The organism is Rothia sp. HMSC066G07, from assembly GCF_001814485.1.
Classification (GTDB): Bacteria; Actinomycetota; Actinomycetes; order Actinomycetales; family Micrococcaceae; genus Rothia.
Genome location: NZ_KV816926.1, coordinates 57672 through 108857 on the forward strand (window position 1 = coordinate 57672; position 51186 = coordinate 108857).

Below are 51186 nucleotides of genomic sequence, written 5' to 3' on the forward strand. Positions count from 1 at the left end.
TTCCCGGGTGCGCCCCTCCTTCATTGAGGATGATGCGGTGATATAAGCAACCAGAAGATAACCAGGAAAACGCCCAGATTCCTTGAGCGCGTGTGGCTCCAATGTTATTGTTGTAGTAACAGTCCCCCCTCCGCCTCTGGGTTTACCTAAGCGCATCTCGAGGGGGTCCTTTTTTATGTTCGGTTCTACGGCGAACCGAAGTAAGGAGAGCAACGGCATTGCCCAAGGAATCGTGCGTATTTCTACCTTCAATAGAGGAGCAGAAGGAATACCTTGTTGCTAAGAGGTATTTTCCTCAGGGAACGACCCTGAGCGACGATGACCGAGACATGCTTGCATGCTCTAATTTCCACTACCTTCTGGGATACTTTCGTAATTACAACAAATACAAGAGCGAGGGGCTTCTGCCTGAGAATCCAGACATTTCGGATGTTTTAGATATTGTGCGCATGGATGTGGAGGTCTCTTCCCTCCTGTACGGGTACATGAGGCAGAGCGAACAAGCGATTCGAGCTGCATGGGTGGATGTATTTTGCACTTACCGTAGTCCCCATGAGTACCTCAACCCGGATGCGTATCTCTGCATGAATCAGGACAGGCCAGTAGATGCGCTCATCAAAGATATGATGCGGCACATCCTGCGATACCGTGAACCGTATGTTCGTGAGCGTATCGAGGAGTGGTGGAAATCCTGCGGAAAAGGTTCCTCTAAAACTCCTTCCGAAAACCTGGATGACTGGCAGGATGTTGAGGAGCTTCGATTGAAGATGCAAAAAGAGCTTCCTCTGTGGTCTGTTGTTGATTCGTTTTCTTTGGGACTTCTCTCCCATGCGGTGGTTCAAAGTTATGCTTCAGAAACCTCCACCGAGTCTGGAGATGCTGAAAAGCTGTTGCTCTACAAAAAGACCGCAGAGTATATGGGCGTAAACCATAAGCACTTTGAGGGCCGTCTTAAGTCTCTGACCACTCTGAGAAACCGTGTAGCTCACGGTTCTCGCCTCTGGATGATGCCGACGACTGATACCTCTGCAAAGCCCAAAATTTTTGCTAAGGACCTCCGCGAGGCGGACCCGAAAGGTATGTTGGTCAGCTTCGCTAACGTCGCCCTTTTGCAAGGAAACACCCGTCGTCAGCGGGAGGCGTGGAAAGCGATAAAAGCTCTAGTGGAGCAGAACGAGAGCTACTGCGTTGGTGTAGGTTCGCAGAAAATCTTCTAAAAACGGCGTCGGTCCTGCAGTTACCTCGCATCATGACGCTGACATGCTCATGAGAGTAAGCGGAGGGGCGTACCCGGGGTGATTCCCGGGTGCGCCCCTCCTTCTATGCCCGGTGTAGTGCCCGGCAGGGCATCCGGCGTGTTGGGGCGAGATTGAGGGCGCAGCATCGCCCCTAGTGGAGGGCAGTTCAGCTTTAAGGTAAACCTACCCTTATGTTCTGGGGTGCTGAGCCGGTATCCTAGTGTGGAGCCCGGCGGCCGGTACTCAGCACACACGCGTACCGACCGCCGGGTTTCTTTCTCTTGCAGATTGTGACGGAATGTTACGTTGAATTCTTTCCGACCGGGAATAGCTGTAGGATAGCCAGCGTTGCACCCGCAGAGAGGGGCACACCGCACGATGCCCCCGGGTTACCTCAGGGTGACAACCCGCAACTACAAGAGCATCAACCACCACACGAAAGAAGAACAATATGTCCGCAATGATTAACCGCCGCACCGTCCTCGCAGGCTCCGCATTCACCGGCCTAGCTGCACTGCTCGCAGCGTGCGGTTCGTCCAGCAGCAGCACCGCATCCAGCACTAACAAGCTGGAGGCTATCAAGTCTGCTGGCAAGATTCGTGTGGGCCTGGAGGGTACCTACCGCCCCTTCTCCTTCCACGAGTCCAACGGCACCCTGGTCGGCTTCGAGAAGGAAATCGCCGACCTGATTGCCAAGGACCTGGGCGTGACCGCCGAGTTCGTCGAGACCCCCTGGGATTCGCTGATTGCCGGTGTGGACGCTGACCGCTACGACATTGTCATTAACAACGTCTCCGCAACCGATGAGCGTAAGCAGAAGTACGACTTCTCCGTACCCTACCTGTACTCCGAGCCGAAGGTTGCTGTGAAGAAGGATTCTTCCCTGCAGAACGTGAGCGAGATTTCCGGCCACTCCTCGGCGCAGTCTGAGACCTCGAACTTCCGCAAGATGGTGGAGGCGAAGGGCGCCTCGATCGTGGTTGTTTCCGGTTTCGACGAGGCCATCGAGCAGGTCCTCTCGGGCCGCGCCGAGATGACCGCGAACGACTCCGTGTCCTTCGCTGAGTACTTCAAGGAGCACCCGGACGCTAACCTGCGCCTGCTCTCCGGTGACCTGGGTACCGGCAGCAACTCCTCCATCCTGATGGCTAAGGGCCAGGACGCCCTGCGCAACGCTATCGACGAGTCGCTGAAGAAGCACCTGCAGAACGGTGACATCAAGGCGATTTACGAGAAGTACGTGGGCGAAGACCTCTCCCCGAAGAACTAATACTTTCTATAAGGAGCTGAGTTCCGTTCATGGAACGCTACCTGAATCTTTGGGCTGAGTCCCTGCCTCAGCTGCTGGCCTCGACGGTGGCAGTGACCATTCCGCTGTCGCTGATTTCGTTCGCGGTGGCGCTGCTGGTCGGCATTGTGTCTGCTGGCGCGCGTACGAGCCGTTTTGCGCCGGTGAACTGGCTGGCGTGGGTGTACATTTGGGTTTTCCGTGGCACCCCGCTGCTGGTTCAGCTGTTCATCGTCTTCTACGGCCTGCCGAAGGTCGGTATCGCACTGGACGTATGGAGTGCCGCGATCATCACGATGAGCCTGCACACCGGCGCGTACGTGGCGGAAACCTTCCGCTCCGCGGTGGCGGCTATTCCCCGTGGCCAGTTTGAGGCGGCGGCAACCCTGAACTTCACCCGCATGCAGACCCTGCGCCACGTGGTGATTCCGCAGGCGGTGCGCATCGCGCTGCCGAACCTGGGCAACAACTTTATTGACCTGATTAAGGGCACTTCGCTGGTGTCGGTTATTTCGATGGTTGACCTGTTCCAGACCGGTAAGCAGATCGCGTCGCGTACCTTCGAGCCGCTGGCAATGTACTCCGAAGTCGCCATTATTTACCTGGTGATTTTCACTCTGCTGACCGCCGCGCAGTCGGCGCTGGAGAAGTACAGCAACCGTTACGTGAGGAGCAACAATGCTTAGCGTTGATTCCCTGTCGAAGAGCTTCGGCGAGACGCAGGTGCTCAAGAACATCAGCCTGGACATCCCCGACGGTGAGACCACGGTGATTCTGGGCCCCTCCGGTAGCGGCAAGTCGACCCTGCTGCGCTGCCTGAACCTGCTGGAAACCCCGCAGTCCGGCACGCTCACCATTGATGACGCGCAGGTGGATTACAGTCAGAAGCTCACCGACGCGCAGGTGCGTGATATTCGCTCCCGCTCGGCGATGGTGTTCCAGCAGTTCAACCTGTTCCCGAACTACACGGCGCTGAAGAACGTGGCGCTCGCCCCGACCCTCAACGGCACCCTGGACGCCAAGCAGGCTGAGGAGCGCGCCCGCGAGCTGCTCGCCAAGGTGGGTCTAGCCGATAAGACCGGCTCCTACCCGGAGTCGCTCTCGGGCGGTCAGCAGCAGCGCGTGGCGATTGCCCGCGCCCTGGCGCTGGAACCGGCATACCTGCTCTTCGACGAGCCGACGAGCGCCCTGGACCCCGAGCTTGAGGCCGAGGTGATTCGCGTGCTCATGCAGCTGGCGAAGGAGGGCCGCTCTCTGGTCATCGTGACGCACAATATGGCGTTTGCGAAGAAGGTCGCGGACCGCATCGTGTTCCTGGAGAACGGTACCCTGCGCTATAACGGTGAGCCGAATGGCTTCTTCGCCTCGGACGATGAGCGTATCCGCAAGTTCCTGACCGTGTACGACAGCACTGAGTACACGATTTAGTTGTACTGTACATAGTAAATATGGGCTGGTTTCTGCCCGTCAGATAAGCATCTAACCAGCGGAAACCAGCCCATATTCTATATTCAGCATATATTGGCTTTTACTCTGAAAGCCCCTTAGAGCGGCGGTACTCCTCCAGCTGCTCAGCGTTAATAACCTCAAGCTGCTCAGTGAGCGGCTCACCGGGCGACCAGCCCTCATTAGCGACGGTGCGGTCCTCCTGCTTACCAAAATTGAAGAGGCGCGGGCGAGGCACACGAAGCTCAGCCGGAGTGGTCGGCAGCTGCCAATTCTTCATATGGGAGAGCACACCCAGCACCAAACACAGCAGAATGGACAGACCCATCGCCAGGTTCGGGCGGTGGAATAGGCCCGTCACGAGGGCGGTCTCGGCGGCACCCACAAACGCCACGGTAGCGTACAGAGAGTTACCACCAAAGATCGCCGGAATACGGTTGACCATAATGTCACGGATAACGCCGCCACCGACCGCGGTGGTCACACCCAGTGCGATAGCGGGCAGCCAGTGCAGACCCAGGTTCAGGGACTTAATGGTGCCGGTTGCCGCCCACGCGCCCATACCGATGAAGTCAATGATGAGCATGGTTCGGGTCGCCCAGCGGGCACTCAAATCGATACTGTACGCCAGAATCGAGGAGCCGATAGCACCCACCCAGTAGCCGCCGTCGGTGAGCGCCACGGGCAGACCAGAGTTCAGCAGGATGTCACGGATCATACCACCGCCCATGCCGCAGGCGACCGCGAGCAGCAGGAAGCCCACGATGTCGAATCGGAAGGCGCGCGCCACAGCACCGCCGAGCAGGCCGTTAGCAACAACGGCGGCAATGTCGACGATGCGGAATACCTGATCTGGGTCAAAGAGCTCGTGCATGGGCGTTCTCCTGCGTACGTGATGCGTGTGCTACGGGTGCCGGTAGGGGGAGGCGCGCGCAACGGGGGGGTCGGGTGACGACGTTATCACCGCATCCGGCTCTGTTTGCCTGTGCGCGTACCTGAATTGGCACCGATTTATTGTAGACCCGCCGCCGCTCCTACTCCTAGTTGAAAAGTGCTCATGACGAGCTCTGAGATGGAATCAAGAAGCTTGTGGGCGCGCTAAAAGGTGGGCGTAGAATGAGTGAATCTCCACCCCCCCAAGGCCGTCATGATTGTTTTTGCGCTGGGTTCTTTCCAGTATGGTAGCGGCATCATTTCTTCGCTACTGTTGGCGTTGAGCCCCCTGAACGCGGTGGAGTCCATGACGGTGATGATGCTTGCCGGCACGGCGCTGTCGGCGCTCATGGTGTGGTTGCCTTCGCGTAGCCGGAACGCTCGCTAAGCTGGGACTAGACGAAATCTGCGTAAGGTGAAAGGAGCCGCTGTGGCGGTATCTCGCGACGAAGTTTTCGGGGTCCTGCAGGGAATCGTACCCCGCCTGGAGGAGGCGCTTCCCGGCTGGTCGGTGCGCCCCAACATCACGGGTACCGGCGCGGTGGGGCTCTACCTGGACGGCCCCGCAATCTACCGGGACGGCGAGCCCCTGGCCGGCGTGAACGCCAAGGGTGAGCCGGTCGCCCGGCACCTGTGCGGCACGATTCAGACCGCCGACCGCGGCCTGCCGCAGGAGCTGGGGCAGGTGCGTTACCAGTACATCCTGGGTGTGAGCGTGGCGGAGCACGAGAGCGAGTACCCCGAGCCGGCCGACCTGGTGAGAGTGGGGGAACCGAGTTGGATTTCTGCGCTGAGGGCCCTGGAGGTGCTGGTGGAGTCCAAGGGCTGCGAGGCGCTGTTCATCAGCCGCGGCGGGTACGTGCCGGGTCGCCGCGCCCTGGGTAAGCGCCGTGTGGCGCTGCGGCGCGAGTTCTTTCCGGGTAAGCCCTGGCTGGGTTTGGGCACGATTGACTGGTGTGCGGGCGTGCGCTCGACCCCGGTGTACGCCGAGGATCTGGTGGCTCTGGTGGCCGCGGCGACGCGCCTGGCGAGTAGCTGGGATGCCGCCCTGCGCACGGGCTCGGCGGGCAGCTAAAACATAAAACAAAGCGGCGCATCCGACCCGTGATGGGTGGATGCGCCGCTTGGTCAAGCTCTAACGCTGAGTGGGTTTAGCCCAGTGCCTCAGCTAGTTTGAACGAGTCAAGCCGCATGCGATATTGCCTTATCGATAGCATGCAAGGGTGATGCATCCTGCCGCCTCTACGGGGGCGTAACCGTAGCGTTTGTAGAGCGCAATGGCGTGTTCACTAGCAGCGTCGGTGGTAATGAGTCGCTGTCGGATGTCTTCTCGGTCAAAGTCATCAATGACACGCTTTAGAAGCGCAGAACCAATGCCCTGACGCTGGGCGTGCGGATGTACCAGAAGGTCCTGAATGTAGGCGATAGAGTGACCGTCCCCGACGGCGCGTACTAGCCCGACGAGTCGTCCCGTTCCTTCAGGCGTTGTCTCTCGTGCGGTGTAGAGATAGCGTGAGCCTTCCAGCATCGGGATGAGGCGTTCGGGCGTTTTGGTATAGGCGCTCCAGCCGACAGAATCGTAAAGCTCAGTGAGTTCTTCCACGCTGGGAAGGGGGCTGGTGGAGCCCAAAATACAGTACCGCATACAGGCATTGTATAGCGCCAAATCGGAGGAGTTAGGAAACTGCCGCCCAACACGTTGCGGGGCTTGACGCGCACATAAAAGCGGCGCATCCGACCCGTGAAGGGAAGGATGCGCCGCTTCTGTGTGTGCTCTAACGCTTAGCGGGTTTAGCCCAGTGCCTCAGCCAGCTGAATGCCCTGTGCCACGCCACCGAGGGTTGCAGCAATACGGATCAGGTCGTTGACCTGCTCCTTGGTTGCGCCCTCTTCACGCACGGTGTGCTCGTGAGCCTCAACGCAGTGGGAGCAGCCGTTGACTGCGGACACTGCCAGTGCGAACATTTCGAAGTCCATCTTCTCAATGCCGCCGTTCTTACCGATAATCTGCATGCGCAGGTTTGCACGCTGGTCATCGTATGCACCGTGCAGGAAGCCACGGGTGCGGTAGAAGATGTTGTTCATGCCCATGATGGTCGCAGCACCCAGAGCAGCCTCGTAAGCGGTGTCGCTCAGGTGCTCCTTAGCCTCTGCAGCAATCTCAACAACAACAGAGTCAACCTTGGTTGCTGCTGCGGTTGCGAGGATTGCGCCCCAGAGCTGCTGCTCGGTCAGGGAGGTGATGCGGGGCAGGGAGGACAGGTTGAGGTTCATGTCCTTCGCGTAGGAAGGCAGAGCGGAACGCAGGTTATCGATGCTCATGGATTACTTCATCTCCTTGAATGCGTCGATGGTTGCTGCACCCTTCTGCCAGTTGCATGCGCACAGCTCGTCGGACTGCAGTGCGTCCAGCTGGCGGAGCACCTCGTCGGTGTTACGGCCGACGGAATCAGCGGTAATGGAGACCGACTGGATGGTGTTGTGGGGGTCGATGATGAAGGTTGCGCGGTCTGCAACGCCGTCCTTGTTCAGGATGCCCAGTGCGCTGACCAGCTCACGCTTGAGGTCGGATGCCATGACGATGGGCAGGTCCAGGAGCTCTTCGTGGGAGCGGCGCCATGCGTAGTGGGTGTACTCGTTGTCAACGGAAACACCGACTACCTGGGTGTCGCGCGCCTCGAACTCGTCAGCGAGCTTGCCGAATGCTGCAATCTCGGTGGGGCAAACGAAGGTGAAGTCCTTCGGCCAGAAGAAGACGACGCGCCAGGTGCCTTCGTCCAGACCCTCGGAGGAGACGGTGGTGAAGTAGTCTTCGGGCTTGGTTGCTTCGATGTCAGCCAGCTTACCGGGGACAACGCCGGTGAGCTCGTATGCGGGGAACTGGTCGCCGATGGTCAGAACTGCCATGGTGTTCTTCTTTCTATTTCGTGCCGCGCTGATTCGTTGCGCGGCGCTTGTTCTAAGTGGTGCCCAATGGGCGGGCTCGATGACTATTCTATTATGAATAATTCATAATAATCAAGTGATGACGGGTGAAAATGCGAGTATTAAGTCGTGATTTGCGTCACTGAATATTCTGGGATGTTCACAAAAGCTTTTCCGACGCACAAACCCGAGGGTTTAAGCTCGAACCATGACCCCCGAACACAGCGACTTTTCTGAGCACAGCGAACACGTAGAGCCCAACCAGCCCGAACTCATTACCGAGCGCCTCACCCTCCGCCACCTGTGCGAGACGGACATCCCCGACATCGTGGAATCCTGCCGCGACGAAGAAACCCTCCGCTACACCCGCATTCCCTTGAACTACACGCGCGCTGACGCCGAGGACTACCTGCTCACCACCGCCCGCCAGATTGCCGCCGGGCAGATTCAACGCTGGGCGATTGACGCCTCCGGCGTGTTTGCCGGGACCATTGAACTGCGCCTGCCCGAGGGCACCCCCGAAAGCCCCGGAACCCGCGCCGAACTGGGCTATTATGCCGCCCCGAAAGTGCGCGGCAAGGGCTACATGACCGAGGCGCTGCGTGCCGTCCTCGGCTACGCTTTCGACCCGCTTGGCTTGGGGCTTGAGAGTGTGCGCTGGACCGCCCTGGCGGGTAACGAGCCCTCGGAACGGGTGGCGGTTAAGGCGGGTTTCACCGGCATCTACGACGATATTGACCCGAGCTCCGGCCGCCCCGACGAGAACGGCCACCCGGTGCAGCATCGGGTGCGCCGCGCCGATATGACCCGCGCCCAGTTCGCGGCGCTCTGGTCTGACTAGCTCTGGGCTAGCTAAACCGCGCTACTTTAGTCCGCGCTACCTGATGCCGAAGCCGCGGAACGAGCCGGACGGCTCCTCCCACTCGACGAGCACCTCATCCACGCGGCCCGCGGTGTCGCCGCCGCGCAGAATATCTACCAGGCGAGCGCAGGAGACGGCGGTACCTTCCGCAACGACTTTCACGCGCCCGTCGTCGAGGTTTTCGGCGTAGCCGGTCAGCCCCATGGGCTTGGCGGTTCCGGCGCACCACCAGCGGAAGCCCACGCCCTGCACTTTGCCGCTGACGAAAGCGACGAGGCGGATTTCGGCGGGCTCTGCCGGGGTGCGGTCGGTGAAGAAATCAAAGAAACCCATGGGTCCTCCCGTGGTCGTCTCGTTGAGGGTGGTCTGATGGGGGGCGCGCCAGCATTGGCGGCGCCCTGTCAGTTTCTATAGCTTCAGTCTAGTGGGTTCAGAGTGCTTCGGGGTGGCATCAGGGCGCCTGTTGCCTGGTTGCCTCGCGCACGCGTCGTGAACAGCTGAATTAGGGTAGAGCAACCGGAGCCGTGCCCACAAGGGGAGTAAGATGGGGTGATATTTATTAGCGGCAACGCTGAACACGCAGACTGTACCCGCAACGCTCATCCACTGGAGGATCATGAATTCCCGCCCCAAGAAAGAGCCCCTCGTCGGTAACCCGGCGAAGGCACCGTACAAGCCCTGGCCTGCTCTCTGGTCCCTGGTTGTTGGCTTCTTCATGATTCTGGTGGACGGCAATATTGTCACCATCGCCCTGCCGCACATGCTGCAGGATTTGGATGCGTCGCTGTCGGCGGGCATGTGGGTGACGAGCGCCTACCTGCTGGCGTATGCGGTGCCGCTGCTCATTACCGGCCGTATGGGTGACCGCTTCGGTCAGAAGAACCTGTACATGATCGGTATGGCTATTTTTACGCTCGCCTCCCTGTGGTGTGGTCTGGCACCGAACGTTGAATCGCTGATTACTGCCCGCGTGGTGCAGGGCCTGGGTGCGTCGCTGATGACCCCGCAGACCATGTCTCTGATTACGCTGATGTTCCCGCCGAATGCGCGCGGTGTTGCGATGAGTATTTGGGGTGCGACGGCGGGTGTCGCCTCGCTGGTTGGCCCGATTCTGGGCGGCGTGCTCGTGGATGCCCTGAATTGGAGCTGGATTTTCTTCGTGAACATTCCGGTGGGTTTGGTCGGTCTGTTCTTGGCGTGGCGTAACGTGCCGGTGTTTGAGCAGAAGAAGCACAGCTTCGACTGGTTGGGCGTGGTGCTTTCGGCGGTCGGTCTGTTCCTGCTAGTTTTCGGTATTCAGGAAGGTGCCACCTACGACTGGGGCACCATGACCGATTCGTTCCTGGGCACCGGTATTGCGGTGAGCGTGTGGGGTCTGATTATTGCCGGCATTCTGGTGCTGGGTCTGTTCATTGGTTGGCAGGCTATTAACCCGCGTGAGCCGCTGGTTCCGCTGAGCCTGTTCAGTGACCGTAACTTCTCCGTGTCGAATGTGGCTATCTCCGCTATGGGTGTGGTCGCTATCAGCATGGCATTCCCGCTGACCCTGTACCTGCAGCAGGTGGAGGGCCTGGACCCGACCCAGGCTGCGCTGATGACCGCCCCGATGGCGTTGTTCTCGGGCGCGTTGGCGCCGGTGGTGGGTGCGCGTCTGAACCGTAACGACCCGAAGTGGATTGCCGTGATTGGCTTTACGCTGATGGTTGTTGGTTTTGCTCTGCTCCGCCCGACGATGGTTGCGGAAGGCAACCTGTGGCTGATGGTTGGTCCGATGATTATTCTGGGTGCGGCGAACTCCTGCATTTGGGGTCCGCTGTCGGTGTCTGCGACCCGTAACCTGCCGCCGCAGCGTGCCGGTGCCGGTTCGGGCGTGTACAACGAGACCCGCCAGATGGCGTCGGTGCTGGGTTCGGCTGCGATTACGACGATTATGGCTTCTGCGATTACCTCGCACCTGTCCGCGTTGGGTCCGGCTGCCGCAGCGGGCGGTAGCTCTCACGGCAGCGCTGCTGGAGGCGTGCTTCCGCAGGTCCTGCGTGAACCCTACGCGGCGGCAATGGCTGATTCCATGATGCTGCCCCTGGTTGCCGCGGCGGTGGGCGCGGTCGTGTGCCTGTTCTATGCCTCCAAGAAGACCTCCGAGGCGAAGGCTGCCGCGCAGAACGCTGGGGTGGAGACCACCAAGTAGAAGGCTTATCAGAGCGCTTTTACGGCATAAGCGGTGCATAACCTGAGATATGGTGCTATACCGGAGAAAATCTATATGCACTCTGTGTATGATGAAGCGGGTTATTGTTGCCCTGAGGTGTTGAAACCTCGTGAGAGCGCAATAACCCGCTGTAGAAGGACATCTTCGTGGAGATGGATTACATGCCCGGCCTGCTCGCTAGCGAGGATGAGCTGGACCGTATCACCGAATCCTTCGCCCAGCTTCCCCTGCGCAACCCCAACAGCACCACCGGCATCAACATCCACCTGGAGAAAGAGAGATGGCTAAAATCCCCACCTTGAGTTTGGTATTTTTGCCATTGTCTTCCTTGATTTGTTCAAGATCTTGAGCCAAAATCCTCACTTCCTCTTTCTAAAATCTAGTTTTTAAAAAAAATAGGCTATCTACCAGAAGTAGATAGCCTATTTTTTATGAGATGCTTGGGTGCTTACGCTTTCAATTTGTCAAACTTTGCTTTGACATTCGCCTTGAATTCTTCAAGCTTAGCCTTGCGTTCGGCTTTACGTTCAGCCTTCATCTGTGCACGCGCCTGGTTGTAGAGGTCTTCTTGGACTTGCAGAGCTGCTTCGATTTCGGCTACGACGGTTGCTACATCCCAACGCACGATTTGGGTGTCGTACTTGGTGAAGTAAGCATCGATGACTGCTTCGTTGTCTTCTTGCACCAAGGCAACAACGGCTGTTTCACCGTTAGTCAATTTTTGAGAAACAACGTCAATCAGGCCAGCTTCTGCCGTATCAACGGTAGCACCAGCAACCAAACCATTGAGGCTACCAATACCATAACCAAACAAGACGCCGATAGGACCACCCAAAAGCCCGATAACTGCACCGAGCAAGCCACCTTTTAGGGTTGCATCCGTCGTTGAATCTTCAAAATCATAGCGTTCTTTTTCAACGATATGACCGTTTTCATTTTTGACCAGGGCGATTTGAGCAACCTTGGTCGTCTGAGTTTGGCGGAAAGCCTTCAAATCCGCAAAGGACTGATAAGCTTCGCTTTCGGTGTTAAAGACTGAAATTACTAGGTTTTCCATAGTTGGTACCTCGTTCCTAAAGACTATATATACATTGTAATACAGTTCTCTTTTTTTGGGAACTACTTTTTGCGACAATTTACCTCGGCGGCAGCCGATAGGCTGAGCCCGAAAGCAAAGGGGCCCGGCATCCAATATGGATGCCGGGCCCCTGGTGTTTTAAATTCGCTGTCTTAGCGGCTCATGCCCCTTAGCGGGTAATGGTCGCCGAAGCAGTCAGACCAGAAATGTCCTGGTAAGCTACGCCTCGGCGGGCTCGTCCGGGGTTTTGTCGGCGAAGAGATCGAAGAATCCCACGGGAACCTCTTGCAGTTGCTCTAAAAATACATGGTACTTTAGGATACTGAGCGATGCGGCACCAACCTTGCGTGAGAGAAAAACACGCCCCAAACCCGTGAAGAGGCTCGGGACGCGTCCGCACTCAGCCGGGGCGGGTGCATCCGGCAAACCCTAGCGCAGCTTATTGCTGTTAGGCGCCGATGCGAGAGCCTGAGCTATCGGGGTGGGCCCGCCAATAAACGGGAGCGCCTTCCCAACCGTGGACGGGTCCTCAAGAACCGCCGCCAGCACCTGGGCAACGGTGGCCCGCGGAGTATTAGATTCGGCGCCGGGCGTGTGGGCGGGCTCAATCCCCAGAGTAATGCCGCCTGCCTCCTCAAGGGTGAGCGTCCCCGGCCCCAGAATCGTGTAATCCAGCCCCGAGCCGCGCAGGTGCTCATCGGCGATCGTCTTCGACTCGGCGTAGGCGTAAAAACTGTCATCAGGGTCGATGCCGTGCCCGGAACCCGCGCCCAGGTACGATACCATCACGTACCGTTTAATACCGGCCAGCCGCGCCGCATCCATCGACCGGATCGCAGCGTCACGGTCAATCGCATAGGTGCGTTCGGGGCCACCTACACCGCCCGCACCCGCGGACCACACCAGCACTTCTGTATGTAAATCCTTGAAGAGCTTCGCCATCTCCTCGGTGCTCAACGCGGTAATGTCAGCGACCACAGGGTTCGCCCCGCGCGTGACAATATCCTCTGACTGCTCCGGCCTGCGAATAAGCGCATTGACCGCATGCCCGCGCTCCACCAGCAGCGGCTCGGCCAGAAGAGCAACCTTGCCGTGCCCGCCAATGATCGTAACGTTAGCCATCGTATCCTCCTGTATGTTGAAAAATACTTGTATATCCAGAATAGGCTTGCTGTGCCGCAACGTCTATGGTTTTTCTTATGCTTCCCGAGAACGACAGATACCCGCATTCCCTGTGCTGATGCGCTCAAACAGCACCGCATGATGAGAATTCTCGTGCGGGGCTCAAGACGGCGTTATGATGAAGTGCTAGGTTTTTATTGCCCGGCGGCACCGATGACGTGAACGACAAGCCGAACTACCTGAGCGTCATGAACTATTGCTACCAGCTGAGGGTCTGGTTCCCGCGAAGGACTAGCCTCTAGCAGCTACCGGCGGTGCCCGATAGTCCAAGCCTTAAACACGGCGAGGGGCCCGGCATCCAGTATGGATGCCGGGCCCCTCTCTGCTTGCTGTGGCGTTAGCGGCTGATGGTTGCCGAAGCGCGCAAACCAGCCAGGTCCTGGAAGGTGTACTCGCCGCCTTCGGTCAGCTGCATTGCGACGTTACCGCTGGTGATCTGAGCGGTGGTGGTCAGGGTGTAGCTGGAGGTCACCTCGGTGAAGTACACCGGAACCAGCGAAGCCAGCACCTGTGCGTAGCTCACGCCGTCCTTCGCGGTGGCTTCCAGGTAGTCGGAGGTGCGGATGTCCAGTACGCCGGTCCAGACGTTGTCCTCGATGGTCGGCTCGTAGAACTTCGCGGTGTATGCGATGCCGTTGAACGCCGCCACGGCGGGGTTGTTGGTCTTCGCGCCACCCTCGCTCTTAGCGAGTGCCGGGATTTCAACGTCGTTATCGACGTCCCACAGCAGCGGGTCGGTGACGTCCTCGGCGGTGGGGAAAGTGAACTCGAAGGTCACCTGCAGGTGCGCATGAGGGTACAGCCAGGAGCTACCCTGGAACTCGCCCTTGGAGTTGATGGGTGCGGAAATCCACAGGCCCGCGCCACCGTACAGGCCGGCGCCGACGCTACCGCCGGGGGTGAAGGTGCCGCCGCCGCTGCTCTGCGGGGTGGTGGAGGTTGCGGTGATGTTGGGTACCTGCACAGTGTAGGAGTCCAGGCCGTAGCGGGTATTAAAGTCGTTGGAGGGGTTCGAGTTGAACGCCTGGGTGAAGACACCGAACTTCATGGTCGGGGTTTCCTGCGCATCGGTGGATGCCGCGTAGGCGGGTACCGCCGCTGCGGTTGCGATGACGGGGGTGCTCCACGCGGCACCCTTGATGAGGGCGCGGCGGTTCAGACCGTTAGTGGTGTTCGAGGAAGAAGTCATGGAATCTCTCTTGTCATTAAGAATGTGGTGATGCATGTGATTTGAATTACTGATACTCTAATGTAATTCAGCTCATCTTCAAAATTATCTCAACTATTACCTCAATGTATGAACATTACGGCACCCAGCTCACCTAGCGCGTGAAACGGGAGCATCATGGAAACCGTGGAGAACGTCCTCCCGGCAAGCTCCACCGAAACACCACCGGTCACCACACACTAAGGAACACAACATGGCATTTCTGAAGAGCGCACGCGTCACGCTTGCCTCCCTCGCAGTGCTCTGCCTGGGCACTATCGCAGCCCCCGCAGCAAACGCCTACAGCCCCGACATTGACGGCGACGGCATCCCCAATACCTGGGAAATGAAGGGCTATGACGCCGACGGCGACGGCAAAATCGATGTCGACTTCCCCGCACTGGGCGCAGACCCCAAGCACAAGGACATCTTCGTCGAGATGGACTACATGGCAGGCCTGCTGCCCAGCGAAGACGAGCTGGACCGCATCACCAAGATTTACGCCGACCTGCCCCTGCGCAACCCCGACGGCACCCACGGCGTGAACATCCACCTGGACGCCGGTGACGCCCGCAGCGCCAAGTATAACCTCGGCGGCGGCAACGAAATCAGCTACCAGGCACTCGACAGCGAGTTCAAGGCACTCCACCGCATCAAGGCGACCGAAGGTAAGTTCAACCCCGCCCGCGAAGGCACCTTCCACTACGTCATCTGGGGCGATTACTACGACAACAGCACCTCCTCCGGCATTGCTAACTTCGGCGGCCGCAACCTCATGGTCACCGTCGGCCCGCACTTCTGGGGCAAGGCAAGCAGCGACATCCGCGTGGCAGTGTTCGTGCACGAGCTCGGCCACAACCTCGCACTGAGTCACGGTGGCTGGGACGAAATCAACTACAAGCCCAACTACTACAGCGTCATGAACTACCAGTACACCCTCACCGGCGTGCCCATGGCTGACGGTAGCCGCTACTTCGGCTACTCCACCGCCGAGTACCGCATGCTCAACGAGGCGAAGCTGTACGAGGCGCGTGGCTTCGGTCCCCGCGCGGCTGGCTTCCTGTACAAGGGCAAGCCCGCCAACCAGCCGATTGACTTCAACGGCAACGGCAAGATCGACACCGAGCCGGTCTCGGTGGATCTGAACGGTGACGGCATGATCACGAACCTGGGCGCGGCAAACGATGTGAAGATGATTCGCTTCCAGGCGACCGAGCACCCCGAGAAGGACAAAGGCCCCGAGCATATTGAACCGAGCGGCATTACCGCCGAACACGCTCGTTCGCTGGGCCTGATTAAGTAGGCTGACTAGGCGGCACGCCGCCGGTTGAGAGCCGTGTCAGCTCAATAAAATGGCATAGCAAAAGGTGCGGATACCGAATCATCATTCGGTATCCGCACCTTTACTCTATGTAGCTTTTAGCTCAGCTCAGCTCTCAGCTCAGCATAACGTGCAGCTCAGCAACAGAGCCTAGACAGCCTCGCTCACGCGGCCAGTATCCACCAGCACCTGCGCGATGTGGCCCAGCGCCTCCTCATTCTGCAGCGAAGAAACATCGCCCAAAGAACGGCCCTGGTACAGCTCACCGAGCAGACGGCGAGTAATCTTACCCGAACGGGTCTTCGGGATATCGGCAACCGCCACAACGTCCTTCGGCTTAGCAATCGGGCCAATGTGCTCACGCACGTGTGCGGTCAGCGCCGCTTTCAGCTCATCCTCAGTCAGGTCCTTACCCTCATCGGTGAGCGTTACGTAGGCGACCGCCTGGTGACCGGTCAGCTCATCCTCCACGGGGCAGACACCAGCCTCAACCACAGCCGGGTGAGTCACCAGAGCCGACTCAATCTCAATCGTGGACAGACGGTGACCCGAAATGTTAATCACGTCGTCGATACGGCCGAGGATGTACACGTTACCCTCTTCGTCTTCCTTCGCGCCGTCGCCAGCGAGGAACCAGCCGCGCTCGCCGTAGTGACGCCAGTAGGAATCCAGGTAACGCTGCGGGTTCTGCCACACGGTACGAGCCATGGACGGGCCAATCTTATCGACCACGATGAAGCCCTGCTTGCCAGGTTCGACCGGGTCGCCGTGCTCATCCACCACGCGGGTGGACACGCCGGGAACGGCGCGGGTAGCGCAACCGGGCAGGGGAGTGCAGTGCGGGGTACCCTCCGGGTAGGTGCCCTCGGGTGCGAATGCGGGGTCGTGCGGGCGCGGGGAGCACACGGTCGAACCGGTCTCCGACTGCCACCAGGTGTCGATGAACGCCGCGGTGCCGCCGCCCACGTGCTGACGCAGCCAGCGCCACGCCTCCGGGTTGATGGATTCACCCACCGAACCGAGCAGGCGCACGGTCGAGAAATCGTACTTGCCGGGCTCCGGGCCGTTCGGGAACGCACCCATGAGAGAACGAATCAGGGTCGGTGCGGTGTAGTAGTTGGTCACGCCGTAGCGCTCAATAACCTCAAAGTGACGGCCGTAGTGCGGGGTGTTCGGGGTACCTTCGTAAATCACCTCGGACACGCCGTTAACCAGCGGACCGTAAATTTCGTAGGTGTGCGCGGTCACCCAGGCGAGGTCGGCGGTGCACCAGTGAACGGTGGACTCTACCTTCTCGGGGTCGTTGACGGCGGACAGCTCGTCGGGGCGCAGCACGCCGTTCTCGTCCACGTAATCCGGCAGCAGATCGTAGAGCAGCGCGTGAGTGTACGCGGTCTGCACCAGGTAGCCGCCCATCGTGTGCACCAGGCCCTTGGGCTTACCGGTCGTGCCGGAGGTGTAAATAATGAACAGCGGATCTTCTGCGTCGTGCAGTTCGTAGGCGTGGGTATCCGGCTGATTGTCCACCAGGTCGTGGTACCAGACGTCGCGGCCCTCAGTCCACGGCACGGCCGCGTGTGCAACCGGGTCGGAGGCGCTGGTGCGATCCACCACGATGACGTGCTCGATGTTGTTCTCACCGGAGCATGCCTCGTCGGCGTTGACCTTCACGGGAACGACCTTGCCGCGGCGGTTCTGGCCGTCGGTGGTGATGAGGACCTTCGCGCCGGTGTCTTCCACACGGAACTTCAGCGCCTCGGCGGAGAAGCCACCGAAAACGAGGGAGTGAATCGCGCCAATACGCGCGCAGGCGAGGGTGAAAATAATGGTTTCGGGGATGACGGGCAGGTAGATGACCACGCGGTCACCCTTGCGCACGCCCAGAGACAGCAGACCGTTCGCTGCCTTCGCAATACGACGCTGCAGTTCGGCGTAGGTGATTGCCTCACGGTCGCCGGGTTCACCTTCAAAGTAGAGGGCTACCTTGTCGCCGCGGCCCGCCTCCACGTGGCGGTCCACGCAGTTGTAGGCGACGTTCAGCTTACCGCCCTCGAACCACTTAATTTCGGGGATGCTGAACTGTTCGATGCCTTCCTCGTCGAAGCCGAGAGACTTCGGCTTCTCGAAGCGGTGCGCGGTGTGCCAGGGCTCAGCCCAGGTGAGTCGCTGCGCCTGCTTCTCCCAGAACGCGACGCGCGCCTCGTCAGATTCGAGGGCGGGGTTCGGGGTGGGGTTCAGCGGGTCGGTGAACGAGTAGGGGGTGGGCAGTCCCATTATTCTCCCATCGGTTGCTGGCATTAGCACCCTTGCTCGCCGTGCCGCTGTCTGTGTGACCGTGGGGTCTGTGTGTGCGTTGGCGAGGGGGTTGCTGCGACGTCACGGAGCCAGGTCTCTCGGTCGCTCTGGATGGTTTGCCTTCTTAGTAAAGCGCGCTCCGGGCCAGGACGCAAAGGGGACCGTCATATTCGGCATGCTGTGTATCGGTTCGTAATATTCCGAAATATTTAAAGACCCCGCCCCGCGCTCACTACTGTGGGGCGCGGGGCGGGGCACATCATCATCATTCAGTAGGCGACAGGTTTCCCCGCCGACTTCTTTCTCCGGCGCGTAGCGATGATTAGCTCACCTTTGGGGAGCAACCACGCGGCGGACATCTCTCCTAAAACTCAGCGCGTGCTGAGTGTTGCGTTTAGCTGTGGTGCTAATTGCTGGTGGCGTTAGTTGCTGGGGTACTTCGCCTTCACCCAGCGCTCGAAAACACCCACCAAGGCGTCGGTAATCTTACCGAGCACCGCCAGCGCCACAATAGCCAGCAGCAGGCGGTCGGTGCGGCCGTTGTTCTGCGAGTCGGTCAGCAGGTAACCCAGACCCATGGATGCACCCAGCAGCTCAGCGGCGACCAGGAACAGCCACGCCTGAGCCAGCGCCAGACGCAGACCCGAGACCACCGACGGCAGAACCGCGGGAAGCTGAACCGTGGTGAACAGGCGCAGACCCTTCAGACCGAAGGCGCGTGCCGCCTCCACAAGCTTGGGGTCAACGTGCGCCAGAGCCGCAGAAACCGTGGTGTACACCGGGAAGAACGCACCAATAGCAACCAGGGTCACCTTGGAATTCTCGCCGATACCGATCCACAGCAGAAGCAGCGGAACCCACGCCAGGGACGGCACGGCACGTAGCGCACCAATGGTCGGTGCGGCAATCAGACGCACCGGCGCAGACAAGCCAATCAGCGCACCAAGCACCAGGCCGAGCACGGCACCAATACCGAAACCAATCAGCACACGCTGAGTAGAAATCGCCACGTGGCGGCCCAACTCGCCGCGCTGTGCCAGCTCAACACCGGCGCTGACCACACGGTCGGGGGAGGGCAGCTGAACCTGGGTGAACACGCCGTTCGTGCTCAGAATGTACCAGAGGGCAATCAGCGCCAGGGGAAGAATCAGGCCCAGGTACTGCTTACCGGCGAACGGGTTCGACGGCAGCTTCACGGAAGAGACACGCTTCTCGGCACGCTCAGCGCGAGCGCTGGAGGCGGCGGTAATCGTTGCGGCGGTCATTACTTCTCAACCACCTTTGCGATCTTCTCAACGGCTGCGCTGTCAGCCTTCTTTGCGAACTGGTCGTCCACAATGCTGTTCAGTGCCTTGTCCACGTCGGACTGGGAAGGAACGTCGCCGGACTCCACCAGGATCGGGCCGACACCCTTCAGAACCTCAACCTGCTTAGCGCCCGGAACCGGGTCGATATCCAGGTGGGTGCGCTCCATGACGACCTGGGCGGTCTCGTGCTTAATGCCGGACTCCTCCTCGACAATCTTCACGGCCTCTTCGGGGTTCTTCTTAGCCCAGGCGCGAGCGTACTCGTACACGTCCACGATGGTCTGTGCGGCGGTCGGGTTGGACTGAATGAACTTCTCGGTCGCGTTCAGGAAGCCGTAGGTGTTGAAGTCCAGGTTGCGGTAGAAGAGCACGTCGCCGCTCTCCACCTCGGCGGCAGCCATGATCGGGTCCAGGCCGCTCCACGCGTTGACCTGGCCGTTGTCCAGGGCGGTGCGACCGTCGGCGTGCTGCAGGTTCTGAATGGTCAGATCCGAAGCAGAAATACCCTCCTGCTTCAGAGCCTGCAGGAGCAGGAAGTACGGGTCGGTACCCTTGGTCACGGCAACGGTCTTGCCCTTCAGGTCCGCAACCTTGGTGATGCCCGAATCCTTGCGGGTTACCAGAGCCGACCACTCGGGCTGAGAGTACAGGCTGATGACCTTGATGGGGGAGCCGTTAGCGCGTGCCAGCAGAGCCGCCGAACCGGCGGTCGAGCCGACATCAATATTGCCGCTACGCAGCGCCTCATTCGCCTTGTTCGAGCCGGCCGACTTGACCCACTCAACCTTCTTACCCTCGGCGGCGAGGGCGGTCTCAAGCCAACCCTTCTTGCGGATAATCAGGGACAGCGGGTTGTAGGTCGCGTAGTCAATGGTCACGGTGTTCTTGTCGCCACCACCGGCAGCACCGGAGGCGCTAGCGGAACCGGAACCTTCACCGGCGCAGGCGCTGAGCAGAGTAGCAAAAGCGGCGGCTGCGGCAAGGGACTTAAGGGCGGTACGGCGAGACGGGGAGTAAGTCATGATGGAATCTTTTCGCTTCTGAAGATGATGATGTGATGTGTAAGAAATGCGTTTCGTGGCGGCTTTAGGCGTTATCTTCCACGCCGAGCTCAGCCAACAGTTCGCTACGCAGCGCCGTGATCTCTGCATCGGCGCGGTCACGCGGGTGAGAACGGTCAACGGTCACGATGCGCTGGATGGTGGCGGGCGCCTCCGGGGTGTCCTTACCGAGGACAATCACCCGGTCAGAGAGGTACAGCGCCTCTTCCACATCGTGGGTGACCAGCAGAATCGTGGTCGGGTCTTGACGGTGCACGTCCAACAGCAAATCCTGCATGTTGATGCGGGTCAGCGCATCCAGAGCACCGAAGGGCTCGTCGAGCAGCAGCACGCCGGGGTTGCGTGCGAGCGCTCGTGCCAGGGACACGCGCTGAGCCATACCGCCTGAAATTTCCTTGGGACGGTGGGTTGCGTATTCGCCCAGGCCGACCAGGTCGAGCAGGCTCGCTACGGATGCTGCGCCTTCAGATTTTTTGGTGCCCTGCGGCAGTCCGAGCGCCACGTTGTCGGCGACGGTGCGCCAGGGGAGCAGGCGCGGTTCCTGAAAGCCGATAGCTACGCGGGGGTCGAGGCCGGTCACTGCCTTCTCGCCGATACGCACGGTACCTGCGGTGATGCGGTTCAGGCCTGCCGCTGCACGCAGGAGGGTGGATTTGCCGCATCCGGAGGAGCCGATGACGGAGATAATCTCGCCGGGGGCTGCGGTGAAGGAGACTCCGCGAAGAACTTCGTGGGTTCCGCCGGGCACGGGGAAAGATTGTCCGACGTCTTCAAAGCTCAAGGGGACGGCGGCGGTGGATACGGCACGGCGGCCGTTCTTTTCACTGGTGGGTACGTCAGTTACTGCACTGTTGAGTGTCATGTCACTTCCATCGTTCCTGGCGTTAGCACCGGGGGCGGAAGAATCCGTGCCGGTTGCTGCGACGTCGTGGAGCCAGGTCTCTCAGTCGCTCTGGATGGTTTGCTTCTCCCACCCTATGGGCTGTGGTGTGCCTCAATCAACCCTGCGGGCGCGTATGAATTTCTATGACCGTATATTTCGCATTTATCACGAAATATTTCGGTTCTACGTCACAAAAAGATTTTTTCGTCACAAACGTGACCTCCCTCCCGCGCGCCCCGTACACTCAAACCACGAGATCATGAGTCCCGGCGCTAAGCTCTGGCTAGCCGGGCGGCAACCCTCTCCCGTAGCGGGGTGCCCCAGATGATGATCTGGCCTCAACGAAATGAGGCAAGTACGGCGCGAACGCGCCACCTGCACGAAGGCCACCACCGAACGCAGAAGGCATCAGGAGGCGGCGCGCGGGGTGCAGGGTACAAACCCGATCGTCCCCGATCATTCGCGAAAGGAAAATCGATGGCTGAGCAGAAGAAGCGCATCGTAGTTAACGCATTCGAGATGACCTGCATCGGTCACCAGAGCTTCGACCTCTGGCGTCACCCGCGCTCCCGCGCAACCGAGTACAACACCATCAAGTACTGGACTGACCTGGCTAAGACCCTTGAGCGCGGCCTGTTCGACGCCGTGTTCATCGCTGACGTGGTCGGCATCTACGACGTGTACAAGAACTCTGCCGCTCCCGCCATTGAGGGTGCCGCTCAGGTTCCCGTGAATGACCCCGCAACCCAGATTTCTGCAATGGCTGCAGTGACCGAGCACCTCGGCTTCGGTGTGACTGCTGCCGCTACTTTCGAGCAGCCCTACACCCTGGCTCGCCGCTACGCCTCCCTCGACCACCTCACTGAGGGCCGCGTCGGCTTCAACGTGGTGACTTCTTACCTGCCTTCGGCTGCTGAGAACCAGGGCCTGCCCACCCAGATTCCGCACGACGAGCGTTACGAGATCGCTGACGAGTTCCTGGATGTCTGCTACAAGCTGTGGGAAGGCTCCTGGGAAGATGGCGCAGTCGTCAAGGACCGCGAGCGCGGCATCTACGCTGACCCCTCGAAGGTCCACCCGATTGGCCACAAGGGCAAGTACTTCTCCGTGCCCGGTATCTCCCTGACCGAGCCGAGCCCGCAGCGCACCCCCGTGATTTTCCAGGCTGGCGCATCCAGCCGCGGCCAGAAGTTCTCCGGCAAGCACGCTGAGGCTGTGTTCATTAGCGCCCTGCGCCCGGACCTGACCCGCGTCGTGACCGACCGTATTCGTGCCGCTGCCGAGGAGCAGGGCCGTAGCCGCGACGACGTGAAGATTCTCGCAATGCTCTCGGTCATCGTGGATGAGACTGAAGAGAAGGCAAAGGCAAAGTACGAGGAGTACAAGAAGTACGTGAACCTCGAATCTGCACAGGCTATTATCGGCGGTTGGTCCGGCGTTGACCTGTCCCAGTTCGACGAGGACGAGGTTCTGAACTACGTGCAGACCGAGTCGATTCAGTCCTTCCTGACCCCCTTCACCCTGCAGGCGAAGGACAAGAAGTGGACCCGTAAGGACATCGCTGAGCACACCACCATCGGTGGCATGGGCGAGGTCATTGTTGGTGACCCGGTTCAGGTTGCTGACGAGCTGGAGCGCTGGATTGACGAGGGTGGTCTGGACGGCATCAACCTGGCGTACCACGTCTCCCCGGGCTCCTTCGAGGACTTCATCGAGTACGTTGTTCCCGAGCTGCAGAAGCGTGGCCGCTACCGCACCGAGTACGAGGGCAACACCCTGCGTGAGAACATCTTCGGTAAGGGCCACACTAAGGTTGCTGACTCCCACCCGGCTGCTAAGTACCGCGGCGCATACGTGGGTAAGCCTTCGGCTGCTGACACCCCGGCTCGCGCGATCGCTGAATAAGCGTTGCCGCTGAAGCGTGCCGTGTAGGTTCGCTCAAACTTAACGATTGAAAACAAGAACGCCCGTTCTGCTGGAGGATTTGTATCCCCGGCGGAGCGGGCGTTTCTTTGCGCTGTGCTTTCTTGACGTGGCCCGTTCTTTATACTGGGTGGCATGACTGAACTGAACCAGGTTGAACTTAACCACGATGACCGCTGCCCCTGCTCGAGCGGCGAGGTGTACGGCGCCTGCTGCGGCAGGTTCCTGGGCGAGTTTGCCGCCTCCGGCACGTTGACCGCTCCCGCGCCGGAGCAGCTGATGCGCTCGCGTTTTACCGCGTTTGCGACCGGGGATGCGGCGTACCTGCTGGCGAGCTGGCATCCGAGTACTCGCCCGGCCGCCTTGGAGTTGGAGGATGATATCCGCTGGTATCGCCTGGATATTCTGGGTGCTTCGGGTGGCCCGTTTGATGCGTCCGGTACGGTGGAGTTCGTTGCGTATTACCGTTCGGTGCCGGGTGTCCCTGCGGAGGAGCGGGTGAAGGGCAGCATGCATGAGCTGTCGCGCTTTGAGAAGGTGGGCGGCACCTGGTTCTACGTGGATGGCGACGTCCGCTAACTCTAGCTCTCGCCCCCCTGTCTCGTGCAGGGTGCGAGCACATAAAGAAATGGCAGAATCATTCCGAAACCGGAATGATTCTGCCATTCTTCGTTTTCGCTAGCTTCTGTCTTTTAGAAGCTTTTCAAAGTCAATCTGAGATATCAGCCAGACCAAGCCAAGAGGCACGCTCTGCCCCAATAGCAGGAATCAAAATAGGGGATGCGGTCATGACTAAGACGCTTTCCTGAAAACAGAATCTTGAAGAATGCGTTCTGCCTCAGCGGAACTTCGCGGATCCCCCAAATCTAGAAGATCTACCGCCACATGCAGGGGCAGAATATGGGGCGGCTCATCGCATTCACGCAAGATAACATTCGCTGAATCTGCAGAAGCCGGAACCAGATTGTACAGAAAAATGATGTTCTCTAAATCTTGGCGCGAGATATATGCATCAACCATTGAGCCGTATACCTGCGAAATATCGCTACTAATGCCGGTCAGCGACAACGCAGGGTCTTCCAAAATTGCAGGAATTTCAGCGGGAGGAGCCAACAGGTGATGCACTTTCAACCCGCGGCGGGCTCGGTATCGCTCAACAGACGCAGGTCCTTGCATCTGAATTGCTGAGGCGCGTTCTTTCGCCCTGCGGCGTTCCTCAGCAGATAGAACAGATGACTGCCCGTCACAGTAGCGAGCCAAAGCGTTGAATGCTTCAAAAGAAATAGGGCGGCCAGCATTACTGCGGTGTGCTGCGGGGATGGCGTCGACAACCCAGCGGCTCCCCAATTTACGACCTTGGAGCATTCCGCGTTCTAGGCGGGCGCGTACGCTTCGCTCTGAAACCTTAGCTTCTTGAGCATACTCTTGAACGGACATCATGGCAGAATCATACCGGAAACGGAATGATTCTGCCATGATTTTTCCTTGCACCCAGGCGCGATAAGGAACATGTAAGAGCGAATCAGATACACAAAAGGCAGGCCCTTCGGCAGCTTGAAAACTTACGTTCTCAGCTACCTCAGGAACCTGCCCTCAGCAAATATGTGCTCCGTTGGACTTAGTGGGTCCAGCCGTTAATGATGCCCATACCGAAGTAAATCACGAACACCGCGGAGACCAGGTACATCAGCCAGTGCACATCCTTGCCGCGGCCCTGCACCAGGCGAATGAAGGTGTAGGACACGAAACCGGCGCCAATACCGTTCGCAATCGAGTACGACAGCGGCATGAAAATAATGGTCAGGAACGCCGGGATGCCCAGACCCCAGTCAGTCCAGTCAATGTTCACGGCCTGGCGGATCATCAGGAAGCCGACCACAACCAGTGCGGGGGCAACCGCCTCGAAGGGAACGATGGTGACCAGGGGCGAGATGAAAATCGCCAGCAGGAACAGCACACCGGTCACAATGTTCGCGAAACCGGTGCGTGCGCCCGCACCAATACCGGTAGCGGACTCCACGAAAATCTGGTTCGCCGAACCGGACGCGCCACCACCAACAACGGAACCGAAAGCGTCCACGAGCAGGACCTTGTCGATGTCCTCAACCTTGCCGTCCTTCATGGTGCCAGCCTCGGCGGCAAGACCCACCGAAACGCCCATCGCGTCGAAGAATACGGACAGCAGAATGGTGAACACCAGCAGCGACGCAGCCAGCGGGCCGATGTGGGTGAACGCGCCGAACAGGTCAGCGGAACCGATGAGGGAGAAGTTCGGGGTGGTGAACTTCATGTCATCCAGGGAGGGCACGTTCAGCGACCAGCCGGTTGCCGCCTTCTGCACGGAACCGGAGGGGACAACCGCCTCCAGAATCAGAGACAGCGCGGTGGAGGCGAGCACGCCCCACAGAATCGCGCCCTTCACGTTGCGGATGAACAGGGCGATGGTCAGGAACAGGCCGAAGAGGAAGACGAGGGTGGGCCAGCCGAGCAGGTGACCGCCCGCGCCGAGGCTCACCGGAACGGTGGAGCCTGCAGCGTCGGGCATGCGGCGGATAATGCCGGAGTCGACCAGACCGATAAAGGAAATGAAGAAGCCGATACCGACCACAATCGCGGTCTTGAGCGACTCGGGGACCGCTTCAAACACCGCGGTGCGGAAGCCGGTCAGCACCAGAACGGTCATGATCAGACCGGCAAGAACGACCAGACCCATGATGTCTGCCCAGGTCAGGTTCGGGGTGGTGGCAATGGTGGAGGCGAGCAGCGCGTTCACTCCCAGGCCAGCCGCCATGGCGAAGGGCTGCTTAGCGATAACACCCATGAGGATGGTCATCACGCCGGCAACCAGCGCGGTCACAGCCGCGACGGGTGCGATACCGAGGGTGCGTTCGGATGCGTCAGCACCGGTACCGATGACGAGGGGGTTCAGCACCACGATGTAGCTCATGGCGAAGAATGCGGCGAGGCCGCCGCGGAATTCTGCGGCGATGGAGGAGCCGCGTTCGGAAATCTTGAAGTAGCGGTCGAGTGCGCTGGTGGGCGCTGCCGCCTTCTGGGGTTCAGACATGTGAGGATCCGTTGATGTTGTTCGGTGTGTACTGTCGCGCCGCCGGTTTCACGGGTGAAAGCCATGCCGGGCGCCACAATGGTTCAACCATTGTAGGCGCCGCCGCTTGGCTTGTGCCGTTGAAACGCGTTGTGTGCGGCGGTTCAGTCGGTGATGTGGTGTTTCCCCGCCCTAGCCAAATAACCAGAATCGGCAACCGAGGCAAGGAAAGAATAGCGCAGGGCGGGGTACCGGCAACCCGAAGGTGCCGGTACCCCGCCCTGATGGTGCCCGCTCCTCCACGTGGGAGGGTGAGGCACCCGATGTATTTAGTGCATCCAGCCGGTAATCAGGCCGTTAGCGAAGAAGATGAGGAATACTGCGGAAACCACGTACATGAGCCAGTGCACGTCCTTGCCGCGACCCTGCACCAGGCGGATGAAGACGTAGGAGATGAAGCCTGCGCCGATACCGTCCGCGATGGAGTAGGAGAGGGGCATGAAGATGATGGTCATGAATGCGGGGATACCCAGACCCCAGTCGTTCCAGTCAATGTTCACTGCCTGGCGGATCATCAGGAAGCCAACGAACACCATTGCGGGTGCAACAGCTTCGAAGGGCACGACGGTAACCAGCGGGGACAGGAAGATTGCGACGAGGAACAGTGCGCCGGTGACGATGTTCGCGAAGCCGGTGCGTGCGCCCGCGCCGATACCGGTTGCGGATTCCACAAAGATCTGGCTTGCGGAGGAGGAGGTGCCACCGCCGGCTACGGAGCCGAGGGCGTCCACGAGCAGGACCTTGTCGACGTTCTCAATCTGGCCGTCCTTGATGGTGCCTGCTTCGGTTGCGAGACCGACGGAGGTGCCCATTGCGTCGAAGAACGCGGAGATGAGGATGGTGAAGATCAGCAGAACGGCTGCCATGCCGCCGAGGGTGCCGAAGGCACCGAACAGGTCAGCGGAGCCAAACAGGGAGAAGTTGGGCAGCTTGCTGGTGTTGGAGTCCCAGACGGGGACGTTCAGGGACCAGCCGGTCGGGGACTGAAGCGAGCTGCCGGAGGGCACGACCTTCTCCAGGATGATGGAGAGGGCGGTGGAGGCGAGCACGCCGTAGAGGATTGCACCCTTCACGTTGCGGATGAACAGCGCAATGGTGAGGAACAGGCCGAAGAGGAAGACGAGGGTGGGCCAGCCGAGCAGGTGGCCGCTCACGCCGAAGGAGACGGGCACGGTGGTGCCTGCTGCGTCGGGCATACGGCGGATGATACCTGCGTTGACGAGGCCGATGAACGCAATGAAGAAGCCGATACCGACGACGATTGCGACCTTGAGCGATTCGGGAACCGCGTTGAACACTGCGGTGCGGAAGCCGGTCAGCACGAGGATGGTCATCAGCACACCAGCCCATACGACGAGACCCATGATGGCGGGCCAGGTCAGTCCGGGGGTGGAGGCGATGGTGGTTGCCAGTAGCGCGTTCACGCCGAGGCCTGCCGCCATGGCGAAGGGCTGCTTGGCGATGACGCCCATGAGGATGGTCATGACGCCTGCGACCAGTGCGGTCATTGCTGCGACCTGCGGTACGCCGAGCGCGTTGCCGGATGCGTCCTTGCCGAGGCCGATGATGAGGGGGTTCAGCACGACGATGTAGCTCATCGCGAAGAAGGTGGCGAGGCCGCCGCGGAATTCGGCGGCGATGGTGGAGCCTCGCTCAGTGATTTTGAAGTAACGGTCCAGTGCGCCCTTGGCTTCTGCCTTGGGGGTCTGGGGAGCCGCGGTGTTCTCAGAAGACATTCGTGAAAATCCGTAGATACTCATAGTCGGGGCGGGCGCCGGGGTTCCGAGCCCGCATAAAAAAGTGCCACTTCCCGGTGTGTTGGGGAGGTGACACTGTTGTTACCGAAATATTCTACGGTTAAAGTTTCTCTAAGCGTTAATCCAGGAAACTCCCAGCTTTCGTTCAGGAAGCCTGATTAAGGCAGGGTAAAAACTCTAAAATCCGCTGACTAGTAAAAAAATATATGTTTTAAATCTAAATATTCTGAAAAACTATATTATTTTCTTCACTGTAGTGCTAGTATTGTTACCACACACAGGACGGAAGAGCAAAATATATTTCCTGCAAAGGGGAAAGTTCTACCGAAAGGTAAGACTATGAAAGTCATGAAATCACTCGCTGTGCTCGCCATGTCGGGGGCACTCGCAACTGGTGTTGGGGCAGCCGCCCTGGCCGGTACTCAGAAGCCGCATGAGGGCGGCGATTGGAATTATGGGGTTGAGTGGGTCGGTAACCGTGCCTTCTCTGATTATCACCATAACGATCGTTGTCATGGTTCTACTGTTACTACTGTGGTCGGGACTGTCCGCTCCGTAGATACTCGTGCTGGTGAAACTTCTCGGGCATCGAAATGGACCTGGGGAAATTTGTTCTTGTACCATCACCCTTCCTATCACTACCGTGTCTGCTAAACCTGTAGGCACATAAACGGATACGTGGGCGGGCGCTGTAAAAGCGTCCGCCCACTGTACAAAATTACGTCAGTTACCGGAGTTCAACGATGAAAAATGCTCTGAGAGTGTGCGCAGTATTGTGCACGGTTCTGACCTTTCTGCTGGGTAGCGCCCTCATCTCTGTCCTGGAGACGCAGGCTCCTCTGGGTACCAATGCACAGGTACAGCTTTCTCTGCGTTCTTCGCAGCAGTCTAAGTCTGAGCTGATTCAGAACTTTGATACCTTGGTGGATCGCTACGCTGCCGATGGTGCCCAGCTACTCAAGGTGGTCGCCGACCCCGAAGATTTCTGGCACGGAAAATCCATCTACGTTTTTGGGGCAAATTCACTGAGCTCTGACGGTGAAACTATCGATTGGTTCGACCCGGATAAGCACGGGAAAAAATATCCATCACGAGCACTCGGGGATTCTTCGCTTGACGGCCAATACGCGCTAGCGGGTAGCCAAGAATTTGTGCGTGCTTTTGAAAACCTTGCCCGTGAACAAGGCATGGATGTTAAAGTTACCTCCGTTAACCCGGTGCGTGTTGTCTACGGGGCTGTTACTTCTTCGGGCTCTTTGACGAGCCTTATCTGCCTGGCTGTGCTCTTCTGTACCGCAATCATGGGGTGGTTGTCGGTCCGTTCGCGAACTCAGAATATTCTGCTTCTAAACGGATACTCCCCGCGTCGTCTGCAGCTAAGGGATGCACAAGATCTCCTGCTCCTGGCGCTACCTCCTGCAGCGGTAACAGCATTGTGCATGGGATGCGTAGAGGGGTTCGTGTACGGTGTGGCGCATCTTCCTCAACTGATGGGGGTTACAGCGCTAATCTTTGCCGTGTTTACCGTTCTCATGCTGGTTGCTCTACTGCTTATCAACCTCATGACTTGGCCAAGCATTAATGCTGTGGGACGTAGGGAACCGGCGTATCGACGTTTTACAGTTCCGAGTGCAATCGCTAAGTATGCTGTGGTGGTTTTAGTGGCGTGCACTATTCCGGGTCTGGTCTCAAGTGCTCAAGTGAGTTTGGGTAGGAGCGATTCGGCGGCTGGCTGGTCTCTTCTTTCTGACCAGTACACCTTACGAGTGAACGTGCCTGAATCGACGATACGGGATGAACAGGCGCTCGCCTCCTACGACCAGGCCACAGTGCGTGCTTTAGGTTCTCTTGAATCACGGAACGGTGTCCTCTTGTCCTATGCGTTGGAAAACGTTAAGGGTTTGGAGGGTAGCGAATACGATGGCGCCCTTATGGTGAACCGCGCCTATGTGGACCTTCTTCAGCAACGTCTTGGCTTGTCGTTCAAGAACGTTGAGGATAGCAACTTCCCTGGATCTCAGTCTTTGCGTGCAGAGTATTCTTTCCACCAGAAGGACCGGGAGGATCGCGGATTTACTCTGCTCACTGTGGAGGATAAAACCAACTCGTCGGGGGTAAAGGTGCCTGCTTTGAGCTCTCAGGATTCACGGCTTCTGAACTATAAAAAGCCTGTTCTTGTGGTAACCGAATCGGCGACGCAGAATCTACAACCTTCCTTTATTTCTGCGGCCTTGACTACCGGTAACGTCATGGTCTCTCAGCCTGCGTCTGTACGGGCTGCCTACAACGCTGAGGAAATTGGGCAGACCCTACTTTCTGTGGACCGCGCGGGAGAGGAACACCTTTACATCGCGCAGCTGGAACGTAACCAGTATGTTGCGCATCTAGTGGGCCTAGCAATTCTCTGTGCGGCACTCATTATTGGCACAGCAATTAATACGTACATTACCCTTGCGGCTCGTGCTCGTAATGATTTTGTTTTACGTACTGCTGGTCTGCCTCTCAGAACAATTTTTAGTGGGTACCTTCTGAAGGAAACCTGCATTGTGTGCCTTTGCTCTGCTGCTGGGTTGGTACTTCTTCTGGTGCAGGGAGCAGAGTACGCCTTTTCAGCGATGGCGGCACCGCTGTTGTACGGCACTATTCTGGCGCTGGTGCTGAGACTGAGTTTTAACCGTATCTTCACCGCGACGGTTCACCGTCGTCACGTATAGGAGTGAATGATGAGGAATACTGTTTATCCCTCTGGCAATGTGGAACATCCTGAGGTAACTATCGCCTCCCGCGACATTGTGGTGTATGCGCAGGGGCAGCCCATTCTCCAGAGTCCTCACTTTGAGGCATATGCGGGGGAAGTAACTGGCATTGTGGGTCCGAGCGGATGCGGTAAAACGACGCTTTTGAATGTGTTGGGTCTGCTGATGCCGCCTCATGAGGGTGAGGTTGTTATTGGGGGCCGGCATATGGAACGTGCTCGCGAGAAGGAGCGTCTTGCGTTCTGGGCTGATGAAGCTTCCTTCGTTTTTCAGGATTACGGAATTATTGAGGAATGGAGCGTTATCGAGAATATTCTGCTTGATCGTAAGACCTTTGGTCGTGCTCGTATTACGGATGAGAGCCGCGAGCTTTTGAACGTCATTGGTCTTGAAGGGAAGGAACGTACTTCGGCTGCCCTGCTGAGTGGTGGTGAGAAGCAGAGGGTGGGTATCGCTCGGGCAATCCACAAGGGTGTGCGCTACATTTTTGCGGATGAGCCGACGGCAAGTCTTGATGCTGAGAACCGGGCATTGGTTGTTGAGCTGTTGAGCTCTGCTGCTCGGCGTGGAGCCACAGTTATCGTGGCGACTCATGATGCAGATATGATGACCGCCTGCGATAGGGTATGCCGTCTTGAAGCCCCTACCAGAATTCCCGATTCGGGATTAGTGGATGTAAATGTAAATTCTCATCGGAAGGAGAACGGATCATGACGACAAGGAGCCCTCTAGCTCGTGATGAGTATGATCGTGCGCCGGAAAATTCAGGAAGCGATGCCCCTCAAAAGAATGGATTGCGGCATCTGCCGCGAAAAGTGGTGGGCGTTCTAGTATCTTGCGTGGTGTTTGTTGGCGCTCTTCTGGGCCTGTACTGGGGCGGGGCTTTTGAGCCATGGCTGAATGAGTATTCGACCACTACACCAGCCTGTGCAACAGCTTCTTCACCGGAGGATGTGCAGCAAGCTCTTGCGCGGACTGAAGAGCTTAACGCTATTCGTTCGACTGCGAAGAATGTTGAATTCTCCCAGACTCTTCTGTGTGATGGGCAGAAGGCTGTTTTGACGATTACGTACACTGACCGGTCGGATTTTAAGCGTTTGAATGATGCGGTGACTTCGGCACATTTGGGTGCTGCTGCTGAGATTAAGCTCAAGAGGTAGGCGTGTAAAGAACGGTGGTTGTTTATCGCCCCTGCGCGAACAATGATAGTGCGTTAGGTTAGTAGACCCTAAGTTTCTGCTATATTCGAGGTGAAACATGCGTCGCCGGATGCAGGGTTCCGTGTGGTGAGCCTTTTTCGGCATAGATGAGAATTCGGCATAGATGAGAAGGAACCCACCGTGACTGAAACTCCCCAGGAAAACACCGCTGAGAATTACCCCGCCGCGGAATCCCTGCCGGTACGCCAGCGCGCCGTCGTAGCAACCGACCGCCCCGCCCGATACATCAAGCAGCTCGGCTCGCACATGGGCCGCAAGCTCGGCACCGCAGAACTGCCCGACGGTATCCGCCTCACCTTCAACCGCGACGGTATTTTCCGCGGCTACGGTGACCTGCGCGAAATCGACGGTGCCCTCATCATGGAGGTGCGCGCCGAAAGCGACGAGTTGGCTGCTGGTCTGGCGGATGTGCTGGACCGCCACCTGGTCCGCTTCGGTGAGCGTGACGAACTGGTCGTCACCTTCGAGGCGGTACCCGCCTCCTAGTCCCTGCTTTCTAGTCTTCGTTACCCTGCCCCGCCCTCCTGCACCTCGGAGGGTGGGGCAGTTTTTACGCCCGCCGCGTGCGCAGGGTTCCGGAACCGACCGTGCCGCACCTCCCCGGATTAGGTGACCCCGCCCGGATTAGGTGACAGAAAATTGTCCTATTTAGTGGGCGACGACATATAAGCCCCCGAACACCCGTCAATCCCCGGTAAAATAGGCAGGAAGTGAACACTAAGCTCACCGCCTGTTCGCGCCGCACCGGGCGCCGGACGGTGAACTTCGAAAGGAAGATTTTCGTGTCTGAAGCAGCACGCCCCCTGCGCGTCGCCGTTATTGGTGCAGGTCCCGCCGGTATTTACACCGCCGACATCCTCACCAAGTCTGAAGAGGTCCGCACCGGCGCCGTCGAGGTCGCCATCGACATCTTCGACCGCTACCCCGCCCCCTTCGGCCTGATCCGCTACGGTGTGGCACCGGATCACCCCCGTATCAAGGGCATCATCACCGCGCTGCACAAGGTCTTGGACCGCGGCGACATCCGTTTCTTCGGCAACGTCGAATACGGCAAGGACCTGACCCTCGCCGACCTGCGCGAACACTACGACGCCATCATCTTCGCAACCGGCGCGATTTTTGATGCACCCCTGAACATTAAGGGCATCGACCTGGACGGCTCCTACGGCGCAGCAGACTTCGTCTCCTGGTACGACGGCCACCCCGACTACCCCCGCACCTGGCCGCTCGAAGCTGAGCAGGTTGCAGTGCTCGGTAACGGCAACGTTGCCCTGGACGTCTCCCGAATTCTCTCCAAGCACGCTGACGACCTGCTCGTCACCGAAATCCCCGACAACGTCTACGAGGGTCTGAAGGCTTCCCCCGTGACCGACGTGCACGTCTTCGGTCGCCGCGGCCCCGCACAGATGAAGTTCACCCCGCTCGAGCTGCGCGAACTCGCACACTCCCGCGACGTGGACATCGTCCTGTACGAGGAGGACTTCCAGTTTGACGCTGCTTCCGAAGAAGCAATGGAGAAGAACGCACAGACCAAGGTCATGATGAAGACCCTGCGCGGCTGGCTGGAAGACCAGAAGAACAACGAGCAGACCGCATCCCGCCGCCTGCACCTGCACTTCCTGCAGTCCCCGCACGAGATCCTCGGCGAAGACGGCAAGGTCGTGGGCCTGCGCATGGAGCGCAACAAGCTCGACGGCAACGGCGGCATCATCGGCACCGGCGAGTACGTGGACTACCCCGTACAGGCTGTCTACCGCGCGATTGGTTACTTCGGTTCCGAACTGCCCGAAATCGGTTACGACGACAAGCGCGGCGTCATCACCAACGTTGAGGGTCGCGTCGTGGACGAGAACGGCGAGGTCGTTCCCGGCCTGTACGCATCCGGTTGGATTAAGCGCGGCCCCGTCGGCCTGATCGGCTCCACCAAGTCTGACGCACTCGAGACCATCACCCACCTGCTCGAGGACCGCGAGAACCTCTACACCGCACCCGAGCCGGAGGCAGAGGCATTCAGCGCCTACCTGGACTCCAAGGGCATCAAGTACACCACCTGGGAAGGCTGGCACCGCCTGGACGACCACGAGAAGGCACTGGGCGCCGCATCCAAGGATGCTGCCGGTGAGCCTCGCGCCCGCGTGAAGGTTGTGGACCGCGACGAGATGATTAACGTCTCCCGCGGCGAGTAATCCTTACGTTGAGTACGTAGAGTATAGAAATCGACCCCGTACCGTGAACCGGTGCGGGGTCGATTTTTGTCTATATATAAGGAAGCAGGGGAGTAGGGGGCTCTCGGAAAGTGCTCGCCCGGAAGAGCCGTCGAAAGAGCGGTTAAAGAAACCCACCCCGCACCATGAGGTCATGCGGGGTGGGCTGGGTAGGTGCCGAAGATACTCGAGGACATACCCTCCGGCTACCCGGACGCGCAACGAGCCCATGCAGTGACTCCACGTGCGGCGCATCCCTTAACGGGGTCTAGAAAGCTAAAGAAACACCAAGATTAGCTCTCTAAACAAGCGCATAGCCGTACGGTGTGTAGACTATGCACACTTTTTGAGGACGTCCTCAATGCCCAAAATGGCCTTGAGTACGGTTTCAGTTTCAGTACCCAGCTTCTTGCGAGCTTCACCAGAAATGACGGCCTTCACGATGTTCTTGAAGGTCTTCCACTGCTTGAAGGCGTTAACGAGTGCCTTAATAAGCTTGTAAATGGCGATGCCCAGCTGAATGACAAACTTTGCAATACTGACAACGCAGGCAATAACACCAACGGGGGAGAGCGCTGCGTGGGCTCGTCCATCAGACTTACGAACAGCGGCCTTGGCGCTTGCAATCTGACGGCCTGCGTCAGTGCCCTGGACGGTGGTCAGGTTGCCCAGTGCGCTCTCAATGCCGCTGTTAACGCGGTTGGAGGATCCAGGCTTCGCATACTTCAAACGGGCAGGTACCTGCTCTAGGCGGCGCAGAATCAGCTTGAGCTGCTGGTCGGCAGTCATTGCCTTTTGCGGATGCGCCATCTGCTGTGCCTGCGCTGCGGGTGCAACTGCACAGCCGAGAGCGATGGTTGCGGTGCCTACGCCGAGTGCACGGAATGCCGTGCGGCGATTCATCGTTGCGGACACTGGATCCCCCTTCGGATCTCTATGCGGTTTATCGGTGCTGTAATGTGCGGTGACTTTACGTCTGGGGCTCCGGAAGTGGCCCCGTACAAGGTCCGGAAGTGACCTCACGCCCTCTATAGTACGGTGCTCAAAGAGGGGGCTTCAAGCCATTTCAGGGGGTATTTTCAGCCGGCTTTCATCTCTCCTTGTCAATCGCTAGAGGTTTATCAAATCTTTATATTTCTGCGTCGTCATAATTGCGTAGATATCTGCACTGAGAGAAAAATAAGCGTCTGACAAGCCGGTTTATTGTATTCCCAAGAATGAATATTTGCATCTACGTGCATTCTGGCCTGTAGTTGCTTTGCACGGCAGATTTTTGGGGCTTCCTGGGGGGGGGCTGGGGTGAGCCCCGCTGAATGATGCACCACAGAATCTGCCAAAGACGTATCGCGGAATCCACCGCGGGATCCACTGCAGGGTCCACAGCATGATTCACCGTGCACTCTCTTGTGGTTTTGTGGCCCGGTCTGTGCTTGCTTGCGCACCTTATATTTGTGCCCCTTATATAGAGGTGCCAGAAAGTACTGAAAATTTTTTGGAGAGATTGTGGAGCTTTTAGAGCTGCCGTGAGGTGGGTGAGGGAGCGGAAAACGGATTTTCGGAACTCTGGTGAAGGGCCGTTCAAAAGTTTTGACTCTCTTTGGAGCGTCTCCGGAACAAAATTTTGAAAGATTCTGAAGAAAATCTGTAGAAATGGAGGTGGCGAAAAAGTCTTTCTCTGGGCTCCTGTAGGTACCCAAACGTGTCTAAAAACCTTCCAAAAGCCCCTGATATGGGGTGTTGTGAAGAAATTTTAAAATTTTTTGAAGTTTTTCTGAATCCTCATTGACAAGCTTAAACACATATGTGTCAGGCTATAAATGGTCGAAAATGGGGGTCAAAATCGGGCAAAATCGAACAAAACGGTTTGCGCGCCTCCGCAAACCTGTCATAGACTAGTGGAGGTTCGAACGACGGGATGAAGAAAACGGAACCTGTTCGATCGACTAGGCCCCCATCGTCTAGCGGCCTAGGACGCCGCCCTTTCACGGCGGTAGCACGGGTTCAAATCCCGTTGGGGGTACTTGCAAATCATATCGATTTGCAAAGCCAAGTTAGATGATATAGAATTTACTTCTGTTGATTCCAACAAGGCCCCGTAGCGCAGTTGGTTAGCGCGCCGCCCTGTCACGGCGGAGGTCGCGGGTTCAAGTCCCGTCGGGGTCGCTCTGGCCGCGTAATTTCAGATGATTCATCATCCGAAGACGCGGTCATTGCGTATCTAAAAGTAAATACGCAAGGCTCTGTAGCTCAGTTGGTAGAGCGTACGACTGAAAATCGTAAGGTCACCGGATCGACGCCGGTCGGAGCCACGAAATCCGCCTCCAGGCTTCTACAGTGGGGCGGGTTTTGTTTTTAAAAAACTTTGCGGTTGCAGATACTGCAAAACCGTCGAAAAGGCGGCATCTTGGGAATAAAACCCTGAGGTGCCGCCTTTTTATATACGGTCTATGTACAGAACAGGTACACCACACTCACTGTAGAAACGCCCAGCAGGAAGCTACTCGATAATTTCTGCTCAAAGAGCGCATACAACGGGTTGCAGAAAGGATTACCGCACCCATGACTGCCCAGAATTTCAGTACACAGCCTCCGGAGAGCTCACCCCAGATTCCGTGGGCAAAAAATGCTGCTGTCGATAGTGCGCAGGCGGGCGGAATCCGCCTCGAGAACATCACCAAAAGCTACCCGAGCCGAACCGGTGAACCCACCACGGTGCTGCAGAACCTGAACCTGCATATTCCCGCCGGGCAGATTACCGTGTTCGTTGGCCCCTCCGGCTGCGGTAAAACCACTAGTCTGCGCATGATTAACCGCATGGTGGAGCCCAACAGTGGCACCATCACCATTGACGGCGTGAACGTGCACGAGAAGAACCCCTACGAGCTGCGCCGCGGTATCGGCTACGTGATGCAGCAGGGTGGGCTCATGCCGCACCGCACCGTCGCGCAGAATATTGCCACCGTACCGCGCCTGCTCGGCGCCTCCCGCAAGGAGGCGCAGGCGCGCGCCCTCGAACTGCTCAACGTGGTCGGTCTGGATTCTTCGTACGCCAAGCGCTACCCCTCCCAGCTTTCGGGCGGTCAGGTGCAGCGCGTTGGTGTGGCGCGTGCTCTCGCCGCCGATGCGCCCGTCCTGCTGATGGACGAGCCGTTCTCCGCGGTGGATCCGGTGGTGCGCACCGACCTGCAGAAAGAGCTGCTGCGCCTACAGGGGCAACTCGCCAAGACGATCGTGTTCGTCACCCACGACATTGACGAGGCGCTTCTGCTCGGCGATACAATCGCCGTCTTCGCGGAGGGCGGTCGCCTCGCGCAGTTCGGCACTCCCGAAGAGATTCTCTACAGCCCCGCTGATGATTTTGTGCGCTCCTTCGTGAGCCGCTCGGTTGCCGGTCTGCTGGATGAGCAGACGGTGCGCCAGGCGCGCGCACGCCGACTTGCCACCTCCCGAGAAGCACAGAATGGTGCGGTAGAAGGCGAGAAAAGCGAATGAGTCTTCTAGAAAATATTGTGCTCGCGGCACCACCTCTCGCCGCAAGCGATATGCACTGGGAATGGGTCGCCACCAATAGTCAGCGCATCCTCGAGCTGACCCTCAGCCACCTCTACCAGGGCGTCGTGCCCGTCGCGATTGGCGCTCTCGTCGCGCTGCCGGCCGCCTACTACGCGAGCCGTCGCCGTGACCGCGGTTCCGAACGCCGCATCGGTGCGCGAACCCTCATGCACCTCTCCTCACTGCTGTACACCATCCCCTCGATTGCGCTGTTCGTGCTGATGCCGCTCATTCTGGGAACCTCCATTATTTCCCCGCTGAACGTGCTCGTTGCCCTGAGCGTTTACTCCTTCTCGCTCATGGTGCGCTCCGGTGTGGATGCCTTCGACTCCGTACCCGATAGCGTGCACGAATCTGCACGCGCCCTCGGATACACGCCCCGACAGGCGCTGATGGAGCTCTACTTGCCCCTCGCTACGCCCGTCATTATGGCGGGAATCCGCGTGGCAACCGTGGCGAATATTGCGATGGTGTCCGTGGGTGCCCTCATCGGTGTGCCCTCGCTCGGCACGCTCTTCACCGACGGACTCGCGCGCAATATCCCTTCGGAAATCCTGGCTGGCGTGATCCTTAGCCTGCTGCTCGCGTTGGTCCTCGACCTGCTCCTTATCCTTCTGACGAGGGCATTTACGCCCTGGCAGGCGGCTACGGTTGCGAACCGCCGCAGTCCCGAAAGGAAGGCATAACCCGTGAACGTCATAGAACGAACCTTCGCCTACCTCATGGACGGCGCCAACTGGCAGGGAAGCGGCGGAATCCTCGTGCGCCTGCTCGAACATCTGAGCGTCACCGCCCTCGCCACCGCCTGCGCGGCACTCATCGTCGTGCCCCTCGGCCTCTGGGCTGGGCACCACCGCCCGGGTTACGGCACCAACCGCGGCCGTAGCAACCTGCTCATGAGCACCGTTGCTGCCACCCGTGCGCTGCCCGCACTCGGTCTGCTCACTATCCTGGCACTCTGGCTGGGCGTCTCGACCCTGCCCTCCCTCATCGTGCTCATTATTATTGCGGCGGCACCCCTGCTCGCCGGAGTTCTTGAAGGCCTCGCCGCCGTACCGGAAGACCTCGTGGACGCAGCCCGCGCTCAAGGCCTGACCGAATGGCAGATTCTGACCCGCCTCGAAATCCCGCTCGCCGCCAACATGATGCTCGGCGGGCTCCGCTCCGCACTCGTGCAGGTCATCGCAACCGCGACCATCGTTGCTTACCTGAGCGGCGGAACCCTCGGTAGGTACCTCTTTGACGGGCTCGCCGTGCGCGACTACCCGCGCATGCTCGTCGCAACCCTGCTCGTGGCGCTTCTCGCCTTCGCCGTGGACGCGCTCATGGGCCTTGCGCAGCGTGTGCTCACCCCCGCGGGGCTCACCATCAACCGGAAGAAGGCATGAACCCGATGAATCAGACGCCTCAAACCTTCACGCACCGTACTGTGCAGCCCCGCGCCGTATCTCGTCGCACTGCCCTCACCGCCGCCGGAGCGTTCGGCATGGCGGGTATTCTCAGCGCCTGCGGGCTCAGCGGCGACAAAGTCTTCAGCGGCGAACACGAAGGAATCATCGTCGGCTCAGCAGCCTTCGCCGAATCCCAAATCCTCGCCGAAATCTACGCCGGAGCCCTCGCCCGGGCGGGATTCAATGCCCGCACCCAGCTGAGCATCGGCGCCCGCGAGGCGTACCTGGGGGCACTCGCCTCCGGTGCGGTGGACGTTATCCCGGACTACTCCGGAAACCTACTGCTCTACCTGGACCCGAAGGCTACAGCTAACACTGCGCAGGAGATTCTGCAGGCGCTACCCGCCGCCCTCGGCACCCTCACCACGGGTGGCTCCGGGGCTGAAATCCGCGCCCTGAACGCCTCCGAGGCGGAGGATAAGGACTCGCTTGTCGTTACCGCGCAGACCGCCCAGAAGTACGGTCTGCGAAGCCTTGAAGACCTCGCCTCCCGCTGTACGAACCTGAAGCTCGGTGCCGCCCCGGAGTTCGCCGAGCGTGCCTACGGCATCCCGGGTCTGAAAGAGAAGTACGGATGCGTCCCCGCCGAGTTTGTGCCCCTCTCGGATGGCGGCGGCGCGCTGACCGTCAAGGCCCTGCTGGATGACACCGTGCAGGTGGTTGACCTCTACTCGACCACCCCCGCAATTGAGCAGAATCAGCTGGTGGTGCTGGAGGATCCGAAGAACATGATTCTGGCTCAGCAGGTGCTGCCCATTATCAATACGTCGCGAGTTCCCGACTCTGCGGCGGAGGTTCTGAACCGCGTTTCGGCGAAGCTCACTACCGCTGATTTGCGTACTTTGAATGACCGTGTTTCGGGTACCTCTAAGCAGGAGCCCGCGCAGGCGGCGGCTACCTGGCTGAACGAGCACGGCTTCTAAGATTCTTCCTGATATTCCATATTAATTCCTCTATAGGAATGTCTATAAACAAAACCGACCTGGGAATATTCTAGAAATAGAATATTGCCAGGTCGGTTTATATTGCCCTTATCCCACACGTTAGGGGAGGGGCATATAGTAGCTTTTAGCCCTCAATCAGCAACGCCAGAGCCTCGTAGGGGCGCAGGCTCAGCGTCACCGTCTCAGCTGAATCAGATACAGCAGAATCCGCCGCAGCGGAATCGACCGTAGAATTCTTGTAATTACACACCAGCACGCGACCGGAACGAACGAACTCAGCCGGAACCTCAACCTCGGTCGGCTCACCGTAGAAGTTCGTCAGCACCAGCAGACGCTGTGCTGGGCTACCGTCCTCGGAGCCAGCCTCAGCGGGCAGCTCACGCAGGTACGCAAAAACCCGCTCGTGATTCAGCGCGTAGGGCGCGTACGAACCCACAGAAATGACCGGGTACTGCTTACGCAGGGCAATCAGGTTGCGGTAGTACGGAAGAATCACACCGTCGCGCTCCTCATCCTCCACCGAAATACCGGCGCCGGTCGCCGCATCACGTACCGGGCCGGGAGCCAGCCACGGCGACTCGGAGCCGAAACCGGCAGTCACCGGATCCGCGGTCCACTGCATCGGCACACGCGAATTATCGCGAGCCTTCGACGCCACAATTTCCAGAGCCTGCTGCTCGCTCAGACCGCGCTCACGCAGCATCGCGTAGGCGTTGTGTGCCTCCACATCCACGTACTGCTCGATCGAGGAGTAGACCGGGTCAATCATGCCGATTTCCTCACCCTGGTACACGTACGGGGTGCCGCGTAGCAGGTGAATCACGGTCGCCAGCATGGTTGCCGACTCGGCACGGTAACGCTCAACGTCACCAAAACGGTTCAGCGCGCGCGGCTGGTCGTGGTTATTCCAGAACAGCGCGTTCCAGCCGCCGCCGGCCTGCATACCCAGTGCCCAATCGTTCAGAATCTGCTTCAACTCGGCAAAACGGAACGGAACCTTCGACCACTTCTCGCCGTTCTCGTAGTCCACCTTCAGGTGGTGGAAGCTGAACACCATATCCAGCTCGTGGTTCGCCGGGTTGGAGTAGCCCACGCAGTTCTCGATGCTGGTCGAGGACATTTCGCCCACGGTCACGGTGTCGTCATGCTGACCGAAGGAGGCGCGGTTCAGCTGCTGAATGCGGGTGTGCACAATCGGGGTGTCGGTGTATTGTGCCTTGTCCACGGTGCCTTCGGGGGCGTCGAGCAGCTCTTCGTCCTTACCGATGACGTTAATGACGTCAAAACGGAAACCGCGCACACCCTTCTCGTACCAGAAATTCACGACCTTAAACAGTTCGTCGCGCACAGTCGGGTTGTACCAGTTCACGTCCGCCTGGGTGCGGTCGTACAGGTGCATATAGAACAGGGGAGTGCCGTGCTCATCCGTGTACTCGCCAAAGCGGGACCAGCAGGAGCCGCCGAACTTCGACTCCCAGTTGGTCGGTTCGCGCAGCTGACCGTCCTCGGTGTATTTGCCGGGGCGAATGTAGAAGTAATCCCAGTACTCGCGTTCACCGGCGAGCGCACGCTGGAACCACTCGTGCTCGGTCGAAACATGGTTGAGCACCATATCGAACATGACGCCCACACCGTGCTCGGCGAGGGCAGCAATCATCTCTTCGACGTCCTCCATGGTGCCCAGGTCGGGGTTGATGGCGTAGTAGTCGGAGATGTCGTAGCCGTTGTCGTTTTGCGGGGAGGCGAAGAACGGGTTGAACCACACCATGTCCACGCCCAGGGATGCAATGTAGGGCACCTTCTCGATGACGCCGCGCAGGTCGCCGTAGGCGCCACCCGCCGAGGAGTAGAAGGACTTGGGGTACACCTGGTAGATGACGGAGGACGCAAAATCTTTGCCGCCTGCCGGGCTGGTTGCCGGCGTGAGGGTGAGCGATGCGGTGGGTGCCTGTGTCATGGAAACCTTCTGAAATGTATGCAGGGTTCAGCGTGTATAAAAGCGTGTATACATCAGTGCGTTAGAAACGAACCGCACCGGTGCTACGTATGTTGCTACGTATGCACAGCGAGGCCCGTACGCGGCAGGCACGGCAGCCCGCCGCCTCCCGGTGCGTTCGCCGACTGAATATCGACGCCCGCAACCTGGGCTCATTCCAGATTAGGGGGCATAATGGGGTGATGTCCCCATCTACCCCAAAGGGGGCAATTCTGCCGCAGATCCGGCACAACCCCCGTGGCCTCAACCCTCCCACCGATAGGCGGTTGTAGGCTCGTGCGCGTTTCGATGCATGAAACCAAAGTGACCCTGAGCTGAAGAGCGTTGGACGCCGCGCGTAAAATCAGTACTTGCATCACTACGGAAGGTAAAACAATGCCAGAACTGCGTTCACGTACTTCAACTCACGGCCGTAACATGGCTGGTGCCCGCGCCCTGTGGCGTGCCACCGGCATGGGCGATGACGACTTCGGCAAGCCCATTATTGCTATCGCGAACTCCTTCACCCAGTTCGTGCCCGGCCACGTGCACCTGAAGGACATGGGTGAGCTGGTCGCCGGCGCGATTCGTGAGGCTGGCGGCGTCGCCAAGGAATTCAACACCATCGCCGTTGATGACGGTATCGCGATGGGCCACGACGGGATGCTCTACTCGCTGCCTTCCCGCGACCTGATTGCTGACTCGGTCGAGTACATGGTGAACGCGCACCGTGCCGACGCCCTGGTCTGCATCTCTAACTGTGACAAGATCACCCCCGGTATGCTTCTGGCGGCTATGCGCCTGAACATCCCCACTATCTTTGTGTCCGGCGGCCCCATGGAGTCCGGTGAGGGCATTGAGGGTATTGTTGAGCACCGCCTCGACCTCATTGACGCCATGGTGATGGCTGTTGATGACAGCGTCAGCGATGAGGCGCTCGCTCAGGTTGAGAAGAACGCGTGCCCGACCTGTGGCTCGTGCGCGGGTATGTTCACCGCGAACTCCATGAACTGCCTGAATGAGGCGATTGGTCTGGCGCTGCCCGGTAACGGCACCACCCTGGCTACTCAGGTTGCTCGTAAGGAACTGTTCCTGGATGCTGGCCGCCGCATCGTTGAGCTGGCTAAGCGCTACTACGAGCAGGATGACGAGTCGGTTCTGCCTCGCTCCATTGCGACCAAGGAGGCGTTCGAGAACGCTATGGCGCTGGACGTGGCGATGGGCGGTTCGACCAATACCGTGCTGCACACCCTGGCGATTGCTCACGAGGCGGGCGCTGACTTCACTCTGAAGGATATTGACCGCATTTCGCGTCAGGTTCCCTGCCTGGCGAAGGTTGCCCCGAACTCCACCAAGTACCACATTGAGCACGTGCACCGTGCCGGCGGTATTCCCGCCCTGCTGGGTGAGCTGAACCGTGCCGGTCTGCTGCACAAGAACGTTCATTCTGTTCACGCTGACTCGCTGGACGAGTGGTTGGACGAGTGGGATATCCGCAGCGGCAAGGCGAGCGAGAAGGCGAAGGAACTGTTCCTCGCTGCTCCCGGTGGCGTGCGCACCACCCATGCGTTCTCCACCGCGAACAAGTACGAGTCCCACGAGACCGACGCCGAGAACGGTTGCATCCGCGCCGTGGAGCACGCGTACACCAAGGACGGCGGTCTGGCGGTCCTGTACGGCAACATCGCCCAGAACGGTGCGATCATCAAGTCCGCTGGTATTGATGAGGAGCTGTTCCACTTCAAGGGCCGCGCCTTCGTGGTCGAGTCGCAGGACGAGGCTGTGCACGAGATTCTGTCGAAGAACGTGAAGGAAGGCGACATTGTCGTCATCCAGTACGAGGGTCCGAAGGGTGGCCCCGGCATGCAGGAAATGCTGTACCCGACCTCCTACCTGAAGGGTCTGGGCCTTGGCAAGAAGTGTGCGCTGATTACTGACGGTCGTTTCTCCGGTGGTACCTCGGGTATTTCTATCGGTCACGTCTCCCCGGAGGCGGCTGCTGGCGGCGCGATCGGCCTGGTGCAGACCGGTGACGAGATTGAGATTGACGTGAACAACCGCATCCTGCGTGTGAACGTTTCGGATGAGGAGCTTGCTGCTCGCCGCGAGGCGAAGGGCGCTGCACCGTGGCGTCCGACCAAGCCGCGTGAGCGTCAGGTATCGAACGCCCTGAAGGTGTACGGCATGCTGGCTGCTTCGGCTGATAAGGGCGGCGTGCGCATCCTGCCCGAGGACGCATAAGCCCCTCACGTATCGTGTGAGAATTTAATATCTTGCCCTGATGGGCTGGCGCCCCGTTCCGCGGTTTTTCTGCGGGCGGGGCGCTGTTCTTTGTTCGCGTATTTGTTTACCGTCGTGGGATACCCGGTGCGGCGTATTGCCTTGTCAGTTGCGGTGCAGTAGGGTGTAAGAAGGTATTTAGGTACCCGATTCACCGACTCAGCACAACCACTCAAACACAACGCAATTCGCAACCCTCACAAGGACGTATTCATGGTTACCCTGCCCGCACGCGCACAGCGTGCTTTTACTCGTCGTGCCCTGACGGCTCTTGCCTGTATCGGTGCGCTCGCTTTGAGCTCTTGCTCTGCTCAGCCGCAGGCTGATGATTCTGAAACCGCCCCGATGATGGTGGCGACTTCTTCTGCGCCCGTTGATGCAAAGACCCTGTTCACCGCGGCGGATGGCTCCTGGAAGCCGAATACTGTGCAGATCTCTGCCGGCCTGGATTCCCCGGTAACGTACGACTCGGTAGCGACCCCCACGGATGAGCCGAGCACGGACGCCGAGTACGAGGCGGCATACGCTACGGCAAGCGGCTCCGCGAACACTATTGATGCGGGCACCCGCTGCGGCGTGACCAGCCTGCTGGGTGGTTCCGCCGGTATTTACGTGTATGACGGTTCGGATTGTGCGAAGGCTCAGGAGGCGGTGCGTCTCTTCAACAGCCGCAAGAACCAGGACGGTTCGGCGAGTGTGGAGTGGTACCAATGCGCCACGAAGGTGCAGGGCCGCGACTACATTACGGGTGCCTGCTTCACGCAGGGCGGTAGCACTGAGAAGCCTCGTCTGGCGCTGATTCCGGCGAAGACCCGCATGCTCTCGGGTACGCTGACTTTCGCTGAAGCGTACGGCGGCGGCACTTTCGGTCAGGGCGATTCGGCGAAGACTGTTGAGGCGCTGCGTTTCACCAGCCCGGACTCTAAGGTCGCGTGCTCGGTGACCCCGTCGGGTGTGGATTGCCAGGCGCTGGTGGGTGTGACCCTGGAGGGTTGGGATGCCGCCTCCGGTGCCGCGCAGCAGCGCGTGCACATGGTGCAGGGTCAGGCTCCTGAGGTGAGCCTGGTCGGTCAGACTGCCACCCCGGAGCCGGTGAATACCGAGGGTATTACTGCACTGCCGACCGGTCAGGTGGTGACCGCGTATGGTTACACCTGCAAGTCGGTGAATAGCGGTAAGGTGCATTGCGTGAGCGCGACGAATGGTTTCACACTTGATTCGATGGAGGTTGGCGTAGAACGCCGTTAAACCGAGAGCGCTGCTAAACCGAGAATGAAGGCGAGGCGTGCTACGAGTTGCCGCGCTCGCCTCCATAACTGACATGCGAAGGTGCCCGGCACCCCTCACTTAGGGGGTGCCGGGCACCTCGGTCTTTAACGTCGTTTAGCGGAAGTTGACGATGCGAACGTCCAGCTCGGAGGAGAGCAGCGGCTCCCATGCGGCGACAGCCTTCTGGAAGTGTTCGGTGCCCATGTGCTTTTCGAGCAGTTCCTGGGATTCCCAACGCTCGATGAATGCGAAGTCGGTGTCGGAGACGGCACCGAAGTCGTAGCTGACGTTGCCTTCGTCCTGGCGGCTTGCGGTCACGAGCGGTTCGATGGTCTTGAGGAATTCTTCGACGTGCTCGGGCTTGACGGATACTCCGGCGTAAACACCAATCATGGGGCTCTCCTTGTGGGGTGGTGCGGCGGTTGCCGCGTCGTATATGACTCTTTTACCGTACACCTTTCCCTGCGCCTCGGTGAGGTATGCGTGGGGGTTTCTCGCGCTGTGTTGTGCGCTGTGTTCTGTGCTGGGTTTTGTGTTATGCCGGCGTGTGAGAGGAGCTGCGGTTATTCCATTCGCTAACTGTAAAAAAGGTGTTTTATATTTGCGTGCCCCTTTCTTTTCGACCTATAAAAGAACGAGGACGATACACCGCATGAATGGAAGGAGAAGCGGTATGGCACACATGGGGGGTGACACTCATGGGATTTTCACCGGCGCATATCAAACGATGCACCCTGACTTGGGAGGCGCCCGACTATAGCGCCTCGTACCCTGCCGGGTACACGGATCAGGGTGTTGCTGTGATTGCTGTGGCTCAGGAGCATCGTACAGCGCAGGGTTTTTGTTATTCGGCCTTGTCGACGGTGGTTTTTATTTCTAAGCAGGACGGTACCCGCACTGTGGTGAATGAGGAGCCGATGCTTTTCACTCACGTTCATTCCCTTATGGAGTGCTGCGATGAGGTGCATCCGCGTCTGCTGGGTCGTGCCGTGCTTTCTGCGTGGGATGTGGTTCCTGAGCAGTACCGTCAGAACCTGGTGACGATTGCTGCTGACCGCAAGAATCTGAAGCATCTTTTCCGTGATTGCGACCAGTTGAAGGGGATTATGGAGTACCGCGCCTTTGAGAAGGTGCTGGACCCGTACGATAACCATTCTTTGGGTGAAGTGCATGTGAAGCTTGCTGGCACGCCCGCGTATGAGCGGATGCAGGCTGAGGTGTGCGCGGCACGTACCGCCGTGAATGAGATGGTGGAGGAGGCGCTGACCCCTCGACCGCTGGATCAGCTGCAGGACTATAGCGTTTTCACGGATTGTTCGTTCCGTTCGACTCACAATAAGAAGTATCAGCGTGGCGGCCGTATGGGTATCGCCGGCGTGAGTGAGGACGGCTTCTATTTTCATACCCACTATGATGGCGTGAATATTATGACCGGTGAGCTGTCTGCGATGTTGGCGGCTTATACGGTGTTCCATAGCGGTTCGCGCCGCCTGATTATTCATACGGATTCTTTGGGTGCGTTGACGTTTGTGTTGCGTTTGGCGCATAGCCGTTGGGCTTTTGAGGCGTGGGTTTCTGAGGGTATTCAGGATGAGCGTGTTGTAGCTCAGATGTGTGCTTTGACGGAGGCGATCCGCGAGAAGCGTGTGCTGGTGAAGCATGTTCCGGGCCATACGGGCCACGGTTTGCAGGAGAGTAGCGACTCTGTGTCGAAGATGCATCGCCATTTTCCGGGGCAGATTGTGGATAAGCGTCATCAGAGCGAGTTTAATCAGCGGTGCGAGTCGATTATTACTGCTTTGTCGGGTTGTGCGAAGGCTGTTCGCCTGCTTGCGCCGGAGTGGTTGCAGATTAAACCTTCTTCAATCCACACGGGAAACCGTTTATGGCGCTAAACTAGTCCAGGGTAGAAATGAACGCGCGATGCATTCGCCGCATACGAGGGTATGCGATGTCGGAGGTGTCGCGTGTTTCTTTTTGCCCTTTTGCCTTTTCTGCATGCGCTTGTGTGCGGCGGGCCTGCAGCGATAGATGTACAGCGGTGGGGATAGAATTGTGTGAAGAATTTTTTTGATTCTCCCGATTTTCAGCGGGCGCACACTTTACTTATTCTTTGGGATCCAATTTATGCAGTTTCTTCCTCCTCCCGGTTCTTCTCTATATATCCCGCTGGTGGTGCTGTACGCGCTGACGGCGCTTTCGCCGGTGCTTTTTATCTGCCTCTACCTGCGGGAACGCCGTAGCGTGTTTGTCGGCTGGCTACTGATTGTGACCGTGGGGTTGCTGGGTACGAGCCTGGGCGCAATGGCGGTTGTGTCAGAGAACCAGATTTTGCTGGTGCTGGCGCTCCTCATTGTTATCATTCCGGTGATTCTTTCGCTTTTTACGCCTCTGGGTTTGACCGGTCTGTTCCTTTATAGCGGTGTGCGCCTTATTGCTCGTGAGGGTTTTTCGCTCACTAATTCTTTGGCATTGGCTGCCGGTGTCGCTCTTATTGTGGGGCCGTTCTTTGTTCCCGGTTCGGTGGAGAATGTTCCGTTTGGCGGCGTGTGGGGCACTATTTATTTCTATTTTTCGCTGGTGCTGACCTATTTCACTATCTACGCGGTGGGCTTTACTGTGGCGGCAGCGTTGAACCTGGTAAATTTCCGCCAGCAGGCTGACTATGTGGTGGTGCTTGGTTCGGGTCTTATTGGTGACCAGGTGACTCCGCTGTTGGCGGGTCGTATCGATCGCGGCATTGAAATTTACCGTAAGAACCCCGGCTCGAAGCTGATTATGTCTGGCGGTCAGGGCGCGGATGAGGAGGTGCCCGAGGGCGTGGCGATGACTCGCTACGCTGTATCCCGCGGCATTCCCGAGGCGGACATTATTGTGGAGGACCGCGCGGTGAACACCCGCGAGAACCTGCTCTTCTCTTACGCCTTGATGCCGGAGGTTGCCGAGGGTAAAACCCCGAAAGTTGCTGTGGTAACAACCAGCTACCACCTGTTCCGTGCGTTGCTGTTGGCACGTTCGCTGGGTCTGGAATGCTGGGGTGCGGGGGCTCGTACGAAGCTGTATTTTGCGGTGAATGCTTTTATCCGTGAGTTTATTGGGTATTTGAGTATTACTCGCCGTCGCCACATCATCACTTTGAGCCTGTGCACGGTTCTCTACATTGCAGTGGCGCTCTTCGTGTGGTATTTGTACTCCGCCGATTTGAAGGGCCCGGGCGAACCGATGTAGCATCCAGCTGCGGCTCTAGCCGGTAGCCCCGTCCTAATGTATAGCGCTGCTCTAGCATGTGGCCCGGCGCATCCCAGCGATGGTGCATACAAAAGCTCCCCTGATCTCGGTTAATCTGAGCTTCAGGGGAGCTTTGAGGTTATTTACCAGCGTGAGTGAACATAATCTTCACAATCGCGAGAACAATAACGGCGAAGGTGAGCCACACAGCGCTTCGGAAGGTACGCCAGCAGAGCGGTTCGCCGCGGTAGCGAGCAATCGCGAAGTTGAGGCTAAAAATACGCCACACCACGGTCACAAGACAGAGAATAATAGTGCAGTCAAAAATGATGTCGTAGGTGCCGCCGGGCGGTAGGAATGTCGCCAGAATCAGGAGCGCCACGGGGTACACGGTCGTACCCAGAATAGGGCTCGCGTTGCCCAGCGCGTGCTTGACGAAATCTCGCGGCGGGGTGCCGCCGTGCAGCACCCGGTACTCCTGCATTTCTGAGATGACGTGGGCAATGTAGGTGGTCAGACCGGTACCCGTAATGTAGAGGATCGCGGTGCCGTCAAAGATCGCGTTCGCGTCGTGAATGCTCAGCAGAGCCGCCAGCACCAAGAAATTACCGTAGGTGTACGCAGAGATACGGTGAGCAACGTCGTGCGCATCGAGTTCAGCGATTTTACGGCGTGCTTTACGGAATAGAAGGGGCATTCGATAGTCCTTTGGCGGGTGCGGGGATGAAAACTCAGACCCTGCGAGTGTGCGAAAAATAGCTTAGAGGAGCGATGACCACAGTCGGCAGAGGTTCTCCACCATCTTGATGCGGCGCGGGCGCTCCGCCCACTGGGTGTACAGCAGCTCGGTGCAGACCTGCTCGTATTCGGCGCATACTTCATCCAGCATCGCCACCATTTTGCGGTCAATGACGAACGTTGACACTTCCATGTTCAGCGAGAAGGAACGCGGGTCCATATTGGACGAGCCAATGAACGCGATTTCGTCGTCGACCATCATGAACTTGGAGTGCAACACGGTCGGGCTGGGGTACTGCAGAATACGCACACCCGCCTGCAGCAGCTGCTCGTAGTAGGAACGCTGCGCCATGTTCGGCAGGAACTGGTCGCCCTTCTCGCACACAATCACGGTGGTTTCAATACCGGAGTAGGCGGCGTTCGTGAGTGCCTGCAGTAGGGTCTCTTCGGGCACGAAGTAGGGCGAGCAGATGGTAATACGCCGCTCGGCGTTGTAGATCAGGTAGTTAATGAGGCGCAGGTTGTTTTCGGTTTCAAAACCGGGGCCGGAGGGCACAACCTGGGCGCGCATCCCATCCTTGTAGTAGGGGATATTGGTGTTAATTTCTGCCAGGATCAGCTGGTTCGTTTCGGAGTACCAGTCGGAGACGAAAACGGCGTTGAGCTCTTCAACGATGGGGCCGGTGCAGGAGAAGGTCAGGTCCTTCCACTCCAAGCCCTTCTTAATGTTTTCGGGCATGTCGTAGGAGCGGTGAATAGCGTTCTGCGAACCGGAGAACGCGACGCGTCCGTCCACGACGAGGACCTTGCGGTGGTTACGCAGGTCGGGTCGCTGCCACTTGAGTTTCCACGGTTTGAGCGGCAGCATGAGGCGCCACTGCATACCCGAGTCGTTGAGCATTTTCACGAGTTTCTTATAGGACGGGTATTTGCAGGAGCCGATGTGGTCGAGGAGTACGCGCACCTGTACACCGCGTTCGTGGGCTGCGAAGAGGGCGTCCCAGAGGACTGCGCTCGCCTCGTCGTAGGCGGTGATGTAGAACTCGAAGTGCACGTATTTGGTGGCGCGGTCGACTTCTTCCGCCATGGCGACCATTGCCTCGTGGTTGTCGGTGTGGAGGGTGAATTGGTTGCCGCCGACCAGGGGGAGTGAGCCCAGGGTGTAGTTGAGCTGGCTGGCTGCCTTTGCGGGGTCGGAGAGGTCGTCGGTGCGGGTGAGGAAGGGCTTGTTCTCGCTGACTTCGCGGATCAAGTCGTTCATGGCGTGTTGGCGTGCGCGGCGGTAGGCGGGCAGGCGCGAGGAGCCGAAGACGAGGAATGCGATGAACCCTACGAAGGGGATGAAGAAGATGGCCATGAGCCAGCCCAGGGCAACCACGGGTTTGCGGTTGTAGGGGAGCCAACAGAGGGCTGCGAGTCGGATGAGGATATCGGCGATGCCGAGTGCGAGGCGTAGCCAGTCTGGCAGGAAATCGAGATAGGCGGGGGCAAACAAGTTCATCCCTCTATTATGCCGGTATTTCGTGTGGGGCGGGGGGGGGGGGGGGG

45 protein-coding genes, 3 tRNA genes, 1 pseudogene and 2 riboswitches are annotated in these 51186 nt (G+C 58.7%); of the genes and pseudogenes, 29 read left to right on the top strand and 20 right to left on the bottom strand.

Features of this window, described 5'->3' with window-relative positions:
- Nucleotides 1-218: 218 nt before the first annotated feature.
- The 4 genes from HMPREF2971_RS05210 to HMPREF2971_RS05225 all read left to right on the top strand — a co-directional run bounded on the left by HMPREF2971_RS05210 (nt 219) and on the right by HMPREF2971_RS05225 (nt 3954).
- Nucleotides 219-1217, top strand: coding sequence for an Abi family protein (locus HMPREF2971_RS05210; RefSeq protein ID WP_070691756.1), 999 nt, complete (start codon nt 219-221; stop codon nt 1215-1217).
- A 472-nt stretch (nt 1218-1689) separates the two neighbouring features.
- The gene (locus HMPREF2971_RS05215) at nt 1690-2508 is read left to right on the top strand and encodes a transporter substrate-binding domain-containing protein (protein ID WP_070691759.1); all 819 of its coding nucleotides are present in this window, start codon (nt 1690-1692) and stop codon (nt 2506-2508) included.
- A 29-nt stretch (nt 2509-2537) separates the two neighbouring features.
- Nucleotides 2538-3212, top strand: a complete 675-nt coding sequence (locus HMPREF2971_RS05220) for an amino acid ABC transporter permease (protein ID WP_049340190.1) — start codon at nt 2538-2540, stop codon at nt 3210-3212.
- Entirely contained in the window at nt 3205-3954 is a 750-nt protein-coding gene (locus HMPREF2971_RS05225) for an amino acid ABC transporter ATP-binding protein (RefSeq protein WP_070605125.1), read from the top strand. Before HMPREF2971_RS05220 ends, HMPREF2971_RS05225 begins: the two co-directional genes overlap by 8 nt.
- A 100-nt stretch (nt 3955-4054) precedes the next feature.
- Here the strand turns inward: HMPREF2971_RS05225 and HMPREF2971_RS05230 are convergent, their stop codons facing one another.
- Entirely contained in the window at nt 4055-4846 is a 792-nt protein-coding gene (locus HMPREF2971_RS05230; RefSeq protein ID WP_070691761.1) for a trimeric intracellular cation channel family protein, read from the bottom strand.
- 246 nt (nt 4847-5092) lie between these two features.
- Between HMPREF2971_RS05230 and HMPREF2971_RS05235 the strand changes: the two genes are divergently transcribed.
- Both HMPREF2971_RS05235 and HMPREF2971_RS05240 read left to right on the top strand, forming a co-directional pair.
- A complete protein-coding gene (locus HMPREF2971_RS05235) occupies nt 5093-5293 on the top strand; it encodes a hypothetical protein (RefSeq protein ID WP_070691764.1) in 201 nt (66 codons plus the stop codon).
- A gap of 42 nt (nt 5294-5335) precedes the next feature.
- Nucleotides 5336-5980, top strand: a complete 645-nt coding sequence (locus HMPREF2971_RS05240) for an L-alanine-DL-glutamate epimerase (RefSeq protein WP_070691766.1) — start codon at nt 5336-5338, stop codon at nt 5978-5980.
- 129 nt (nt 5981-6109) lie between these two features.
- On the opposite strand, the gene HMPREF2971_RS05245 is transcribed toward HMPREF2971_RS05240, so the two are convergent.
- The 3 genes from HMPREF2971_RS05245 to HMPREF2971_RS05255 form a co-directional block, all read right to left on the bottom strand.
- Nucleotides 6110-6535, bottom strand: coding sequence for a GNAT family N-acetyltransferase (locus HMPREF2971_RS05245; RefSeq protein ID WP_246825054.1), 426 nt, complete (start codon nt 6533-6535; stop codon nt 6110-6112).
- 161 nt (nt 6536-6696) lie between these two features.
- Nucleotides 6697-7227: an alkylhydroperoxidase, AhpD family gene (locus HMPREF2971_RS05250; RefSeq protein WP_049340203.1), complete on the bottom strand. Its 531-nt coding sequence runs from the start codon at nt 7225-7227 to the stop codon at nt 6697-6699.
- A 3-nt stretch (nt 7228-7230) separates the two neighbouring features.
- Nucleotides 7231-7812, bottom strand: coding sequence for a peroxiredoxin (locus tag HMPREF2971_RS05255; RefSeq protein ID WP_070541753.1), 582 nt, complete (start codon nt 7810-7812; stop codon nt 7231-7233).
- A 226-nt stretch (nt 7813-8038) separates the two neighbouring features.
- Here HMPREF2971_RS05255 and HMPREF2971_RS05260 point away from each other — a divergent pair, with 226 nt between their 5' ends.
- Nucleotides 8039-8671 carry a GNAT family N-acetyltransferase gene (locus tag HMPREF2971_RS05260; protein WP_070691770.1) on the top strand — a complete coding sequence of 211 codons (633 nt, stop codon included), beginning with the start codon at nt 8039-8041 and terminating at the stop codon, nt 8669-8671.
- A gap of 36 nt (nt 8672-8707) precedes the next feature.
- On the opposite strand, the gene HMPREF2971_RS05265 is transcribed toward HMPREF2971_RS05260, so the two are convergent.
- Nucleotides 8708-9025, bottom strand: a complete 318-nt coding sequence (locus tag HMPREF2971_RS05265; RefSeq protein WP_049334014.1) for an acylphosphatase — start codon at nt 9023-9025, stop codon at nt 8708-8710.
- A gap of 283 nt (nt 9026-9308) precedes the next feature.
- On the opposite strand from HMPREF2971_RS05265, the gene HMPREF2971_RS05270 reads away from it, so the two are divergent.
- Nucleotides 9309-10880, top strand: coding sequence for a DHA2 family efflux MFS transporter permease subunit (locus HMPREF2971_RS05270; RefSeq protein ID WP_070599200.1), 1572 nt, complete (start codon nt 9309-9311; stop codon nt 10878-10880).
- Nucleotides 10881-11035: 155 nt separating this feature from the next.
- Nucleotides 11036-11173, top strand: a pseudogene (locus HMPREF2971_RS05275) (C4-dicarboxylate ABC transporter substrate-binding protein); the annotation flags it as partial.
- A gap of 176 nt (nt 11174-11349) precedes the next feature.
- Here the strand turns inward: HMPREF2971_RS05275 and HMPREF2971_RS05280 are convergent.
- From HMPREF2971_RS05280 to HMPREF2971_RS05290, 3 genes are all read right to left on the bottom strand, one after another.
- Nucleotides 11350-11958 (bottom strand): DUF1269 domain-containing protein, encoded by a 609-nt coding sequence (locus HMPREF2971_RS05280; protein WP_044150839.1) that lies wholly within the window; start codon nt 11956-11958, stop codon nt 11350-11352.
- A 450-nt stretch (nt 11959-12408) separates the two neighbouring features.
- Nucleotides 12409-13101, bottom strand: coding sequence for an SDR family oxidoreductase (locus HMPREF2971_RS05285; protein WP_044151027.1), 693 nt, complete (start codon nt 13099-13101; stop codon nt 12409-12411).
- Between the two features lie 397 nt (nt 13102-13498).
- Nucleotides 13499-14350: a transcriptional initiation protein Tat gene (locus HMPREF2971_RS05290; protein ID WP_070691772.1), complete on the bottom strand. Its 852-nt coding sequence runs from the start codon at nt 14348-14350 to the stop codon at nt 13499-13501.
- A 232-nt stretch (nt 14351-14582) separates the two neighbouring features.
- Here HMPREF2971_RS05290 and HMPREF2971_RS05295 point away from each other — a divergent pair, with 232 nt between their 5' ends.
- Nucleotides 14583-15671: a zinc metalloprotease gene (locus HMPREF2971_RS05295; RefSeq protein ID WP_070691774.1), complete on the top strand. Its 1089-nt coding sequence runs from the start codon at nt 14583-14585 to the stop codon at nt 15669-15671.
- A 168-nt stretch (nt 15672-15839) separates the two neighbouring features.
- Here the strand turns inward: HMPREF2971_RS05295 and HMPREF2971_RS05300 are convergent, their stop codons facing one another.
- The 4 genes from HMPREF2971_RS05300 to HMPREF2971_RS05315 all read right to left on the bottom strand — a co-directional run bounded on the left by HMPREF2971_RS05300 (nt 15840) and on the right by HMPREF2971_RS05315 (nt 21214).
- The gene (locus tag HMPREF2971_RS05300; RefSeq protein ID WP_070691776.1) at nt 15840-17963 is read right to left on the bottom strand and encodes an AMP-binding protein; all 2124 of its coding nucleotides are present in this window, start codon (nt 17961-17963) and stop codon (nt 15840-15842) included.
- 443 nt (nt 17964-18406) lie between these two features.
- Nucleotides 18407-19249 carry an ABC transporter permease gene (locus HMPREF2971_RS05305; RefSeq protein WP_049350468.1) on the bottom strand — a complete coding sequence of 281 codons (843 nt, stop codon included), beginning with the start codon at nt 19247-19249 and terminating at the stop codon, nt 18407-18409.
- A complete protein-coding gene (locus HMPREF2971_RS05310) occupies nt 19249-20313 on the bottom strand; it encodes an aliphatic sulfonate ABC transporter substrate-binding protein (RefSeq protein ID WP_070691778.1) in 1065 nt (354 codons plus the stop codon). The genes HMPREF2971_RS05305 and HMPREF2971_RS05310 overlap by 1 nt, the downstream gene beginning before the upstream one ends.
- Nucleotides 20314-20377: 64 nt before the next feature.
- Nucleotides 20378-21214: an ABC transporter ATP-binding protein gene (locus HMPREF2971_RS05315; protein ID WP_049353440.1), complete on the bottom strand. Its 837-nt coding sequence runs from the start codon at nt 21212-21214 to the stop codon at nt 20378-20380.
- A 4-nt stretch (nt 21215-21218) separates the two neighbouring features.
- Nucleotides 21219-21315, bottom strand: a riboswitch (SAM riboswitch).
- 175 nt (nt 21316-21490) lie between these two features.
- Nucleotides 21491-21599, top strand: a riboswitch (SAM riboswitch).
- A 113-nt stretch (nt 21600-21712) separates the two neighbouring features.
- On the opposite strand from HMPREF2971_RS05315, the gene HMPREF2971_RS05320 reads away from it, so the two are divergent.
- Together HMPREF2971_RS05320 and HMPREF2971_RS05325 are read left to right on the top strand one after the other, a co-directional pair.
- A complete protein-coding gene (locus tag HMPREF2971_RS05320) occupies nt 21713-23140 on the top strand; it encodes an LLM class flavin-dependent oxidoreductase (protein WP_049353439.1) in 1428 nt (475 codons plus the stop codon).
- A 153-nt stretch (nt 23141-23293) separates the two neighbouring features.
- Complete coding sequence (locus tag HMPREF2971_RS05325) at nt 23294-23737, top strand: YchJ family protein (protein ID WP_070691781.1); 444 nt, start codon at nt 23294-23296, stop codon at nt 23735-23737.
- 213 nt (nt 23738-23950) lie between these two features.
- Here HMPREF2971_RS05325 and HMPREF2971_RS05330 read toward each other — a convergent pair whose 3' ends face one another.
- The 3 genes from HMPREF2971_RS05330 to HMPREF2971_RS05340 form a co-directional block, all read right to left on the bottom strand.
- The gene (locus tag HMPREF2971_RS05330; protein WP_070691783.1) at nt 23951-24634 is read right to left on the bottom strand and encodes a hypothetical protein; all 684 of its coding nucleotides are present in this window, start codon (nt 24632-24634) and stop codon (nt 23951-23953) included.
- Nucleotides 24635-24776: 142 nt separating this feature from the next.
- Nucleotides 24777-26225 (bottom strand): NCS2 family permease, encoded by a 1449-nt coding sequence (locus HMPREF2971_RS05335; RefSeq protein ID WP_070691785.1) that lies wholly within the window; start codon nt 26223-26225, stop codon nt 24777-24779.
- Nucleotides 26226-26533: 308 nt separating this feature from the next.
- Nucleotides 26534-28000 (bottom strand): NCS2 family permease, encoded by a 1467-nt coding sequence (locus tag HMPREF2971_RS05340; protein WP_070691787.1) that lies wholly within the window; start codon nt 27998-28000, stop codon nt 26534-26536.
- Between the two features lie 369 nt (nt 28001-28369).
- Here HMPREF2971_RS05340 and HMPREF2971_RS09465 point away from each other — a divergent pair, with 369 nt between their 5' ends.
- From HMPREF2971_RS09465 to HMPREF2971_RS05365, 6 genes are all read left to right on the top strand, one after another.
- Nucleotides 28370-28675 (top strand): lactococcin 972 family bacteriocin, encoded by a 306-nt coding sequence (locus tag HMPREF2971_RS09465; RefSeq protein WP_105361135.1) that lies wholly within the window; start codon nt 28370-28372, stop codon nt 28673-28675.
- An 89-nt stretch (nt 28676-28764) separates the two neighbouring features.
- The gene (locus tag HMPREF2971_RS05345; RefSeq protein ID WP_070691789.1) at nt 28765-30735 is read left to right on the top strand and encodes a hypothetical protein; all 1971 of its coding nucleotides are present in this window, start codon (nt 28765-28767) and stop codon (nt 30733-30735) included.
- Between the two features lie 6 nt (nt 30736-30741).
- A complete protein-coding gene (locus HMPREF2971_RS05350; RefSeq protein ID WP_005509218.1) occupies nt 30742-31491 on the top strand; it encodes an ABC transporter ATP-binding protein in 750 nt (249 codons plus the stop codon).
- Nucleotides 31488-31937, top strand: a complete 450-nt coding sequence (locus HMPREF2971_RS05355) for a hypothetical protein (protein WP_005507241.1) — start codon at nt 31488-31490, stop codon at nt 31935-31937. The genes HMPREF2971_RS05350 and HMPREF2971_RS05355 overlap by 4 nt, the downstream gene beginning before the upstream one ends.
- A 180-nt stretch (nt 31938-32117) precedes the next feature.
- Nucleotides 32118-32483, top strand: coding sequence for a DUF2218 domain-containing protein (locus HMPREF2971_RS05360; RefSeq protein WP_070505823.1), 366 nt, complete (start codon nt 32118-32120; stop codon nt 32481-32483).
- Nucleotides 32484-32779: 296 nt separating this feature from the next.
- Nucleotides 32780-34183 (top strand): FAD-dependent oxidoreductase, encoded by a 1404-nt coding sequence (locus HMPREF2971_RS05365; RefSeq protein WP_070634283.1) that lies wholly within the window; start codon nt 32780-32782, stop codon nt 34181-34183.
- Between the two features lie 351 nt (nt 34184-34534).
- Here HMPREF2971_RS05365 and HMPREF2971_RS05370 read toward each other — a convergent pair whose 3' ends face one another.
- Entirely contained in the window at nt 34535-35116 is a 582-nt protein-coding gene (locus tag HMPREF2971_RS05370; protein WP_070691791.1) for a hypothetical protein, read from the bottom strand.
- A gap of 1032 nt (nt 35117-36148) precedes the next feature.
- Between HMPREF2971_RS05370 and HMPREF2971_RS05375 the strand changes: the two genes are divergently transcribed.
- The 7 genes from HMPREF2971_RS05375 (at nt 36149) to HMPREF2971_RS05405 (ending at nt 40127) form a co-directional block, all read left to right on the top strand.
- Nucleotides 36149-36221, top strand: a tRNA-Glu gene (locus HMPREF2971_RS05375).
- 69 nt (nt 36222-36290) lie between these two features.
- Nucleotides 36291-36364, top strand: a tRNA-Asp gene (locus HMPREF2971_RS05380).
- A gap of 73 nt (nt 36365-36437) precedes the next feature.
- Nucleotides 36438-36510: transfer RNA gene (locus tag HMPREF2971_RS05385), tRNA-Phe, on the top strand.
- 250 nt (nt 36511-36760) lie between these two features.
- Nucleotides 36761-37693, top strand: a complete 933-nt coding sequence (locus HMPREF2971_RS05390; RefSeq protein WP_070691793.1) for an ABC transporter ATP-binding protein — start codon at nt 36761-36763, stop codon at nt 37691-37693.
- Nucleotides 37690-38439 (top strand): ABC transporter permease, encoded by a 750-nt coding sequence (locus HMPREF2971_RS05395; protein WP_070691795.1) that lies wholly within the window; start codon nt 37690-37692, stop codon nt 38437-38439. The genes HMPREF2971_RS05390 and HMPREF2971_RS05395 overlap by 4 nt, the downstream gene beginning before the upstream one ends.
- Before the next feature lie 3 nt (nt 38440-38442).
- Nucleotides 38443-39141 carry an ABC transporter permease gene (locus HMPREF2971_RS05400; RefSeq protein ID WP_070691796.1) on the top strand — a complete coding sequence of 233 codons (699 nt, stop codon included), beginning with the start codon at nt 38443-38445 and terminating at the stop codon, nt 39139-39141.
- Nucleotides 39142-39146: 5 nt separating this feature from the next.
- Complete coding sequence (locus tag HMPREF2971_RS05405) at nt 39147-40127, top strand: ABC transporter substrate-binding protein (protein ID WP_070691867.1); 981 nt, start codon at nt 39147-39149, stop codon at nt 40125-40127.
- Nucleotides 40128-40272: 145 nt separating this feature from the next.
- Here HMPREF2971_RS05405 and HMPREF2971_RS05410 read toward each other — a convergent pair whose 3' ends face one another.
- Nucleotides 40273-42105: an alpha,alpha-phosphotrehalase gene (locus tag HMPREF2971_RS05410; protein WP_070691798.1), complete on the bottom strand. Its 1833-nt coding sequence runs from the start codon at nt 42103-42105 to the stop codon at nt 40273-40275.
- 414 nt (nt 42106-42519) lie between these two features.
- Here HMPREF2971_RS05410 and ilvD point away from each other — a divergent pair, with 414 nt between their 5' ends.
- Nucleotides 42520-44364 (top strand): dihydroxy-acid dehydratase, encoded by a 1845-nt coding sequence (ilvD, locus tag HMPREF2971_RS05415; RefSeq protein ID WP_070691800.1) that lies wholly within the window; start codon nt 42520-42522, stop codon nt 44362-44364.
- Nucleotides 44365-44616: 252 nt separating this feature from the next.
- Nucleotides 44617-45651 (top strand): 2-oxoglutarate dehydrogenase, encoded by a 1035-nt coding sequence (locus HMPREF2971_RS05420; protein ID WP_070691802.1) that lies wholly within the window; start codon nt 44617-44619, stop codon nt 45649-45651.
- A gap of 135 nt (nt 45652-45786) precedes the next feature.
- Here HMPREF2971_RS05420 and HMPREF2971_RS05425 read toward each other — a convergent pair whose 3' ends face one another.
- Entirely contained in the window at nt 45787-46065 is a 279-nt protein-coding gene (locus HMPREF2971_RS05425; protein WP_044150828.1) for a putative quinol monooxygenase, read from the bottom strand.
- 305 nt (nt 46066-46370) lie between these two features.
- Here HMPREF2971_RS05425 and HMPREF2971_RS05430 point away from each other — a divergent pair, with 305 nt between their 5' ends.
- Nucleotides 46371-47567 carry an RNase H family protein gene (locus HMPREF2971_RS05430; protein ID WP_070691803.1) on the top strand — a complete coding sequence of 399 codons (1197 nt, stop codon included), beginning with the start codon at nt 46371-46373 and terminating at the stop codon, nt 47565-47567.
- A gap of 232 nt (nt 47568-47799) precedes the next feature.
- Nucleotides 47800-48900, top strand: coding sequence for a YdcF family protein (locus tag HMPREF2971_RS05435; protein WP_239661596.1), 1101 nt, complete (start codon nt 47800-47802; stop codon nt 48898-48900).
- A gap of 139 nt (nt 48901-49039) precedes the next feature.
- On the opposite strand, the gene HMPREF2971_RS05440 is transcribed toward HMPREF2971_RS05435, so the two are convergent.
- Entirely contained in the window at nt 49040-49597 is a 558-nt protein-coding gene (locus HMPREF2971_RS05440; RefSeq protein WP_070634557.1) for a hypothetical protein, read from the bottom strand.
- 63 nt (nt 49598-49660) lie between these two features.
- Complete coding sequence (gene cls / locus HMPREF2971_RS05445) at nt 49661-51139, bottom strand: cardiolipin synthase (protein ID WP_070691805.1); 1479 nt, start codon at nt 51137-51139, stop codon at nt 49661-49663.
- Between the last annotated feature and the right edge of the window lie 47 nt (nt 51140-51186).

Excerpts from the sequence above, each read along its gene's own strand:
- HMPREF2971_RS05320 (WP_049353439.1), top strand. The coding sequence starts at position 21,713 with ATGGCTGAGCAGAAGAAGCGCATCGTAGTTAACGCATTCGAGATGACC.
- cls (WP_070691805.1), bottom strand. The coding sequence starts at position 51,139 with ATGAACTTGTTTGCCCCCGCCTATCTCGATTTCCTGCCAGACTGGCTA.
- HMPREF2971_RS05255 (WP_070541753.1), bottom strand. The coding sequence starts at position 7,812 with ATGGCAGTTCTGACCATCGGCGACCAGTTCCCCGCATACGAGCTCACC.
- HMPREF2971_RS05435 (WP_239661596.1), top strand. The coding sequence starts at position 47,800 with ATGCAGTTTCTTCCTCCTCCCGGTTCTTCTCTATATATCCCGCTGGTG.
- HMPREF2971_RS05230 (WP_070691761.1), bottom strand. The coding sequence starts at position 4,846 with ATGCACGAGCTCTTTGACCCAGATCAGGTATTCCGCATCGTCGACATT.
- HMPREF2971_RS05345 (WP_070691789.1), top strand. The coding sequence starts at position 28,765 with ATGAAAAATGCTCTGAGAGTGTGCGCAGTATTGTGCACGGTTCTGACC.
- HMPREF2971_RS05355 (WP_005507241.1), top strand. The coding sequence starts at position 31,488 with ATGACGACAAGGAGCCCTCTAGCTCGTGATGAGTATGATCGTGCGCCG.
- HMPREF2971_RS05295 (WP_070691774.1), top strand. The coding sequence starts at position 14,583 with ATGGCATTTCTGAAGAGCGCACGCGTCACGCTTGCCTCCCTCGCAGTG.
- HMPREF2971_RS05270 (WP_070599200.1), top strand. The coding sequence starts at position 9,309 with ATGAATTCCCGCCCCAAGAAAGAGCCCCTCGTCGGTAACCCGGCGAAG.
- HMPREF2971_RS05420 (WP_070691802.1), top strand. The coding sequence starts at position 44,617 with ATGGTTACCCTGCCCGCACGCGCACAGCGTGCTTTTACTCGTCGTGCC.
- HMPREF2971_RS05305 (WP_049350468.1), bottom strand. The coding sequence starts at position 19,249 with ATGACCGCCGCAACGATTACCGCCGCCTCCAGCGCTCGCGCTGAGCGT.
- HMPREF2971_RS05290 (WP_070691772.1), bottom strand. The coding sequence starts at position 14,350 with ATGACTTCTTCCTCGAACACCACTAACGGTCTGAACCGCCGCGCCCTC.
- HMPREF2971_RS05260 (WP_070691770.1), top strand. The coding sequence starts at position 8,039 with ATGACCCCCGAACACAGCGACTTTTCTGAGCACAGCGAACACGTAGAG.
- HMPREF2971_RS05405 (WP_070691867.1), top strand. The coding sequence starts at position 39,147 with ATGAATCAGACGCCTCAAACCTTCACGCACCGTACTGTGCAGCCCCGC.
- HMPREF2971_RS05440 (WP_070634557.1), bottom strand. The coding sequence starts at position 49,597 with ATGCCCCTTCTATTCCGTAAAGCACGCCGTAAAATCGCTGAACTCGAT.
- HMPREF2971_RS05395 (WP_070691795.1), top strand. The coding sequence starts at position 37,690 with ATGAGTCTTCTAGAAAATATTGTGCTCGCGGCACCACCTCTCGCCGCA.
- HMPREF2971_RS05265 (WP_049334014.1), bottom strand. The coding sequence starts at position 9,025 with ATGGGTTTCTTTGATTTCTTCACCGACCGCACCCCGGCAGAGCCCGCC.
- HMPREF2971_RS05430 (WP_070691803.1), top strand. The coding sequence starts at position 46,371 with ATGGGATTTTCACCGGCGCATATCAAACGATGCACCCTGACTTGGGAG.
- HMPREF2971_RS05310 (WP_070691778.1), bottom strand. The coding sequence starts at position 20,313 with ATGACTTACTCCCCGTCTCGCCGTACCGCCCTTAAGTCCCTTGCCGCA.
- ilvD (WP_070691800.1), top strand. The coding sequence starts at position 42,520 with ATGCCAGAACTGCGTTCACGTACTTCAACTCACGGCCGTAACATGGCT.
- HMPREF2971_RS05280 (WP_044150839.1), bottom strand. The coding sequence starts at position 11,958 with ATGGAAAACCTAGTAATTTCAGTCTTTAACACCGAAAGCGAAGCTTAT.
- HMPREF2971_RS09465 (WP_105361135.1), top strand. The coding sequence starts at position 28,370 with ATGAAATCACTCGCTGTGCTCGCCATGTCGGGGGCACTCGCAACTGGT.
- HMPREF2971_RS05335 (WP_070691785.1), bottom strand. The coding sequence starts at position 26,225 with ATGTCTGAACCCCAGAAGGCGGCAGCGCCCACCAGCGCACTCGACCGC.
- HMPREF2971_RS05250 (WP_049340203.1), bottom strand. The coding sequence starts at position 7,227 with ATGAGCATCGATAACCTGCGTTCCGCTCTGCCTTCCTACGCGAAGGAC.
- HMPREF2971_RS05330 (WP_070691783.1), bottom strand. The coding sequence starts at position 24,634 with ATGGCAGAATCATTCCGTTTCCGGTATGATTCTGCCATGATGTCCGTT.
- HMPREF2971_RS05350 (WP_005509218.1), top strand. The coding sequence starts at position 30,742 with ATGATGAGGAATACTGTTTATCCCTCTGGCAATGTGGAACATCCTGAG.
- HMPREF2971_RS05215 (WP_070691759.1), top strand. The coding sequence starts at position 1,690 with ATGTCCGCAATGATTAACCGCCGCACCGTCCTCGCAGGCTCCGCATTC.
- HMPREF2971_RS05410 (WP_070691798.1), bottom strand. The coding sequence starts at position 42,105 with ATGACACAGGCACCCACCGCATCGCTCACCCTCACGCCGGCAACCAGC.
- HMPREF2971_RS05315 (WP_049353440.1), bottom strand. The coding sequence starts at position 21,214 with ATGACACTCAACAGTGCAGTAACTGACGTACCCACCAGTGAAAAGAAC.
- HMPREF2971_RS05340 (WP_070691787.1), bottom strand. The coding sequence starts at position 28,000 with ATGTCTTCTGAGAACACCGCGGCTCCCCAGACCCCCAAGGCAGAAGCC.
- HMPREF2971_RS05220 (WP_049340190.1), top strand. The coding sequence starts at position 2,538 with ATGGAACGCTACCTGAATCTTTGGGCTGAGTCCCTGCCTCAGCTGCTG.
- HMPREF2971_RS05225 (WP_070605125.1), top strand. The coding sequence starts at position 3,205 with ATGCTTAGCGTTGATTCCCTGTCGAAGAGCTTCGGCGAGACGCAGGTG.
- HMPREF2971_RS05390 (WP_070691793.1), top strand. The coding sequence starts at position 36,761 with ATGACTGCCCAGAATTTCAGTACACAGCCTCCGGAGAGCTCACCCCAG.
- HMPREF2971_RS05325 (WP_070691781.1), top strand. The coding sequence starts at position 23,294 with ATGACTGAACTGAACCAGGTTGAACTTAACCACGATGACCGCTGCCCC.
- HMPREF2971_RS05285 (WP_044151027.1), bottom strand. The coding sequence starts at position 13,101 with ATGGCTAACGTTACGATCATTGGCGGGCACGGCAAGGTTGCTCTTCTG.
- HMPREF2971_RS05425 (WP_044150828.1), bottom strand. The coding sequence starts at position 46,065 with ATGATTGGTGTTTACGCCGGAGTATCCGTCAAGCCCGAGCACGTCGAA.
- HMPREF2971_RS05300 (WP_070691776.1), bottom strand. The coding sequence starts at position 17,963 with ATGGGACTGCCCACCCCCTACTCGTTCACCGACCCGCTGAACCCCACC.